Genomic DNA, 57,671 nt, shown 5'->3' with positions numbered 1-57,671 from the left:
GCAGTTAAAAGAGAGCGGCATGCAGATCGAAGAGAATCCTGATCTGGAATCTTTCCGCAAGGCGGTGGAACCGGTTTACGAGGAACTGCAAGAGTCGATCGGCAAAGATTTGATCAAACGAGTGCGCGAAACGAAGTGAGCAAAGACTTAACTTGACGGTTTCCCTGCAAAAAGGCCTCCCGATTGAGAGCGAGGGAGAAAAAGGAGGGGACGGTGTTGGGTAAAATCATAGATTGGCTAAGTGATCTGTTCGACCGGTTTTCCCGCTTTACGATTGTGCTCTTGTTTGCGATCGCTTTCGTCAGCGTCCTATATCAGGTATTTTCTCGTTATGTGCTGCAGGGCACATATGTTTCTGATGCGTTTCCGAGCATCGATTTTTCGGTGTTTACTTTTCCGTGGATGGAGGAGTTCATTCGCTATTTGTTTGTCTGGATCGTGTTTTTGGGGATCGGTGTCGTGTACAAGCGGAAAGGGCATGCTCAAGTGGAACTCTTGACTGCGTTTCTCGCCAAGAGATGGAGGCGGCGCGTCGGGATCATCGTAGAGATGATCAATGCTGGCTTTTTCCTCCTGCTGCTGGTGAAGGGCTACAGTATGCTGAAGCTCACAAACGGCCAGCTTTCACCTTCCCTTCAGATCAATATGGTCTGGATGTACCTCTCTATCCTGGTATGTTCCATTATCTGCTTGGCCCATAGTGTTGCGTCCCTTATGAAAGAAGTTCGCGCACAGTCCAATCCGGATGTGGAGCAGAGTGAACCGCAGTCGACAGAACTTGCGGAGATTGAGGAGCCGATTAAAACAAAGCTCAGTATCTAGAAGAGTGAGTATCTAGAAATGAGAGGGGAAATCAGGTAGGATGGTATTGTCTGTGACATTTCTCCTATTTCTGCTGCTGCTGATAGGCGTGCCGATTGCCATTGCACTGTCGCTCACGGCAGTCGGCGGTTTGCTGACAAGTGCCGATGTCATTCCGCTTACCGTTGTCGCCCAACGTTTTTTTACGTCAGTTGATTCGTTTCCACTGCTGGCCATCTTGTTTTTCATGCTGGCGGGAGAATTGATGATGGTAGGGTCGATGGCGCAACGGATTACTCAGTTTGCTTTTGCCTGTGTCGGCTGGCTGCGGGCCGGTTTGGCGCAAGTCTCGACGCTGGCGTGCATGTTTTTCGCGGGCATCTCCGGTTCCGGGGCAGCCGATACAGCAGCCGTGGGCAAAATGATGATCCCTTTGATGGAAAAGAAGGGGTATGACAAAGGATTTGCCGCTTCTACGGTCGCTACCTCCGGAACGATCGCTGTGGTGATTCCACCTAGCATCCCGCTGATTGTCTACGGCGTAACCGCAGGTGTGTCGATTGGCACGCTGTTTACCTCGGGGATCGTTCCCGGGATCATCATTGGGCTGTCTATCATGGGATTAAACTATTTTCTTGCCCGGAAAAAAGGGTATGATAATGAACAGGGTTCGTTTGAATGGACAACATTTGGCAAAGCGTTTCGACAAGGAATCTGGGCCCTGCTGCTGCCGGTGATTATCATCGTGGGCATCCGCGGTGGCGTGTTCACACCGACGGAGTCGGCAGCCATTGCCGCCGCTTACGCGTTTCTTGTGGGGATGTTTATCTATCGTGATTTGAAATGGCGGGATTTGCCCGATATCTTTATCAGATCGGCAACGATGACCGCGATGGTCGTCTTTATCATCGCGGGGGCCAATCTGTTTGGATGGTTGTTCGCTGCGCAGCAAGTGCCGCAGCAGTTGGCCGCTTTGATCCTGGACATCACCAACAACCCATACCTGGTCCTGTTTTTTGTCAATATCGTGCTGTTGATTGCCGGATGTTTTCTAAACCCGTCCGCAGCGATTACCATCTTGACCCCTTTGTTTCTGCCGCTGGTGATGGGTGTTGGGATTGATCCTGTCTTCTTCGGGCTCATCATGGTGATTAACTTGTCGATCGGGCTGATCACTCCGCCGGTGGGACTGGATTTGTTTATTGTACAGGGAATCGCTAATATCTCCTTCGATCACCTTATTAGGGGCATCTTTCCCTTCATCATCGTACTGATGATTGATTTACTGCTGATTACATATGTTCCTCAGCTATCGATGTGGCTCCCGGCTATACTTGGATCATAGCAATTTCTATCAGAGGAGTGATTGGATGGAGTGGCCGTTTTTTTTGATCGGATTCGCCACAGGAATCATTGGGACAATCGTTGGTGCAGGCGGTGGATTTTTGGTCATGCCCATCCTTTTGTTGCTCTATCAGGTTGAACCGATTTACGCGGCGGGGACATCGCTGTTTATGGTCGTCCTCAACGGGCTGGCCGGTACGGTGTCGTATCTCCGCCGCGGAAAGGTGGATATCAAGAATGGACTGCAGTTCACATCCATAGCGTTTATCGGCGTGCTGCTGGGAATCTATTTCACTCTCTTGATCGACCCGCATACGTTTCGGGTTCTCTTTGGCGTTCTGGTGATCGGACTGGCCTGTTGGATGATCATACGCCAGCCGATGGATGGTTGTGCAGAAGCATCGTTTTCGTTTGGCTGGCAGGAACTGTCCGTCGCAAGAAGAGTAGGGGCATTCGTGCTCTTGATTGCGATCGGCGTGATCTCCTCTTTGACCGGCATTGGCGGGGGACCGTTTCTCGTGCCCTTTCTCGTTTACCTCTTGGGCTATCCTCTCAAACTAGGGGTAGCCACTTCCCAGTTTGTCGTCACCTGCCTGGCGCTCCTCTCATTTGCATTTTACGCCAGTCATGGGTTTGTGGTTTGGCCGGAAGGCATTGGCTTGGGGATTGGCGCGATCGTAGGGGCGCCGCTGGGCGTCTATATGTCCCGGCTGATCTCGTCCCGTCATCTCGTCTACCTGCTTTCTTCGCTGCTTTTTCTGACCGGGTTTCGTTTGTTCTATCAGTAGAGGAGAGAGGCATGGTAATGGGGACGGGCGGAAGAGAAGCCACTTCCCTCACGGCGAATGATTTGTACATATTGGGAAAAATATGGTAAAAATAAGGCAGGGAATGAGATGGAAAGAGGCGCGACAACAGTCTGACACGCTTTTTTTTTGCAAGAGCACGAATAGGGAAGGCGGAATTGGTGATGAGTGAAGATTTTTACTGTGAAGAAGTTTTGAGCGGAAACACCCCTGTTCGCAAGGTTTGGGAGACGGAACGTGTTCTCGCCTATTACCACACCCGCCCTTATTATGAAGTTCATATCGTTGTCATCCCGAAAAGACATATAGCATCCCTCCTAACCGTTGAGGAAGCTGATGCGGATCTGCTGATCGAGATGGTGGATGTTGTCAAAAAGGTGGCATCGCAATTGGTTTCGGAGTACGGGGCATGCAGGGTCATGACCAATCTAGGCGAGTATCAAGATTCGAAACACTTGCATTGGCACGTATTTTTTGGCAAGCAAATAAGAGAATGACCACTTTTTGGAGGACAAAAAGGAGCCTCCCCCTTGTCGCGGTGGAAGGCTCTCGTGAAGCTTGTCAATTGCCCCAAATTGATACCAATGGCAGCAGCATCAATCCTAAGATAGCCAATCCGGCGTACCCCAACAGGCTGACAGCCGCCCCTCTCCCCCCCAGTTGTTTCAGATCAGCAGCCTTGATGCTAAGTCCCAACCCAGCCATGGCCATGGAGAGAAGGAAAACGCTCAAGGTGACAAACCCCTCTGTGACCCCGTCCGGCAGAATGCCCATCGTTTGCACCAGACTCATCGCCAGAAAGCCAAAGATAAACCAAGGGATCGGCAATCGTCGCCTATCGCCATCTTCTGACTGTCCCGCCTCCCGTTTGTGAAACAGATAGCTGAACACCAGCGCAACCGGAATCAACAAGGCAACTCGGCCCAGCTTGACGAGGAGCGCCATCTCTGAGCCGACATCTCCACCGGGCACGGCGGCTGCAATCACATGGGCCAATTCGTGCAGTGTAGCGCCGACAAAGATTCCATAATCATCTGGGGTAAGGCCCAGGAACGGATAGAGTACGGTATACAAGATCGTACCAAGGGTACCGAGGATGGCGATACAGGCAACAGAAACGGCGGTGGTTTCCTGTTTCGCCCTGATCAACGGGGCGATGGCGACGATCGCGGCAGCACCACAGATAGCGGTTCCGACAGCGAGCAGGATCGACTGCTGCTTCTCTACCTTCAGCAGGGAAGCCAGCCACATCATAAAGGATATCGTAAAAACGACCACGGTCACATCAACCAGGACGACGGAGAATCCGGACTCGACGATCTGTGATAGCTGCAAGCGAAGACCCATCAGGATGATTCCCGCCCGCAGCAGCATTTTGCTGCTAAAGGCAATCCCGCTGCCAGCGTCGGCGGGTACGTCGAACAGACTGCGCCACCCGATCCCCAGCAGGATAGAGACGATCATGATGCCCATTATCGAAAGAAACGGTATCTGTACCAGATGATCGGCGAGAATCGCGATCACGAATGTCAACAGAACTCCCTTGACCCATCCTCTGCTCTCGCCGAGTTGACGTGTCATGTGCACAGCTTTTACTGTTTTTGCATCACCCACGGCCGGTTTCGCCTGGGGTTGACTCATTCCCAACATCTCCTTCTCCCTGTTGTCATCCCAACCGTATCACAAGGGAGCACGATGGAGTCATTTCGATTCACAATGCGATTTATTAGGAAATGCAATAGATCGAAGCATGTCCTGGCGCTGTCCTGGCATGACCTACCTTTGGCGCATCCCCATCTGCACATGCCGCCATTTTTCTAATGATTTATAATCGGTGGTGAGATAAAAAGATCCAATCTGTGGAGAGATAAGGAGACCCATTCAAACGAGATGAGAGGGAAACAAATGAAAAAAGGGGCACAGATGAAAAAGAGAATGATCTTGTTATGCGTTGTGCTGCTCTCGTGTTCACTGCTGTTATACGGCGGATATCGATTGATGAATTCAAGAACCTATCAGTTATTTGGAGAATTGACCAGTTATGTGGAAACGGATCAAAAAGTGGTGGCGTTAACATTCGATGACGGCCCGACAGAAAATGTAGCGCAAATCCTGCCTCTTTTGGATCAATACAAGGCGAAGGCCACCTTTTTCGTGATCGGAAGCGAGTTGGAGAAAAACCTTGCACTGGGAGAAAAAATAGCAAAAGCGGAGCACCAACTGGGGAATCATACGTACTCCCATCAACCAATGATTTTTAAAAGTCTCTCCTTCATCGAGAAGGACATCGAAAAGACCAGTCAACTAATCCGGAAAACAGGCTATGAAGGGGAACTCGACTTCCGCCCACCAAATGGCAAAAAACTGGTTGCATTGCCCTACTATTTGAAAACACATCAGATCCAAACGATCATGTGGAATCTGGAACCGGACAGTTATTACTCGACTGCAACAGAGAAGGTGGAATATGTACAAAAAAACGTGAAACCAGGCTCCATTATTTTGTTGCATCCTATGTATGACACGACAGGCAGCGAACTGGAAGCAATCGAAGGGATTCTAGCTGCTTTGTCTAAAGAAGGGTACAGATTTGTTACGGTAAATGAATTGCAGAACTTGCAGAAGGTTCACGAAATGAGTTCTGACGACAGCCCTCAATAGGCGGACACGAGTAGAACTCTGTAAAAAAACCGTAAAATCTTTACAATAAAATCACAAAAAGCCGTTTCAGACCGAGCAATGCGGTGGGAAAACCCGCACCATGCGTGTCTGCATCGGCTTTTTTCATTTTTTAGGAAATGGTGAACATCCACACAGATCCTTCAAAAACTCTTGTTGCCCGTTTCACTGGAGATTAAAACAATCACGCTACCATGTGTGATAAGGGTTGACTGGCAGAACAGAAGAGAGGGGGGTTGGCAACTGATTGATCTGCACATGCATACGACAGCATCGGATGGTCTGATGGAACCACAAGATCTGTTGCAGGAAGCGCAGCGGCGTGAGGTAGGCCTGATCGCGATCACCGACCACGACACGATCGACGGGTATGCAGCCTGTCGGGGAGATGCGGCGCAGGCTGGTGTGCGGCTGCTGCCTGGCATTGAACTGAATACCGATGGTCCGCACGGAGAAGTGCACATCTTGGGGTATGGGTTCGATCCTGACAGCCCGGTGCTGCAGGGCGCCCTGGCCAGAAGAAGACAGGAACGGCTCGATTGGGCACAAGAGATTGTCCATCAGTTGGGGCGGCTTGGCATGGAGGTGCCCTTTGAGGAGTGTTTGCAGCGGGCCAGAGGGGGAGTGGTTGTACGCACCCATATTGCCGAGACGCTGGCGACCCATGGCTACGGAAGCGACCCGGAAGCACTGTTTTCCCGTTATCTTGCCAAAGGTGCCCCTGCTTATGTGCCGCGTCCGACCTTTACGGCAGAGGATGCCATCCGGCTGATCCAACAGGCGGGAGGGATTGCGATCCTCGCCCATCCCGGGATCTATCGGTTTGAGGTAGCATTCAGCCGGTTCGTCGAGAGCGGAATTGACGGTGTGGAGGTTTACTATTCCAAACATACGGAAGCACAGACGGAACACTGGAAACGGATCGCCGACCATCATCACCTCATCGTCTCAGGGGGAAGCGATTTTCACGGACACGGTTCGCGCAATCCGTTTCCGATCGGCAGTGTGATGATTCCCCCTGAGGTGAAGGAGTGGTGGTATTGGTTTACGTCTCGTCCACATTACTGTGGGCTTACCCGTTAGAGGAAGTGCTGGAACGATCCCATAGATTGGGATTTCAGGGTGTGGAGATCTGGGCGGAGCATCTGTGGTACTACGATAGCAAACCAGCAGATATCTGCAAGCTGGCCAGGCAACTGGGGCTGTCGCTTTCCCTGCACGCGGCCAGTTGGGATCTCAATCCCTGTTCGCTGAACAGCGGCATTCGGAGGGCATCGCTATTGGAATTGTCCCGCTCACTTGTCCTGGCCGATCAGTTGGGAGCAAAAAATGTGACCGTCCATCCTGGGCGGCTTACCTTGACTGCCGAATGGCTGGACTGGCACAGGGAAGTTCTGATCGACAGCTTTTCGATCCTGGCAAAGGAAGCGATGGAGAGGGAACTGACGCTGTCGATCGAGCATATTGAACCGATTAAGCGGGAGTTTATCGTCACTCCGGTGGAGGTCAATCGACTGCTGGAGGCCATTCCCTACCCGGTTGCGACGACGTTTGACATCGCTCATGTCCCGCTGGACAGATCAGCACTTCGCTTTTACCAGGAACTTTCTTCCATCAGCAAAATCCACATCAGCGACGCGACGTTACAACGGCTGCATCTGCCGCTTGGCGCAGGGGAGATCGAGCTCACTTCGATCTTGCCCACCCTTTTCGCTGCAGAGCAACCGGTGGTGGTGGAAGGGATCGATTTTTCCAAACAATTGGAAGTCTTGCAGGCAAATATCCGGTATCTACAAACCCATCATCCCAACGTGTTATCCCCGAGATTGGAGTCGAAGCCGATATGACGTTAAAATTTCTCGTTACCAATGATGACGGTATCTTTGCCAACGGCGTCCACAGCCTGGTTGAGGTGCTGCGCTCATTTGGCGAAGTCTATGTTGTCTGTCCCGACCAGGAGCGAAGCGCGATCAGTCATGCGATAACGCTCAAGGCGCCGCTCAAGGCAAACAAGGTCAACTTTTTCAATACAACCTGCCCAGCGTGGGCGGTCAACGGGACGCCAGCGGACTGTGTCAAGATGGCGGTGGAAGTGATCCTCAAAGAAAAGCCGGACTACGTGATCTCCGGCATCAATGCAGGACCCAATCTGGGGCGCGATGTATTCTACTCTGGGACGATTTCGGCAGCGGTGGAAGGGGCGATGTACCAGATTCCGTCAATGGCTGTGTCGCTGGCTACGATGAAGAAAAATGCCGATTACAGCTTGGTTGAACCAGTCGCCTACGATCTGTTTGAGACCTTGCTGCAGCATAAGTACGCCCCCGATACCGTGTTAAACATCAATCTGCCCTACCTGACCAAGGAGATGGTGCGTGGCGTATCCGTTACCTCGCTGGGCATGGACGTCCTACGCTACCAGTATGTCGGACTCAACGATCCACACGGATACCTCTGCTACTGGTTGAAAGACAATCTCGTCGAACTGCCGCCGCATGTAGAGGAGAACGACTTTCACCAATTGCAAAACGGCTCCGTCACGATCACGCCGCTACAGCTCAATATGACCAATGCGGCAATGAAAAGCAAAATGGCCAAGTGGTTTCAAGAAAAAGCGGGAACGGCTCCAGCCACCCGATAGAGGAGGAACAAAAAGATGAAACGTATGTGGGAAAAAGGATGGCAGTTGACACTAAGCCTGATCGCCGCCACCGTGATGCTAGCGGGATGCGGCGCGGGCGGACAGTCTGCGACGGGACAAGCCCCGGCAGCGACGACGAATACGAGTTCGGGTGAACAGGCTGCACAGCAAACAGAAGCGGCCCCGGCAGTGGTGGGAACCCTTTCGTTTTACACGTCACAGCCAGATGCGGATGCCGCCGCTCTGATTGATGCCTTTACCAAAAAATATCCCGATGTAAAGGTAGAGTTGTTCCGTTCCGGTACGGAAGAAGTGATCAGCCGCTTGCTTGCAGAGGCAAAAGCGGGCAGCGTCAAAGCGGATGTGCTGCTGGTAGCAGACGCCCCTACATTTGTCGGCTTGAAACAGCAGGACCTGCTGCTCTCCTACCAGTCTCCGGAAGCAGACCAGATTCCGACAGAACTGCGTGACCCTGACGGCACGTACTATGGCACAAAAGTAATGGCCACAGCGATGATCGTCAACACCACTCAGGTGAAAGAGAGGCCAGATAGTTGGCAGGTGCTGGCTGACCCTGCCAACAGTGGCAAAGTACTGATGCCAAGCCCTCTGTATTCAGGGGCAGCCGCCTACAATCTGGGCGTGCTCACTCGGCAGGAGACGTTCGGCTGGGACTTCTATGAGCAGTTGAAGGCAAATGAGGTGACGGTGACAAAAGGAAACGGTGCCGTACTGAAAAGCGTTGCGGGCGGTGAAAAAGCATATGGGATGATCGTCGACTTCCTGGCTGCTCGGGCGAAACAAGAAGGATCGCCGGTCGATTTGATCTACCCCAAAGAAGGTGTGCCGGTTATCACCGAACCGATCGGTATCCTCAAAGAGACGCAGAACCCCGATGCGGCGAAGGCATTTGTCGATTTCGTACTATCGGAGGAAGGTCAAAAGTTGGCCGCTTCCATCGGATACACACCGATTCGCAAAGGAGTAGAACCGCCCGCAGGACTTGTCCCGATTGATCAAATGAAGATCCTGTCGGCCGATCCGGTTGAACTGGAAAAGACGCGCGAAGCAGATAAAAAGCGTTTTGGAGAGATGATGGGTGGAAACTAAACTGGCATCGATCAAGAGCGATGTACAGAGCCTGGAACGGCGGGGGAGTTGGGGATTTCCCCCGCTTTCCGCTGTCATACTGATCAAGTGGTTGAGTACCCTTGTGATCGGATTTTTTTTCGTCTATCCGATCATCCGGCTGCTGCTTTTAAGCGTGGAGACGAATCAAGGATGGAGCGGTGTCCATTTTGCCGAAGTGCTGCGCGATCAGCGGACCTGGCTGGCGCTGGACAATACCTTATGGGCCGTCGCTGGTTCCACCGTGTTGTCACTTGTGATTGGTGTCGGTCTAGCCTGGATTTGTGCCTATACCGACATTCGCGGGAAGGGCTGGATTCATCTGTTGGCACTGATGCCATTTATTATTCCGTCCTACATCACCACCTTGGCCTGGACACAATTGGCCGGGCCGACCGGTCTGCTCAACAAATGGGCAGCCCAGCTAGCGGGGGAGCATCTAGTGCTCTGGAACGTATACGGTTTGGACGGAATTATCGTACTGATGGGTTTAAGCCACTACCCACTCGTCTATCTGCTCACGCTGGCTGTCCTCTACCGGATTCCGCGTGATCTGGAATGGGCCGCTCGGTCATCTGGCGCCAGACAGTGGCAGGTATTTGCCAAGGTGACTCTGCCGCTGGCCCTGCCGGGGATCGCCGGAGGAGGACTGCTGGCCTTTGTCTCCAGTCTGGACAACTTTGGCATTCCTGCTTTTTTGGGGATTCCGGAGGGGATTTCTGTTATATCTACTCTGATCTACGAACAGGTAGCCGGATTTGGTCCAGACGCCTTTTCACGCGCTGCCGTGTTGTCCACCCTATTGGGAACCGTTGCCCTGGCCGGCAGTGGGCTGCAGTGGCTGATCGTCCGCCGGGCAAAGGCGGATCATACCCAGTCGGACGACAAGTCGGTCCGCTTCTCGCTTGGCAGAAGGCGGATCTGGGTGGAGAGTCTGGTCTGGGGGTTTTTGCTGTTGACCAGCATCGTACCCTTTTTTGCGATGTTCCACACGGCATTGATTCGAGCCTACGGGCTGCCATTTACCCCGGAAAACGTAACACTTGACAACTTCTGGTTTGTCATCGCCGGCAATCAGTCTACCAAGCAGGCGATTCTCAACAGCTTGATGCTGGCCGGATTGACTACCTTGATCTGCGTGGTGGTCGGCACCCTGCTCGCCTATTGGCGGATCAAGAGCCGCGACACGTTGGCAAAAGGCCTGGAAGGTGCTGTTTCCGTCCCTTATGCGCTTCCCGGTATGGTTCTGGGTCTGGCGATGATACTGACCTGGATCGAGCCGCTGCCCGGCTGGAGCCCAGGTGTTTACGGGACGATCTGGCTGATCTTGATCGCCTACGTCACCCGGTTTCTGATCCTGCAGGTGAAAAGCAGCGCCTCCACGATTCTGCAAGTACATCACGAGGTGGAAGAAGCGGCCCGGATCAATGGGGCAGGACGTCTCGCTCGTTGGCGGTCCGTTTTGCTGCCGCTGTATCTGCCAGGTATGCTGACGGGAGCGTTTCTCGTCTTTCTCACCTCGCTGAGTGAACTAACCGTTTCTTCGCTGCTCTGGTCGTCAGGTGCGGAAACGATTGGCGTGATGATCTTCAGTCTGGAGCAGGCAGGCTCCACTGTATACAGTACCGCCTTTTCCACACTGCTGGTGCTGCTGATCGGGATGGCGATCGCAGGCGGATACTGGCTGAGACAACGATGGGAGAGGAGGGGTTCTCATGAGTAACAGCGCAACATTAAATAGTATCAGCAAATCATTTGGTTCTGTGCAGGCGCTGCACAATCTGGATCTGACGGTTGGAGCCGGTCAGTTTGTCGCTCTGCTCGGCCCCAGTGGCTGCGGGAAAACGACGCTTTTGCGCTTGATTGCCGGATTTGAAACGCCCAGTTCGGGGGAGATCTGGATCCGTGACCAGCGGGTAGCTGCTGAAGGGAGAAGTCTGCCTCCCGAGCAACGGCGAATCGGCATGGTGTTCCAATCGTTCGCACTCTGGCCGCACATGACAGTCCTGCAAAATGTTGCCTTTCCACTGCGTCATCAGTCAGATGTGCCTCCTGCCTATCGTGACAATCCGGAGGCGCGGGTGCGGGAAGTGCTGGAGATCGTCGGCTTGGGCGGGTATGAGCATCGCTATCCGGGTCAGCTATCCGGCGGGCAGCGGCAGCGGGTAGCGTTGGCTCGAGCAATCGTCTTTGAGCCGCTGCTGCTGTTGATGGACGAACCGCTGAGCAGTCTCGACGCCGATCTGCGCATGCAGATGCGCAAAGAGATTCAGGAGATTCATCGCGAACTGGGTACCTCGATCGTCTATGTCACCCACGATCAGTCGGAAGCATTGGCGATGGCGGATCGTATCGTCGTGATGAAGGAGGGGCGGATCGAACAGGAAGGCACACCGGAAGCGATCTACTATCAGCCGCAGACATCGTTTGTCGCCAAGTTCGTGGGACGGGCCAACTTTCTTCAGGGTCACTGGAGCGATCCTCAGACGTTCATCTTTCCTGTCGATGACGGACTAGGTGTTTCCCTGCGTCCTCGGATCGATGTTCACTCCTTCCGTGAGCAGGGTGTGCTCCCGGTTCGACCCGAGCAGATTCGCCTATTCAGAGAGGCAGATGACGTTCAGACCGAGAGGCCGCTTGTCGGCACGGTGGAACACGTGCAGTTTCAGGGCAAGGAGCTATTGTATTCCGTACGCGTCGGGCAGACCGTACTGGAAGTGGCGGCAGGTGTTGGGGAACGGTTTTCCCGCGGGCAAACAGTTGCTGTATCCTTTGATCTGTAAAGGTTGTGCACGAATCTTTTCCTCCCGCAAGCGATCGCGTGCTCCTGCAGCCAGTTCGTCTATCATATAATGGTATAAAAGACTGGACTGGGGGTTGGAAAAATGGCGTATCAAACAATAACCGCGGAACAGAGCGAGGGCATCGGCATCCTGACATTGCAGCGGCCCCAACGGCGTAACGCGATCAACATCAAGATGCGCAAAGAGATTGCAGCTTGTTTGGATCAGTGGAGGGACGCCCCTGCTGTGGGCGTGGTGATCATCACCGGTGCGGGAAGCAGCTTTTCTGCGGGTTTTGATCTGACAGAGTTTGAGGATTCAGAGTTGTTTGACGAGCTGCTTGCCTCTTCTTCTCGCTATCATCGCGATGTGTGGTACTATCCAAAACCAATCATCGCAGCGATTAACGGACCAGCCATGGGAGGCGGATTTGATCTGGCTGTCCTGTGTGATGTCCGGCTTGCCTGCCGTTCTGCACGGTTTGGCCATCCGGAGATTGCGTTTGGCGCGCCGCCTCTGCTCACCCCACTGCGCTGGATCGTCGGAGAGGGCAGGGCGCGGGAACTCTGTTTTACAGGTCGCAGCATCGATGCAAAAGAAGCGTACAGGATCGGATTAGTCAATCAGTTGACTACGGACGATGACGTCTTGCAGCAGGCCGTTCAGATGGGCAAGACAATGCTGAAGGCTCCCGCAGATACGTTGATGTATGCCAAGGCCAGCTATACCAATCAGGCAGGACGAGGCTTTGAAGAAGCGTTTTACCAAGAACACGATCAAGCCTTTCAACAGATCTTGCTGCCGAAAGCGAAGAGAGGGTTCAAGTAAGCAACACAGCCGCCCGAGTCAGGACACGGGCGGCTGTCAGTTTGATGTTGGCCGTATTATTTCGCTGCTGCAAGAGCGGCTGCGACACGTGCTACACGGGCGCCCAGACGGGAAGCCATGGTCCGTTCGGCTTCCACTGGTGCACGGGATCCATCGGGACCAGCCACGGTGGAAGCGCCATAAGGCGAACCGCCGATCCCCTCAGCAGTGAGCTGTTCTTTATTCTCTCCGTATGGCAGTCCGACAAAAATCATCCCGAAGTGGAGCAGTGGAACCAGTGTAGTCAGTATGGTTGACTCCTGTCCGCCATGGATGGAGCCCGTGCTGGTAAAGACAGCTGTTGGCTTCCCTTCCAGTGCGCCAGTTGCCCACAGACCGCCAGCTGCGTCCAGCACTTGCTTCATCTGTGCCGGCATCATGCCGTAGCGGGTGGGAACGCCCCAGATGATCGCGTCTGCCCAAGTCAGATCTTCCTGCGTTACGTCCGGAATGTCTGCTTGCTGCTGCTGGGCGTGTACATAAGGCTCTTGACCGGACATCGCCTCTTTCACCACCGGGAACTCTGGCGCTTTGGCGATCTTCACTTCCGTACCGGCAATCTGTTTGGCTCCTTCGGCGACAGCTTTGGCCATGTCAAAGATATGGCCATAAGCACTGTAATAAACGATTAAGACTTTTGCCATTGTGATTCCTCCAATACTCTGAATTCGAATATCTCGAATTCGAGATATTATGACACGGTGAAATTATATGACGATACCGCGAACCTCGTCAAGAGCGGAATGTAGGACGGTTTGACGGAGGTGCCACTTTCCAGTAAGATATCTCAAGCAGACACTATCATGTGTCGAGGAGGATGCACAGTGGCAGGACTAGAGCAGGAAACGGAGCAGGCGCTTCACTTATATCGCGTTTTTTCTCGTGCTTTCCGCAGCGTGACAGAACACTCCCTGCGGGACATCAAGTCGCACGGACTTCATCCAACGGAATTTTCTGTATTGGAACTGCTGTACCACAAAGGACCGCAGCCGCTTCAGCAGATCGGCGCCAGTATTCTGTTGGCGAGCGGCAGTGTAACTTATGTGATAGACAAGTTGGAACAGAACGGCATGATCAACCGACAGCCTTGTCCACACGATCGGCGGGTCACTCATGCCGAATTGACGGAAAAGGGACGGTCCTTGATCGAACAGATTTTTCCTGTTCATGCACAGGCGCTCCGCCTTGCTGTCAGCGGATTGAGTGCCGCCGAAAAGGAGCAGGCGATTATGCTGCTGCGGAAACTGGGAATGGAAGCGGCAAAACTGTTGAAATAATGGCGCATGGGGGAGATAATGAAGACGAATCGAAAGAATGGCACCAGCGCCGGTTTCAACAACACTGGAAAGAAGGTTGAACGGATGAGACGGGTGACCGTGTATTACGATCGTCATTGTCATCTCTGCCAGCGGTTGAGAACGTGGTATCTGCGGTTGGCCCGCAATCCGTCAGCAGTCGTCTGGCGGCATTACACCGACGCACCCGCCTGCGGGCTGGACGGCAAGGGCTGCGGCGAGACGATGGCTGTTGAGACGGGAGACGGACGACATTTCCACGGTTTTTACGCTGTCCGCGTCCTGATCGGCTACACATGGCTAGGCTTCGCCAAACCGCTGTTATATCTGCCGGGCGCGTCCTGGCTCGGTGAGAGAGGATATGCCTGGGTTGCCAGGAATCGTTATCGACTGATGGGAAAAGGTGAGCCAAACTGAACAATCGTTTTCACTGCTGCGCCACTTGCCAACATTTCCGCGTGGTAAAAGAGGCTGGCCAAACCAGCTACCGCTGCGCCCGGCTAACCTACGAGACACGGCCGGAGTATCAGTTCCGCTGCTGGTCACCGACGGAAAAAGTAAAACGTCTGATGCAGAAAAGAAGATCTCAGTCCAATTTGGACTGAGTTTTTTATGTGTAAAGCAAGACCAAAAAGAGCAAAAAGATCAATATGGACAAAAATTGTGAACAAAACGTGAACAGTTTATACTTCTGAATCAGGAAAGGAGCGTTGCGGGATGCAGGTACCCCATGTTTGCAAACGCTTCCGAAGGATAGCTGCCCTGTTCTTCCTCATCCTGGCTGCAGCACTGCTTGTCTCCTGTGGTCGAAAGGCGACCGATTACGAACAGGTGAGTGAAGCAGAGAAGCTGATCATCCGCTTTTCCCATGTGGTGGGCGAGGATACGCCCAAGGGTCAAGCGGCCAGGCGTTTTGCCGCGCTGATGAAGGAGCGGACCAATGGACGCGTCGAAGTGCAGGTGTTTGCAAACGGTTCCTTGTACAGTGACTATGAGGAGTTGAAAGCGCTTCAGGAAGGTTATATCCAGATGATTGCTCCCAGTTTGTCAAAGCTCTCAGAGCTTGCTCCGGAAGTGGAAGCGTTCGATCTTCCTTTTCTCTACCCGTCACTCACTGACTATCATCGGGTACTGGACGGGGAAGCAGGACGTCGCCTGACAGAAATGATCGAGCAGAAAGGACTGGTTCCTCTCGCTTTTTGGGATAACGCCTTTAAGCAGTTTACCAGTTCTCCCCGACCGATCCATGTCCCTTCCGACATGCAGGGAATGAGGGTGCGGATCATGCCGTCCAAAGTGCTGAACAAGCAGTTTGCCATGTTGGGTGCAAAGCCGTTGGAGATGTCCTTTAATGACGTTTATCTGGCATTGGAAAAAGGCCAGTTGGATGGTCAGGAAAACACGATCTCCAATATTTACACCAAGCGCTTTTATCGGGTTCAAGATCATTTAACGATCAGCAATCACGGTTATCTAGGCTACCTGGTGCTGATGAACGGAGAGTTTTGGGAGCGACTGCCGGATGAGATTCGCCAAACTTTCGTGGAGACGATCAGAGAGGTGACACTGTGGGAGCGACAGATGGCAGAGCAGATCAACAGGGAGCAGTTGGACTATATCAAGGCCTGTGACTGCATCTCCATCTACAGACTGACGCCCGACGAGAAGCGCCATTGGAAACAGTTCTTTCAACCGCTATACCAAAGCGAACTGACGAGTTGGGACCCGGTTTTCGTGAAAGCGCTTCATTTGCCGGCGCCTTGACGAAAACCTGCCACCATACAAAAAGGTAAAAATGAAGGGGGAGCAAGTAGATGAAAAAAGGAGCATGGGTAAAGCGCACACTCATTGCCGTTCTGTCCACCGCTTTTGTGCTGACAGCGGCAGGATGCGGGGCGCCTAGCAGTGGTGGAGGAAGCCAATCTGCTGACAGTGGTGAGCCGATCATTTTGAAATTCTCGCATGTTACCACTGCGGAGAGTCCAAAAGGAAAAGCTGCCGAGAAGTTTGCCGAACTGGCGGCGCAAAAGACGAACAATCGCGTCAAGGTAGAGGTATTCCCGTCTTCCCAGTTGTACGGGGACAAAGATGAGATGGATGCGCTGCAGGCCAATAACGTGCAAATGGTCGCTCCATCTGTGACCAAACTGGTTGGGTTTGTGCCTTCCTTCCAGATTGTTGACCTCCCATTCCTGTTCAACGGTCGGGAAGCTGTGCTGCAGTTCTGGGACGGCGATCTGGGCAAAAAGCTGATGAGTTCACTCGAGCCGCAGGGGATTCTTGGCTTGGCGATGTGGGAAAACGGTTTCAAGAACTTCACCAATAACAAACACCCACTGAAAAGGCCAGAAGATTTTAACGGTCTCAAATTCCGAACCCAGGCCGGAAAGGTGCTGGAAGCCCAGTTTACAGCGCTGGGGGCAGGGGCAGCAACAATCCCGTTTGGGGAGACTTACACTGCTCTGCAGCAGGGCACAGTCGATGGGCAGGAAAACACGTTTAACAATATCGATACGCAAAAATACGCCGAAGTACAAAAGTATTTGACCGTAAGCCAACACGGCCGCCTCGACTACGTGGTGCTGGTAAACAAATCGTTCTGGGATGGTTTGCCTGAAGATATCCGCAAAGCATTGGAAGAAGCGATGAAGGAAGCTACCGAATACGAGCGGCAGCTGGCTGCCGAATTGGATCAACAAAGCTTCGAAAACTTAAAAAAGGCCGGAATGGAAGTAACCGAACTGACTCCGGAGGATCGTGCCGCTTTCCAAAAGGCGTTTGAACCGGTGTACACCGAGTTTGCCGAAGTAATCGGCCAAGAGTATATTGACGGAGTGAAAGCTCTGAAGTAACGATGGACTCTGAGAGAACGCGGAACGGGATGTTCCGCGTTCTTTCCTACCTGCCATCTAACGAGTAAAAAGGAGGGAGAACGACACGATGCAGACAATCAAGAAATGGTGGGACAACCTGGAGGAACTTCTCTCTGGTTCACTGCTCGTCATCGGACTGGCGATCTCACTGTACGGCGTCTTTATGCGCTACTTTATGAACGCACCGCAGGCCTGGGTGGATGAAATCTTTAAATACTTCGTCATCTGGGGGATTCTGATCGGCGGCAGCATGGCACTGCGCAACAACCACCATATCTCCGTGGATCTCCTGTACGATAAGTTTCCCAAAGGACTGCAAAAATGTTCCGATCTTTTCGCCAATCTTGTTGGACTCATATTTGGTGTGTTTCTCGCCTACAACGGCTGGGTATTGGTGATGGCGAGAGTGGTCAGTGGTCAAGTATCGACTGATGTTGGAGTACCACTGTGGATCGTCTACCTGATTCTGCCGCTCGCAGGCGTGATGCTTGGGCTTCGGTTCATCGAAAAGATCTATCGTCTCTTAAAAAAAGGCGGTTCACATCCGGAGGAGGGCACACATGACACTGCTTCTGTTTAGTTTATTCGTCATTCTGTTGTTGTTCCGTGTGCCGATTTTCGTCAGTCTGGCCCTGTCCACGATTTTTGTGCTATGGCAGCAGGGGTTCACCATGTATACCATTCCACAGCGTATCTTCGCCTCCCTTGATGCCACCACCCTGATGGCGATTCCGGGGTTTGTCTTCGCCGGCATTATTATGGCGCGCGGCGGCATCTCCAAGTATTTGATCGAATGTCTGCGTTCCTGGGTGGGACACCTACCGGGTGGGCTGTCGGTGGTGACGATTCTGGCCTGCATGCTGTTCGCGGCGATCTCTGGGTCCAGTCCGGCGACTGCGGCAGCGATCGGCTCGATTATGATCCCAGGCATGGTCAATGCTGGCTATGACAAGAAGTATGCGATGGGGCTCGTGGCAGCATCAGGAACACTGGGCATCTTGATTCCCCCCTCGATTCCGCTGATCATCTATGGTACGGTAGCAGAGGAATCGATCGGCAAGCTGTTCATGGCTGGAATTCTGCCAGGTATTTTGCTTGGCTTGGTGCTTGTGGTGTCTGCGATTCTCTTCGCCCGCAGGAAGGGTTACGGAAGACTGGAGAAGGCCAGTTGGGATGAACGCCTAAGCTCGTCGCTGAAAGCAGTTTGGGGCGCGTTGCTGCCGGTGATCATCCTTGGCAGTATCTACACCGGGGTAGCCACTCCGACAGAAGCAGCGGTTGTTTCCTCGCTGTATGCGTTGATCATCTCCATATTTGTTTACCGGGAGATGCGCTGGTCGGACTTCCGCCAGATCGTAAAAGAGACGGTTAATACGAGCGCCATGATCTTTTTCATCATCTCGGCGGCGATGGTCTTTGCCCTCTATCTGACCAATGAGCAGGTGCCGCAGCAAGTGGCAGAGTGGATCTCGCAAAGCATCACAAACAAATGGATTTTCCTGATTGCGGCCAATATATTATTCTTTATCTTGGGTACGTTTTTAGAGTCGGTAGCCATAATCCTGATCACACTGCCTATCTTCCTCCCTATTATCAAACAGATGGGGATCGACGTGATCCACTTCGCCATTATTATGACCGTCAACATGGAATTGGCGATGATCACGCCGCCTGTCGGGCTGAACCTGTTCGTGGTCAGCGGCATTGCCAAGGAAAAACTGGAGACCGTAGTGAGAGGGGTGGCCCCGTTTATTCTGATTATGGTCATGATTCTAGCCGTGATCGTGGTCTGGCCTGACCTGTCCCTCTATCTGACTCAGTATGTCAAATAACCTGCGTATAATCTAGTCTTGCAGAAAGGGGGAGCTGCCTTGCGGTTGTGGCCGATTACCATGCGAACGCGCATCGCTGTCGTGATCTCAGCGATTGTCGTATTAGCCGTCGTGAGTGGAGATTTGCTGGTCGTCGGCAAAGTAACCAGAGCGTACGAACAGGAACTGGGCAACCGGGTGATGGCAATCGGCCAGTCGCTGGCGCAGTCCCCCACGATTCGCGAAGGATTGCAGTCGTCCCTCAGGGGCTGGAGGATCATACAACCCATCGCGGAGCGGGTCAGACTGGTAACCAAAGTGGATTATATCGTCGTCTTTGACATGAACAAAGTCCGCTACTCCCATCCTCTTGAAGCTAGGATCGGAACGGTGTTTCAAGGCGGTGATGAAGGACCGTCGCTGGCCGAGCAGAGTTATGTGTCGAGAGCGGTAGGCGTAGAAGGCCAGTCGATCCGTGCTTTCGTACCGGTGATGGACGATGAGGGGCGAAAACAATTGGGGGTTGTAGTGGTAGGTATTATGGTGCCTACCTTTTTGAAGTTCATGAGCGAATACCGCGGCGATCTGTACCTCTCGCTGTTTATCGGGACAAGCCTTGGGCTGGTCGGTGCCTGGCTGTTGGCCAACAAAATCAAACGGCAGATGCGCAACATGGAGCCCGAGCAGATTGCCCGTCTGCTGGAGGAGCGGGAGGCGTTGATCGAATCGATTGGAGAGGGCATCATTGCCATCGACCAGAAAGGGAGAATCACGGTATTTAACGAACAGGCCAGCCAACTGCTGGGGATTACAGCTGATGCCTTGGGAAGGCCGATTGATGAAGCGATGGCCGGCAGCAACCTCCCTGAAGTGATGCGGGATCGGACAAGTCATCAACGGCAGATCCAGTACGTGAACGACACGATTGTATTGGTCAACCGGGTGCCGATCATCGTGGACAAACAGATTGTCGGTGCCGTCGCCACGATCCAGGATCGCACGGAAATCTACAAGTTAGCAGAAGAGCTGACAGGTGTGAAAAAGCTCATGGATGCGCTGCGCGCGCAAAACCACGAGTACATGAACAAGCTGCACACTATAGCTGGTCTGATTCAACTGCGCCGCTATGACGAGGCCGTCGAGCGGATCATGACCTTTACCGAAGAACAGCAGGAGCAGAGCCGGTTTTTGACGAAGCGGATTGCCGATTACAGCATTTCCGGTCTCATCCTGGGCAAGATGAGCCGAGCTCGTGAACAGGGCGTGCAAGTGACCCTGCATCCTGACTCCCAACTGCTGAAACTGCCGGAGACGATCGCGGTGCACGACTTGCTGGTTATTTTGGGCAACCTGCTGGAAAATGCGATTGATGCTGCTGCTGGCAGCGGTACAGGAGGGGGACAGGTTTCGCTTCGCCTGGAGGGGAATGAAGATGGGATTGAGATCGAGGTGGTCGATAACGGGACCGGTATTTCTCCCGAGATACGCGAGCGAATCTTTGAACATGGTTTCACGACCAAAGGGGAGCGGGGACAGGGAATCGGACTTTCCTTGGTTCGGCAGTATGTCGATTTTCAACATGGAACGATTGAAGTCGATTCTGAGGTAGGGGTAGGGACTAGATTTTTCATTTACCTGCCTGCACCCGCATTTGTTCCGGAACGAGGAGGTGAGGAGATTGATCTCCATCGTCATTATTGAAGACGACCCGATGGTGTTGGAGGTAAACAGACAGTTTGCCCAACGCCTGCCCGGTTTCCAGGTGATCGGCGAAGCGTCCAATGGCCTTGACGGGCTGTCATTAATCCGCTCGCTCCTCCCTCGGCTGGTACTGCTTGATATTTTTCTGCCAGATATGGACGGCATCCAAGTATTAAAACAGATCCGTCAGGAAGAACTGCCGACTGATGTGGTCATGTTGACAGCTGCCCGCGATGCCGAACGCATCCAAGATGGATTTCGCTATGGAGTGATCGACTATCTGATCAAGCCGTTTCGTTTCGAGCGCTTTCAGGAAGCGTTGGAAAAAGTAAAGCTGCAGCAGATGCGGATGGGAGCGGCAGAAGTGTTTAACCAGGATGAGCTCGATCATCTGAGGGGAAGCGGCAGTGTGCTGGCAGAAGCAGGGATGGCTCTGCCCAAGGGATTGAATGAAGTGACTCTGCAACAGATTACGGCCTACCTGAGGGAGCGGGCGCGTGCCGAATCGGCGGAGGAGGTAGCGGAGGGGACCGGTTTGGCCCGTGTCACTGTCCGACGTTACCTGGAGTATCTGGTGCGCAGCGGTGAAGTAGAGCTGCAAGTACAGTACGGGTCGGTGGGACGGCCGATGAATCGCTATCGTTGGCGCTGAGCAGGCGCCATTTTGTTTTGCAACAGAGTGGAGGAATATGGTATAGTAAGTGCCGATATCTACTGCTGTTGGAGAGGTTCCTCATCGTTTGGCCCTTCGCTGGACGGTGCTGAAGCTGCCCGGAGATGGGCGGGAAAAATCGGGGGTGTCTCGTGTTTCTCAGAAAACTGATGCCGAACGAGTTTGTAGAAAGCATTCACGATATAAACATGGAAGATCTGCGCAGTCGGCAGATCCGAGCGATCATTACCGACTTGGACAACACGCTGGTGGAGTGGGATCGCCCGCTGGCGACCCCGGAAGTGGAACGATGGTTCGCCGAGATGCGTCAAGCCGGCATTCAAGTGACCGTCGTATCCAATAATAAGCAAGAACGGGTACTTACGTTCTGCCAGCCGCTCGGTGTCAACTTTATCTGGGCGGCCCGCAAACCGACGAGTCAGGCTTTCATCCGCGCTGTAGAGAAGATGAATGTGCGGATCGAAGAGACCGTTGTAATCGGAGACCAATTGTTTACAGATGTGTTGGGGGGCAACCTGCTCGGTTTCTATACAATCCTGGTCGTACCGGTGACGGACACGGACGGATTTTGGACTCGTTTCAACCGCTGGCTGGAGCGGGTAGCACTGTACTGGATGCGCAGGAAAGGGATGATTTCGTGGAAGAACAAGTCGTAGCCGAGTCGACAGACAGACAGTGTGTCGGCTGCGGAGTACAGATCCAAACGGAAGATAAAGGAAAGCCCGGCTATGTTCCCCGGTCAGCCTTGGAGCGGGATCCGATTATCTGCCAACGATGCTTTCGCATTAAACATTACAACGAAGTGGCCCCGGTCAGCATGGATGACGACGACTTTTTGCGGATTCTCAATGGAATCGGAGCGACAGATAGCCTGGTTGTGATGGTTGTCGACATCTTTGATTTTCAGGGCTCCTGGCTGCGAGGACTGCCTCGTTTCGTCGGTTCCAACCCGATCCTGCTGGTAGGAAACAAGGTGGATCTGCTGCCGCGAAACATCAATCTGAACCGTGTGCGCAACTGGCTTCAGCACGAAGCCAAAGAGCGAGGATTGCGGCCGGCTGACGCTCTGTTGGTCAGTGCGGAAAAAGGGATTGGGATTGACGAGCTGCTGATCCGGATGGGCGAGTTGCGCGGTCTTCGGGACGTCTACATTGTCGGAGTAACCAATGTCGGCAAATCGACGCTGATCAACCGGATTATACACGACTACGGAGCTTCGGAGCTGGATATTACGACATCGCCGTTTCCCGGTACGACGCTGGACAAGATTGAGATCCCCCTAGAGGATGGACGAGTGTTGGTTGATACACCGGGCATCATCAACCGGGATCAGATCGGCCACATGCTCACCCCAGGTGATCTACGACTGATCACGCCCAGTGCCCGGGTAAACCCGAAAGTCTACCAGCTAAACGACGGACAAACATTGTTTCTAGGCGGATTGGCGCGGATTGATTATGTTCGTGGCGACCATCAGCCGTTTATCGTCTACGTGTCCAATCGGCTGAAGATCCATCGAACCAAGTTGGCAAACGCCGATCAACTGATGGCCAAACATCATGGCGAGCTTCTGGCGCCGCCGAGCGGTGATGCCAGAAGCGATCTGCCTCCTTTTTCCCGGCATGCGCTGAAGGTGGAGGCAGGTGAGCCCCGTGACATTGTGATTTCTGGACTGGGTTGGATCTCGTTGACGGGGAAAGAGGCGGCCTATCTGGAAGTGCATGTGCCTAGAGGGGTTCATGTAGGTATCCGCAAAGCGTTGATTTAGCCGCAGCTTCACTGTCCCCTTCGCATCTGTGAAGGGGTTTTCGTGGGTTAGAGGAAGAGAGGAGGAGCCGATGATTACGAGCAAAACGACTCTGGTCGGCCTGTTGGGGCATCCAGTACACCACTCACAATCACCACTGATGCATAATACAGCTTTCACCAGCAAAAATCTTGACTACGCCTATGCGGCTTTTGACGTGTCTCCACACGATTTGCCGAATGCGGTAAAAGCAATCCGCGCTCTTGGCCTGCGAGGGGTAAACGTAACGATTCCGCACAAGGTGGCTATCCTGCCCCAGCTTGATGAGATCGATCCGCTGGCCAAACGGATTGGCGCAGTCAACACGGTAGTCAATGAGAACGGCCGTCTGATCGGTTACAATACGGACGGATTGGGTTATGTTCGCTCCCTGATCGAGGAGACAAATGTGGACTTGGCCAAACAGACGGTTACGTTGATCGGGGCCGGAGGTGCAGCGCGAGCCGTTGCCTGTACATTGGCCGAGAGTGGTGTACAAGAGATCCGCATCATCAACCGATCTCGAGAGAAAGCAGAGCAGCTCGCCGGCCAACTGCGGCTTATGACAGAAGCACGGGTCGTCGAACAGAGAGAGTATCAGCAGGCGGTGGAGGGCGGCAGTTTGTTGATCAACACCACCTCAATCGGGATGTATCCGCATACGGATGAGATGCCGATACCTGCAGAGTGGCTGCACAGCGGCCTGATCGTCAGCGATTTGATCTACAATCCGCTGCAGACCCAACTGCTGGCGGAAGCCGAACGGGCAGGAGCGAAAGCACACTCCGGAGTTGGCATGTTTATCAATCAGGGAGCGCTAGCCTTTGAATTGTGGACAGGAATAGAGGCACCGGTTGATCTCATGCGGCAAACCGTGCTACACCATCTTCAGCAAGGAGGAAACTGATATGTTGACCGGTAAGCAGAAGCGCTATCTCCGTTCCATGGCTCATCATCTCACGCCCATCTTTCAGGTGGGCAAAGGCGGGGTGAACCAAAACATGATCAAGCAGATCGCAGAGGCGCTGGAAGCACGGGAGTTGATCAAAATCTCCATCCTGCAAAACAACCTGGATGACAAACGGGAAGTGGCGGAAGAACTGGCCGCTGGAGCAGGTGCGGAACTGGTTCAGCTGATTGGACACACCGTTGTTTTGTACAAAGAATCAAAAGAGCAGAAGACGATCGTTTTGCCTTGAGGGATGATGATGCGACAGAGACAAATCGGCATCATGGGCGGTACGTTTGATCCGATTCACTGCGGACACCTGCTGGCGGCCGAACAGGCACGCGAGCAGGCCGCTTTGGACGAGATCTGGTTTCTACCTACCCATATCCCGCCGCACAAGCCAGGAGAGGAGATAACGGCAGCCCATCATCGACTCCGCATGGTGGAGCTTGCTACCGCCGACCATCCCGCTTTTCAGGTCAACCGGATCGAGTTGGATCGTTCCGGTCCATCGTATACGGTTGATACGATGCGCCAGCTGACTCGGGAATACCCTGACACACGTTTTTCGTTCATTATCGGTGGAGACATGGTCAGCATCCTGCCGCAATGGCATCGTTTCAGCGAACTGGTGCAGCTTGTTCGCTTCATCGGGCTGCATCGACCAGGCAGCACATACGATAGACAGAGCCTTGCTTCCTATGTTACGTTTGTTGAAATGCCGCTATGGGACGTGTCGTCAACGATGATTCGCAACAAAGTGAAAGCAGGCAGCACGATTCGTTATCTCGTACCTGAAGCGGTGGAACGCTATATAAAGGAGAATCGGTTGTATGGGGCTACGTTATGACCGGGATAAACTGCTTCATCAAGTGCGATTGCAGATGAACGAGAAGCGGTACCGACATTCACTGGGAGTTGCCGAGTCGGCCCGGCAGCTGGCGGAGCGGTACGGTGCAGATCCAGACAAGGCAGAACTGGCCGGTTACGTCCATGACTACTGTAAATGCTGGCCGACCGATCGCTTGCGTGAGCACGTCGTTCGCTACGATCTGCCACAAGAAGTGCTGAATGGAGACAAAAATCTGTGGCATGCCTTTGTCGGGGCCATTGTGATCCAGAGAGAACTGGAGATCACCGACCCGGATGTGCTGCAAGCTGTTCGTTACCACACGACCGGCAGGGTAGGCATGTCGCTGTTGGAAAAAGTGGTTTGTCTGGCCGATTACATCGAGCCGAATCGTTCTTTTCCCGGTGTGGATGAGATCCGACAGCGGGCCCAGGAGGATCTGGACCATGCCTTGGCATTTGCCTTGGGCGGTACGATTCAGGATTTGATTGAACGAAACAAACAGGTGTATCCACTCACCTTGTTGGCCTATAACGATCTAGTCGTGTAACCGAGGAGGGTGTTCATGGCAGTTGAAGAGTTGGCTCGTCTGGTGGTAAAGGCAGCAGAAGAGAAGAAGGCGGAAAACGTCGTCGTGATCGATATCAGTAATCTGTCCGTTATTGCCGAGTATTTTATTGTCTGTCACGGTAACAATGAACGGCAGGTACAGGCGATTGTAAGCGAAATCCGCGACAAGGCGCACGAACAGGGGTATAACGTGCGCGGCATTGAGGGAGCGGACGAAGGCAAATGGGTGCTGATCGACATTGGTGACGTGGTCGTCCATGTTTTTCATCGGGAAGAGCGGGAATTCTACAATATCGAACGGCTGTGGGGCGACGCTCCCCGCGTCACGTTTGAAGAACAGGTATAAGCGAATGGCATACCATCATCTGGCCTCCGTATACGATAAGCTGATGGAGGATGCCCCATACGACGCCTGGGTGCGCTGGCTGGAAGTGGAATTGGCGTCGGACCCATCCTTTCCCTCTTCGCTATCGATCATCGACCTTGGCTGCGGGACAGGAAGCATCGCCATTCCGCTCGCCAAGAGGGGACACCGGGTGATCGGCGTCGACGCATCCTCCGAGATGCTGGCGATCGCCAGTGAAAAGATGAGACAGGCCAGGGTAGAAGTAGCCTGGGTTGAGCAGGACATGCGTCAGCTGTCCCTCTCACCGGTTGATGTGGTCATCTCGTTCTGCGACTCACTCAGCTACCTGCTGGAGGAAGACGACGTGCAGGAGACGTTCCGTCGTGTATACGCCCACCTGCATCCTGGCGGCCAGTTTTTGTTTGACGTGCATAGCCCTTACAAAATCCTGCATGGTTTTGGGGAAAATACGTTCACACTGCTTGATGAGGAAATCAACTACATCTGGCAGTGTGTCAGTGATCCGATCCGCCTCGAGGTGGAGCATCAGTTATGTTTTTTCCTACGCCAACAGGATGGCTTGTATCGCCGGATGGAGGAGGTTCACGCCCAGCGGGCTTACCAGCCGCTCTCGATGTTCAAATGGCTGAGGGAGGCCGGTTTTGAGCAGATTGCGGTAACGGCTGACTTCAGGCAGGAACCGCCTCACGAGCAGAGCGAACGCCTGTTTTATGCTGCGCGCAAACCGCGCGTTGACATCAGTGTCGAAGATTGACTATAATCGTGGTAATCAGACATAGGTTTGGCGATGACGAGGAGTAGTACGAAAGACGGTTAGTGAATAGAGAGTTGACGGTTGGTGCAAGTCAACCCGATCGCTTTCCGAACTGTCCTCCAAGCTCTCCCCCGAAGGCCAAAGCGGTTTTGTCCACAGCACCTGATCAGCGGAGTGGATCTGTCAGGTTAGGGCTTAGACGATGAAGCAAACCGGTACTGGTGCCCGCGATGGCTGTGTAGGACGGAGCGGCTCTTCCACGTTACGGAAGCTTGAGTGGGCAGATCCGGCCCGGTTCGGATCTGTCAAAAAGGGTGGTACCACGGGAAACAGACCTCTCGTCCCTGACAGCTTCTGCTGTTGGCGATGGGAGGTTTTTCTTATATCGTATTAGAGGAGGCAAACAGATGGCTAGACAATACGATCCTGCTCAGATCGAACAAAAGTGGCAGCAGCGGTGGAAAGAAGGGCATCAGCACAGAACCAGCGAGGAAGCTGGAAAACCGAAATTTTACTGCCTGGAGCAGTTTCCTTATCCCTCTGGACGTCTGCATATGGGACATATGCGGGTCTATTCGATCGGCGATATCATCGCCCGGTTCAAACGCATGAGCGGACACCAAGTCCTTCATCCGATGGGCTGGGACGCTTTTGGACTGCCGGCTGAAAATGCGGCGGTCAAGTTTGGCGCAGCACCATCCAAATGGACATACGAGAATATTTCCTATATGAAAGCACAGTTGGAGCGGGTTGGCATCAGCATCGACTGGTCGCGGGAAGTGACTACCTGCTCTCCGGACTACTACAAGTGGACCCAATGGCTGTTTCTCACCTTTTATGAGCGCGGCCTGGCCTACCGCAAAAAAGCCTCCGTCAACTGGTGCCCGGAGTGTTCGACCGTACTTGCCAATGAACAGGTGATTGACGGACTCTGCTGGCGCTGTGATTCAGAAGTGACGAAAAAAGATCTGGAACAGTGGTTTTTCCGCATTACCGATTATGCGGAGCGATTGCTTGCCGATCTGGATGATCTGTCCGGATGGCCGGAAAAAGTGCGGACGATGCAGCGCAACTGGATTGGCAAAAGCGAGGGAGCCAATGTCACGTTTACGCTGCCGCAGTTGACTGACGAATCGATCACCGTCTTTACCACCCGTCCAGACACCTTGTACGGCGTTACGTATATGGTGCTGGCGCCGGAGCATCCGCTGGTGCCCCGTTTGATTGCCGGAAAACCGCAAGAGGCCGAGGTTAGCGGTTTCATCGAACAGATGAAGAAGGAAAGCGATATTGTGCGAACCTCAGCTGACGTGGAGAAGGTAGGATACTTTACCGGTTCTTACGCCAAACACCCGCTGACAGGAGCAGAGATCCCGATCTGGGTGGCCAACTATGTCCTGCTCGATTACGGAACAGGGGCGGTTATGGGTGTACCTGCTCACGACGAGCGCGATTTCAGCTTCGCCAAGAAGTACGGTTTGCCGATCCAGGCGGTGATCAACCCGTACGATGAGTCCATCCTTGTAGAGGAGATCGGTATTGATGCTGCATACACCGGAGAGGGAACGCTGATTCACTCCGGCAGTTTTGACGGCCTGCCAAACCGGGAAGCGATCCAAGCGATTGCCGATCATCTGCAGCAAAACGGGCAAGGCGGTCCAGCCGTCTCTTACCGTTTGCGTGACTGGCTGGTCTCTCGTCAGCGCTACTGGGGGGCTCCGATCCCGATGATCTACTGCGACGACTGTGGAGTCGTGCCTGTCCCCAAAGAAGATCTGCCGGTTCTGCTGCCAGAGGATGTCGTGATCGATGGCAAGCGCAATCCGCTCACCTCGTCCGACTCCTTTGTCAACACGACCTGCCCCAACTGCGGCGGTAAGGCCCGGCGGGAGACGGACACGATGGATACCTTTATCGATTCGTCTTGGTACTATCTGCGTTATACGGACCCGCAGAACGAGCAGCTTCCATTTGCCAAGGAAAAGGTAGACAAATGGCTGCAGGTAGATGAGTACATCGGCGGTGTGGAACACGCGATCCTGCACCTGTTGTATTCCCGCTTTTTCACAAAAGTGCTGCATGACGCAGGGATGCTCTCCTACGAGGAACCGTTCCGCAGTCTGTTGACACAGGGAATGGTACTGAAAGACGGGGCAAAAATGTCCAAGTCAAAAGGCAATGTGGTCAGTCCGGACGAGATGATCGAGAAGTACGGGGCCGACACGGTTCGCCTGTTCATCCTGTTTGCCGCCCCGCCGGAGCGCGATCTGGACTGGACGGATACCGGGGTAGAAGGCAGCTATCGCTTCCTGCACCGCGTCTGGCGTCTGGTGGAAAGCCACGCATCCCTGTTTGCAGGGAATGTTCCGAAACTGCAGCCTGCAGATGGGGCTGCCAAAGAACTTTACCGGATGACGCACTTCGCCATTAAAAAGGTAAGCGAAGATATTGGTGAACGCTATACGTTTAACACCGCAATCAGCACGATCATGGAACTGGTCAACAAGCTGTACGCATACCCGCAAGAGGCTGATCGCGGCACGTTGGCCTTTGCGATCGAGCACCTGCTGGTTCTGTTGGCACCGATTGCACCGCATATCGCCGAGGAAATGTGGCAGTTGATCGGCAAAGCAGACAGTGTGCACGAGCAGCGCTGGCCCGAATACGATCCGGAGGCACTGGTGCTGGATGAAGTGGAGATCGTCATCCAGATCAACGGCAAGGTTCGAGACAAACTAGTCGTACCAAATGGACTGTCCAAGGAAGAGTTGGAAGGACTGGTCGCCAATCATGAGAAGACACAAGCACTCGTTCAAGACAAAACTGTTCGCAAAGTAATTGCCGTGCCAGGCAAGCTGGTTAATCTGGTTGTCAGTTAACTTTGTGGACCGAGCCATCACTACGAGCCACCACTAGTGGTAGAACTGACAAACTAAGAGACTCTCAACACGAGACACGATGCTATTCGTGAAGTGTCTCAGAATGCAGACAAACTCCCTCGCTACCGATTGTGAAGTGCAGAGGGAGTTTGTTATGTCAGTGTGCAGACAACTTCAACAAGGGAGTGTTGGATCATCGTATACATTCTTGGAGCGCTGCTGCTTTTAGCTGTTATGGCGAGTTGTTATCTCGCGCATCGAAAGTGGGTCGTGGTATATGAAGGCCATCTGCAAAGAGCCCACTCACGATTTACCTATTTACAAGCCAAGGGTATCCGCTGCAAAGTGAAGAACTCGACAGATCCATCGTTTTACGCCGAGGGCATGGTCAGCATGGAACAGCAATCAACCGGAAAAGTAAGTGTCCATAAAGGCGATGTGCAGAGGGCGTACGATCTGCTCTCCCAATACAAAAACGATGTGACTGGATCCGCTCCATGAAATTGGCAGAGGTGTGGGACGCTCAGGTTGTCTCGTCAGGTAGGTTGATCAGGGTTCATTCATCAGGTTGTCTCGCTCGATTCCGGGAACAAATGTTTACTCATCAACTCCCGATCCTCTGCGAACTTGGCATGGGTCCGACGGAACACCTGGCCAAATACGCCAGGAATTCCGTCACGGAGGGCGATGAGACCTTCCCCAGTGACACCTCCAGGGACGCAGACTCGCTCTTGCAGGGCAGGCAGGGAAAATACCTCTTGCTGTAGAAGATCAGCGAAGCCAATCACCATCTGTGTGGTCAGGAAGGTGGCCGCATCGCGCGAGATGCCCGTCTCCTCCACAGCTTCCGCGATCATCTGCTGCAGGACGTAGCTGAGAAAAGCTGGGCCGCAGCTGCTGATGTCAGACGAGATGCGCAAAAACTTTTCTTGAATCTCGACTGGATGGCTGATCTGGGAAAACAGTGAATAGGCAGATTGTTTCTGTTCCTCTGAGATACGTGAACCGAACTCGATTAGCGTTAGCCCGCTGCGAGCAGCATTGGTGATGCTGGGAACAGCACGCATTACCGGGCAGGGTACGGTTGCTTCCAACTCGGCGAGCCGGACGGGGCTGGTGATGGTAACCAATACGTGCCGATCACTCAGTTGGTTCTCACACTGGGTGATCGCTTGTTGATATTCCAAAGGTTTGACGCAGAGAAACAACCAATCGCTTTTTCTTGCGACTTCCGCATTGTTCGCTGCTACTGTTACTCCGGGATGTTTTTCAGCGAGGCGGACAGCCTTTGAGGGAGTACGATTATAGATGACAAGCTGATTTGGCCGCAGTACTTTTGCACGGAGAAATGATTCTATCAGGATGCTGCCCATGCTCCCCGTACCAATAAAGCCGACGTGCATACGGATCCCTCCAACTCCTTCTTCTCATACAGAGAATATGAGCGGTTGAAGGCAAAAATGCTCCTTTTCTGTAACCGATCCATTGTCGGCATGGTATTCGTGCGATAAGATGGAGGAACTAGGAAACAGAACAAGGAGGATCGATGCCGTTGCCTAGAGAGAAACTGCAGGATCGCATGGATGGCTTAGCTTTTGGCGAACTCCTGCGAAAGAAAAAACGTTTCATCATTCCGACAACGCTGTTCTTCTTGGTTTTTTACTACATGCTGCCTATCCTGACCGCTTATACCGACTTGCTCGACGGAAAAGCGGTAGGCCCGATCAACTGGGCCTATCTTTACGCCTTTGCCCAATTCGTGATGACCTGGACGATCTGCCTGCTCTATGTGAAAAAAGCACGGACATTTGATCGGTTGACGGAACAGGTAAAGCAAGAGATGATGCGTGCACCGGCAGAGCGGGAGTAGGCGTTGCCCTAGGCCAGATCTAGTCGATTTTTTCTAGTCGAGTCTCATCTAGTCTCGGTTCCTCCGATAGGAGGGCTTTAGGGAGCGGCAATATGGTTCGCCAGTTCGGCGTAGGTTTTCTCACCGATCCCTGTCACATTTTTCAACTCTTCCGGCCGGGAAAAGGCTCCGTTCTGCTCTCGATAGGTGATAATCGCCTTGGCCCGTGTCTCGCCAACTCCGGGAAGGGTCATCAACTGCTGCAGCGTAGCACGATTCAGATTGATTTTGCCGTCTGCGGTCAGACCATTGGCGTCCCCTGAGGCAGATGATGCGCCTGTAGTCGCTGCACCAGCAGTCTGACAGATGCAGTTGGCAGGAGGATAGGGGGGAGGGCTGTCATCTCCCTTTTGTGGAACCCAGATCACCATGCCATCAGCCAACGGCTGAGCGAGGTTGACGCGGCTGATGTCCGCGTCGGGCAAAAAACCGCCTGCTACCGTGATCACGTGCTGTACCCGGTCGTTTTCGAAGAACTGATACAAGCCGGGATGCTGTACACTTCCTTTTATATCGACATACATCTTTAGGGCTGGCTTTTCCGTTGATTTGTCCGCCTCATCCGGTTCAGACGATGGGCTGGTTTTTGCAGCCTGACCCTTCACTTGCTCTTCTTCGGATTCCATAGCATGGACATAATGGTTCAATGGCAAGACTGGGTCCTCCCGTGCATTCCCAGGATAAAACATCCACGCACAAACCACGACTACTGCCATTCCCAGTACAATCACGATCGTCCGATAACGTTCCCACAGATCAAACAGCATAACGAACCTCCTCCGCAACTCGTTGTTTTTAGCGTACAAAAAGACAGAGGGAGGCACAAAAAAACTCTCCAGAGTGTGGAGAGGGTGTAATCGGATGAGACGCTTAAAACGCTTGAAACGATTAAAAGCGAGTCAATCATCTTAACGATTGTTAATCTCGTGTATCCTTCCATGCATCGAACGAATCCCTGCAAGATACGTATCAATTAATAGCCGGAGGCTCACATCCCGATCGAGCCTGAGTTGAAACCCACCTTGCTGCTCAAGAGAAGCAAAACCGTGGAAAATACTGCGCAAGCCGCGTACGACATGTAAGGCGGCCTCGTCTCCCAGGTCGTAGGCGCCCAGCACGCGGAGAAGCAGGTCGACGATTTGATTTCCCGCCCGCTGAACGTCTGGATCGCGCAGATCAGGGCCAACGAGTGCAGCTTCGTACAATCCGGGATGCGTCCGGGCAAATGTCACATATGCTTCTCCAAGTGCCCGCACCGCTTCATCCCCGGAACGTCCCACAGCGACCTGAGTCATGATGCTGTAGAGCTGTTCCAGGCCGTAAATAGAAAGTTTTTTTCGCAAACCGTGCAGCCCGTCGATATGGTTGTACAGCGAAGGAGGGCGCACATCCAGTTTTTTTGCCAAAGAGGCCAGGGTGATGGCATCAACACCGTGTACGTCAGCAATCTCCGCGGCGGCTTGCAGGATGGTAGGTACATCAAGACCGATTCGTGGGCACATGTCCGTCAAACTCCTTTCTGTTGGAGATAGGCAAGATTTCGTTCTGCTTCGGCAATCGCCAGATCGATCAAGGATACCGGATCAATCAGCATCCGGCCGTGACCAACGGCGAGCAGGGACGGTCGCAGCTCACGCAGTTTAAACGCACTATCAAGTGCAAACTGTTTATTCCAGGTGGCGAGGGCAGGGAACGGAAACCACGGCCGCAGCTGTCCCGTGACCGCAAGACCAGCCCTGGTTTGAAACGCGTCACCGGCGATAAGAGCGTTGTTCCGTGTGTCGAGAAAAGCAAACGAGCCAGGTGTATGCCCTGGTGCGGATACCGCAAGCAAGGAACCAATCTGATCTCCGTCCTGGAGCAACACATCTGCCCGTGTTTTCAACCGTTTTGGCACACCGCCACGTATGGGAGTATTCGGTTCATCCGGGTCCAGCGAACGATCACCGCTCATCAATCGGGCATCCCGCTGGGAGATATGTACCGGCACCTCCGGCAATCGCTCTTTTAGCGTATCCAGCGCACCCACATGATCGTCGTGGGCATGGGTTAGCAGGATGCGGGTAATGGGTTTTCCAATCTGGTCGGCTGCTTGCAGAATGCTTGCGGCACTATACGGAAGAGCTGCATCAATCAGCGTCAAACCGTCCGACTCCTCGATCAGATAGCAATTGACGGGAAAAAATCGGGGCAGAAAGGTGATCTGTACGATCGTCGCTTCGCGAATGATGCGCATGTGAATTCTCCTCTCGAAAACTAATCATATTAGTTTTATTATAACTAATCGTATTAGTTTTTCAAGAAAAAATTCCCCGGATGGCCCAATAAAGCCCTTCAAAACAAAAGAGGTTGATAAAAAAACATGTCGTCTTTTCACTTTTTACAGAAGCTGTGGTGCAGTGATGCAGCGATTTCTCCTATGATCCCTTTGGTTTGGTGAACGCCTAAATCAGCATTTGTCATCATCACAGCACCTGTGCCTGCATACGGGTATGCGATCACTATGCTTTGAAATCCGACGCCCCAGCCAAGGGAGGAGATCTCAAGTTCTTGAGCCGAGCTGTCCAGAAAAAGACCAAGTCCCGTCCACGGTGAACAGCCTTGTGGCGTAATCATTTCGTTGATCAGTTTTGGGGAAAGCCCTAGTTTGCCCTTTCCTTTTAGAGAATCCATGATTTCGATGACCAGCATGGCCAGATCGGTAGGCGTGGACCACAGACCAGCAGCAGCTTGATATGGGTATATAGGGTATTTGCCTTCTATGACGCTCCCATTTTGATTGTGCCCGCAGGCAAACCGATCATGTCCCGTGTCCGGTATCGCCCATTCAGATGTGCTGTTGTTCATCTGCAGCGGTTCAAATATAAATTCTTTGATCACTTGTTGAAAAGACTTTCTGGTAACATCCTCCACAAGCTGCTGGATCACGCAAAATCCTGCGTCTGAATATTGAAAGTCACTTCCAGGCTGATACTTCAAGCTGATTGGTTCCGGACAGGATGATGTCCTGCCCTCCAGAAGGGAAAGCATGGTTGGGATGTTCTGCTCCGAATCATGTTCACGAAAACTTCCTTCGGGATCAATGAACCCCGCTTGATGACTCAGCAGTGTTCGCAAGGTAACTTGTTTCTGATTCGTATGATGATTGTCAGGGACTTTCCAAGATATCAACTGTTTATTCACATTCTCATCCAGGTCAAGGATGCCTTGTTCGATGAATCTCAATACGAGCATGGCCGTGGCTAGCTTGCTTATGGAACAGGCATGAAAAACAGAATGGGTGGTAACGGACCGATTGGTTTTTCCCTCCAACACTCCATAGCCTTCTGCCAAATGAAGTTTGCCATCATTGATCAAGGCTAGGCTGACACCAGGTACACGGTAATACTTCATCCGTTCGTTCATGTTTATGTGCTTGAGGTTCATCTCTGTCTCTCCCCTTGCCGCGCGTTATACAGCGATTGCAGATATAAACTGATTCAGAAAGCAAACAAAAAGGCAGCCTTCCATAAACGTCAAGCTGCCTGAATGATAGGTGACCAGTCGGCGGTCTCTCCCGGTGTAATAAGGGGAGCGGTGTTCGCGCTATCTGATTATCCGATCTGCTGCAGTGTTTTGGTATTTTTCCGCCGCAGGGCCACTGCCGGGCTGACATATGGTCCAAAGTCGTACCTCTGCTCAATGAAGATCTGATGCCAGAGCATGAAGACGAGAATCGTCCAGATTTTCCGGCTGTAGTCGGCATGACCCTCACGATGTTCGTCCAGCATGTAGAGGACGTACGCCTTGTTGATCAAATGATCCACCTTGCTCTCGAAGATCAGCTCCTTTGCCCACTGGTAGAACTCCTGTTTCAACCAGTGGCGGGTCGGTACCGGGAAGCCCAGTTTGGGACGGGTCTTGATCTCCGGCGGCAGAAACTCCTTCATCGCTTCGCGCAGGACGTGTTTGGTTGTGCCAGCCGCTATTTTGTACTTGGTGGGGATGGTAGCGGCAAACTCAAAGACTTTTGGATCGATAAACGGTACACGCAGTTCCAGCGAGTTGGCCATCGTCATCTTGTCTGCTTTCATCAGGATATTGCCGCGCAGCCAGGTGTGGATGTCGAGAAACTGCATCTTGGTTACGTCGTCATAGTGGGTGGCTCTTTGGTAAATCCCATCGGTAACCTCCCATGGCGACTGATACTTCGCCGAATGGAAGATATCCTCCGTCACCACCTGCTGTTTCAGTTCTTCACTGAAAATCAGGGCGTTGCCAAAGAAGCGCTCCTCCACTGTTTTAGAGCCGCGGATGAGGAAGTTTTTCCCCTTTACGTTGTCGGGCAGCTTCTCGGCGAGGGAGCGGATCGTTCCTTTCATCCAGCGGGGGAGCGGAGCAAACATACGCAGCGACTGCGGCTCGCGGTAGATGTTGTATCCTCCGAAAAACTCATCGGCGCCTTCACCGGACAGTACTACAGTTACGTGTTCGCTGGCCAGTTCGGCGACGAAATAGAGCAGGATCGCCGAAGGATCGGCCACCGGCTCATCCTGATGCCAGATCAGCCGTGGCAGCTCCTGCATGTACCGTTTGGCAGAGATTGTTACTTCGTGATGCTCGGTGCCCAGGTATTGGGCCGTTCGCCGCGCGTACTCCAGCTCACTGTAACCGGGAATGTCGGAGCCGACAGAAAAGGTTTTGACTGGTTCAAATGTTTTCAGCATCCCGACAATACTGCTGGAGTCGACGCCGCTGGAGAGAAACGCACCACGCGGCACATCGCTCATCCGGTGTTTGTCGACCGATTCCATCAGGATCTCACGGGTGCCTTCCACGTAATAGGAAAACGGCTTGCTCTCGTCCGGAGCAAAGGAGACTTCCCAGTACGGTGTGACTGTGATCGCATCGTCTTTGACCACAAAGCTGTGCGCCGGCGGGATGCGGTAGATTCCTTTGTACATGGTTTGGGGATCAGGTACGTATTGAAACGTCAGATAGTGATAAAACGCCGTCTCGTTCACTTCCCGCTGAAACCCGGGCAGCTCCAGCAAGCTCTTGATCTCGCTGGCGACGGCGATCGAATCTCCGGTCTCTGTGTAGTAGAGCGGTTTGATGCCGAAGTGATCGCGTGCTCCGAACAGCAGTTGTTTCCGGCCATCCCAGATGGTAAAGCCAAACATCCCGCGCAGATGTTTGGGGGCGTCAAAGCCCACTTCTTCGTAGAGGTGCAGGATGGTCTCAATGTCGGAACCGGTCTCAAACACATGTCCCCGCTGTTTCAACCAATCCTGCAGTTCCTTGTAGTTGTAGATTTCCCCGTTGCCGACAATCCAGATCTCTTTTGTTTCGTTGGCCAGCGGCTGGTGGCCGCCTTCCAAGTCGATGATGCTCAGCCGACGAAATCCGAGTGCGATGTGATTGTCTATCAAAAAACCGTCATCGTCCGGACCGCGATGCAGGATGATATTGGTCATCGCTTCGATCACGTCCGGACGAACCGGCGCTTGTTGTTTGTTGTAGAGTGATGCAATTCCACACATATTGTCTGACTCTTCCTCTCGCAGGGAGATTCCCTATAAATACGCTCTAGCTAAATCTATCACGGATTCAGGAAGCATGCAATCTGACGAGGGCCTATGCTTGTGAATACTCCTATTGTTGACACGACAGTGGGTGTTTTAGACGGGGTAATGCAGGTGGTGCACAAGGGGAGGACAGTGTCTTTTTGGCTCTGTTCTGGTAGTAGGCATATTATCCCATTGCTGGAGGATTGATTTTTACTGTAAAATAAAAAATGTAAACTAAGGAAATTGTTGGGTTCGGCTTAGAGAGGTTTTCCAAAAGATTTTATTTTCAAGAAACGCAAAGGATTGTAACGTTCTCAAATTATCTTGATGTAAGTAATTGCCAAGACATAAAACCAGAAGATGAGGTGATAAAGTGACGTTTTTTTTCCTTGTGATATACATAGTCTTCCTAATGATTGGCATCTTTAAAAATAAGCAAGGTCATTACCTCAAGCTAGGATCTCTTTCGGTAATGGTTTTGTCTATCTTAAATGCGTGTCTTTTGGGCTACAAGGGGGCTTATATGCCAGGCGGAAGGGGAATTCTTGGGTACCTGGATTTTTTTGCTCTCCCTGCGTCTCAAATATCCAGTGTTATTAATGGTTCGTTAGTATTAGCTTTATTTGCCCTAATGGTATATGTTTACGCAAGTATAAATGAGTAAAGCGGCAGTTGGTAGAAAAGCCTACTTTTAAACATGAACAATACAATTATGGTTCGCGACTGTCTAATTGTTGGTTAAATAAATGACAGATTCAGAATCTTTGCCCCCCAAAAGTCCAGGCAGTTTGGGGGGCATTACATTCTGAATTAGACTTTAGTTGCCGGAATCATAATCAAGCGAAAGGCGCTCTGATTTTTCATCAGTCCATGTGTAATCCAAGTCATTCGAGATTGTATAGTCCCATTTTACCCTAAAGTTTTTATTGCCACTTTGATTGTAATATCCTACTGAAAATATTACATCGAAACTATCATCTTCGTCTATTAACTGTTGCTCTTTCTCATCAAAGTCAACTGCAGCCTGCCGTACCTTTTTCTCGCCGGAATTATCAAATACCTTCATGGTATTAGACTCGTGCCTCTCTGCGAATTCCCAGGTACCAGTAAAACCAAGCGTCGTATAAGGAAATGCGACATCCCAACGTGCAACGATGTTTAAATCATCTTCCTCATAGTAAGTGCCATCCCATTGGATGTAACGCAATACGTCACCTGGCTCGGTATAGGCTTGAATAATTGTTGGATCATAATATCCAATGTGCATACCTGTTTCATCACTATTCATGGAGTCGCAATCTAAAGACCAGGTCTCTTCATGTGTCACGTACATTTTTGATGTAAACTCATCAGAAGTAGTGATCTCTTTAGGACCTTCCAAATAATGTTTCACATAAAAATCTTCATAGATACTACAACCAGAAATATTGTACGAATATTGGTAATATCTTGTTTCGGAATCATTTTGTAAGGAGGCTATAACTACATCATCTTCTTCAGATACAAGTCTAGCTTCATTTGCTCCAAGCTCTTTTGCCTCAGTAGGCTTAAAAATTTTATGGTACCAAAACTGATCGCTGTACTCTGCCTGTTTAAAACTTTTAACGTTGTCGAATAGTTCTTTGTATTTAATTGACTTAGGTACATCAACCTCCAGTACCGTTAAGTCTCTTGTACCCTGTTTCAGTAGGTATAATTTTAGTATAGGCTTATTACCCCGTTTCTTTTGGTCAATGACAATACTTTTGTCTGGGGAGCGGTCCAAGCCAAAGTGAATCACTTCAAAGTTTCCAGAGTTATCTACTAAATCACCTATGATTAGGTCATCTGTTTTTTCAGCCTTGCCCAATGTTCCTGATAACGAGAAGGGGACTCTCTCATCGTTAGAGTATGCTATTTCACCAGTAAGCTGTACGTCCGATTTTGATACTGACATCTCACTGAAGGAGATTTTAGACTCTTGGTGGTTGCCTGCTGAAAGATCTTGACCTTTATCGTCCAAATTATAATAGGTTCTTGCAGCCAAAACTTCTTCTGCTGCTGAAAAGGTGTCAGTCTCTGCTTTAGCAAGCGGTGTAGTCGCAAGAGAGGAGACAAGGGCGATTGTCGTAAACAGTAACGCTATGCTTTTTTTCAAGATTGAGACCTCCTTAAAAACGAATTTATGGGTATTATATCCATAAAATGATATTATTTCAAATATTTCTTTTTGTTTTTATGCGTGCTAGGATTAATTATTTTGAATAAATGTTTGTTTTTACATACTTTGGCTGGTCAGAAGAACATCGTATGTTCAGTAACAGAATCAGGTGCCTGTGAACCTAATATTTTTACTTTTAGGATGTTGTCACAACATGCCATCTGTGGATCGCAAAGTTTTTATTGTCCTACCTCTATCTGATACAATTCCCCCGTCGATTCCTAAGGGAAGCGGGGGGAGCACGATGGGAAAAGAGCGCCATTCGTATTTCTTATACAGCATTTGTGCCGTGACCGGCATCGTTGCCGCGGCCTATTCTCCTGTTTATCTCTTTTTTTCGACTGCAGGAGTGGTGCTAGGCCTTCTGCTGCTGGCCCGACAGCGCATGGCGGTGCTGTGCCTCTCCGTAGTTCTCTGTGCGGGAGGGTACTTCTATCTCTATGACAGTTGGCACGCTTCCTCCCTTACTCGTTATGCAGATGGCGCGACTTCCCTGGAGGTGACCGGGCGGATCGCTTCGCCACCCGAGCGCGACGGCGACACGGTCCGCCTGTTTCTCGATGTGGGCGCTTACCAGGTTGCCGGGCGACACAGAGCGTTGTTTCCGGCAGAACGGGTAGCTTGCCGCATCAAGTTGGACGCAGAGGAACAGATATCCGTCGTCGAGCGCTGGCGTACGGGCCATCAACTGACTGCTTCTGTCCAGCTGCAGCTTCCCGACGGTGCCCGCAACCCTAACGCTTTTGACTACGCCCGTTACCTGCGCTGGCAGGGGGTCTATGTAACGGCAAAAGGCAGTTTTGCCCAGACACAAGTGGAGGTAGACAACAGCAACCTCTTTGGCTGGTTTGAGACATGGCAGCAGCATCTCGCCAAACGATTGGACTTGCTGTTTGCCGACTCGTCTGTCTCTGGATTTATGAAATCGCTGCTGCTGGGACTACGGGATGAGGTAGAGCCGCGGCTTGCTGACACGTATGCCGATCTGGGCTTGATCCACGTATTGGCGATCTCCGGACTGCACGTAACGTTGGTCAGCGCCGGTTTTTTGTGGTTGATGGAGCGATTGGGTTTGACACGTGAGTGGTCCTTGGTGGCAGCGATTCTCTTTATCGCCGGCTACGTGTTGTTGGTAGGAGCAAGTCCATCAGCCGTCCGTGCCGGACTGATGGGGGGACTCGGGTTGTGGGCCGTGCGAGCGCGAAAACAGATCGAGATACGTCAGCTGTGGGGGATAGCTCTGCTGCTGATGCTGCTGTGTAACCCGTATCAGCTATGGCAAGTGGGGTTTCAGCTATCCTTCTGTGTCACTCTTGGTCTGATCCTGTATGTGCCGATTCTGATGGAATCGCCGTTGCCACGCAGTAGCTGGCTTCGTTCCTCGATGGCTGTCGCCACCTCGGCGGCGCTTGTTTCGTTTCCGTTTCTCATCTACTGGTTTCACCAGTTCTCACCGCTCTCTTGGCTGCTCAACCTGCTCGTCGTGCCTCTTCTCTCGCTCATCGTACTTCCGGCCGGCTATGCGGCTCTGGTTGTCTCCTTTCTCTTTCCGCCACTTGGTTCTTTGATCGGGCAGTTGGTGAACGGGCTGCTGCCTCATCTGCATCATGGACTCAGCTGGCTGCATGATCGATCGCTGCCCTTTTCCCATTGGCCCCATCCTCACTGGTGGTGGTTGGCCGGGTACGCGATATGGCTCATTTCCATTCCGATAGGGTGGCACCTCGGCTATCAGCGTCGGCGTGATTTTCTGGTGTATGGGACTGTTTTCTGTTTGCTGCTGGTTGCCGCCCGGCAGCCGTTGGACGGAACAGACGAGGTGCGGATCACCTTTCTTGACGTGGGGCAGGGTGATTCTATCGTTGTCGAAGTCACCAATGAAACAGTATACTTAATAGATGGCGGCGGTATTGTCCGAATCGGGCAAACGGAACGATGGAGAGAGAAAAAAGATCCGTTTGATCCCGGGAAGGATATCGTCGTGCCATATTTGCGCTCGCGTGGGATTGAGCAAATCGATCGGCTGGTCGCCACCCACGGCGATCAGGATCACATCGGCGGACTGCCTGCTGTAGCAGCTCGCATGCCCATTGCAGCAGCGCTGCTGAATGGAACACCTCCCTCCAGAGGGGACAGGGAGCTGCTGGCGTCGTTAGCCAGGCGGGGCGTACCGCTGGTAACCGGACAGCCAGGAGTGAGCTGGGAGGACGTTCCTGGAGTGGTTTGGACGTGGCTTTCACCTGATGGAAGCAACATGTCTGGAAAAGGTGAAAAAAACGATGCCTCGGTTGTTCTGCTGCTCACGGCATACGGGACCCGAGTACTGTTCACAGGCGACATTGAGCAAGCCGCAGAAGAACGGCTGTTACATAGCTATTCACCATTGCTGTCAACTGTCGATGTATTAAAAGTAGCCCATCATGGCAGCAAGACTTCGACAACGGCGGCATTCCTGGAGCGCATGCAGCCACAAGCTGCCGTCATCTCGGTTGGCCGCAACAACCGCTACGGTCATCCTTCATCCGATGTGCTCGCACGTCTTGAAGAGGCGGGGACGACTGTTTTTCGGACGGATCGACACGGAGCGATTACACTGATACTACGACCTGATGGAATGGAATGGCAGATTCAAAATAAAGTGTACGGTTTGCAACCTTTCCGAGCAGCGTCACGTCAGTAAGGGAGGAGAGAATGGAGCATGGGTGAAGCAGAGCTGGTCAGAAGAGCTCAGACCGGTGACCACGATGCATTGGTCGAGCTGCTTCGTTCGATTGAGAACTCTGTTTACCGGAGCGCTTTCTATATCCTTGGCAATGAACAAGATGCGCTAGATGCCTCTCAAGAAGCGCTGATTCGGATTTATCAAAAAATCCACTTGTTTCAGGAAAAAGCGAAGTTTTCCACCTGGGTGCAGCGGATCGTCAGCAACATCTGCATGGATCGGTTTCGCTCCAAAAAAGATGCGATCTCCCTTGACGAGCATGAACTGGTATTGCCGGACAAAAACAATGTGGAAGAAGCAATTCTTCTGACCAGTTTGTCAAGCGACGTGCAGAGCGCAATCAACAAGCTGCCGAAACAGTACCGCTTGGTGATTGTGCTGCGCTATCTGCAGGATTTTTCATACCAGGAGATTGCTGATACGCTGGAGCTTCCGCTGAACACCGTGAAGTCCTATCTCTTTCGGGCCAGGCAGCAGTTGCAGGAGTTGTTACACGATTACGAGAAAGGGGGAGTTGGGTGATGAACGAAGCGGTTATGGAGCTGATGCAGCGGGATTTGGACAACGACTTGAGCGACGAAGAAAAAGAACAGCTTCATCACCTGTTGAGCAAAGATCCGGAACTGCAGCTTGCCTATGATCGCTTAAAGCGTGTTTCGGCCGAGCTGGCAGATCTTCCACCTGTCTCCCCGCCTTTCAGTCTGGTTGACGCGATTTTAGCGCAGGCTGAGCCGCCAGGCCGCCTGTTTCCGGATACAGGCGAATCGGCAGGGCAGCCGACGCTTCCCCGTCTGCGCTCAAAAGAGACAGCAGTTTCCATCCCGCCGAGGCGATCCTTCCCGGCATGGGTCGCCAAAGCGGGAACAGGTGTTATCGCTGCTTCCCTGCTGTTTGGTCTGTTTTTGCTGGCCAATGGTGGTGGCGATGCGGACCGTCATCATGCCGCGCCACCCGAACAGCCATCTACACTCTCGCCGAAAACGGTGAAAGTAAGCGAAGATGAGGGCGAAGAACGGACAAATGTAGACCAAGACCCCACCAATGAGGTCCAAGAATCGACCAATACAGTCCAATCTGAACCAAATCAGGCAGACCAACAGCAGCAGCCCCCCGCTTCGGAGTCCGATGAACCTGACAAAGATCAGCCTGTTGATCGGAGTGAAGAGAAACAGCCTGTACAAAATCCTCCTCAACAGGATCAGTCCAACAAGCTGCAACCCAGCCAGTCTGAGAAGCCGAGCAAGGAACAGGACGATAGCGGACAGCCGCTTCTGCCAAAAGGCAACTGGGGAAAAGCAGCAGTAACGTCTCTAGATGACGAGGAGGAAGATCGGGCGGACGGAGCAAGTGACAGACCGGACGAAGAACCAGAGAGAGGTAAAGGACCGCCTGCATGGGTAGATCCACCTGGCCAGAGCAAGGAGAAACAAAAGCAGAAGAAAAACGAGTCAGAGAAGGGCAACCAGAAAAAACAGGCGGAGAAGAAAGAGGAGAAAGAACAAGAAAAAGAAAAAAAGGATAAAAAGGTACGCCCGGGACAAGATGACGATGATGAGGATGCACCAGCCGCAGGTGATGATCAGCGTGAGGATGACAAGGAAAAAGAAGATCGGACCAGCGGAGAGGAGCGATCCGAAATCCATCTCCAGATTGAGGTAGACGTCGATAAGCTGATTCAATCTGTACTGGAACGTTGAGGGCTTGGGAATGGGGTCTCTGTTTCGCCTTTCCTCCTCAAAAGAATTGTTGATGAGGACACGCACTACTTTTTGCTATTACACATATGTTAACAGTACCAAGCACCCCCTGCTTTCCGTTTAGGGAGAAAACATCCCGGGGTTTTTTCCACTAGACGTTCATCATTGATTCAGGAAGGACGCCGTTCGTACCAGCAATGGGATGAACGGCGTCCTTCCGCTGTGTTCGCACTATTTGCGCGAGTGGTTCATGTGTGCAATCAGGGGCTGACCGCAAGCCATACTTCAAGACGGTTTTATGCTATACTTAAAGGCAGAGAATCGGTGCGATGGGGAGGAAGAACCAGATGCCGCTGCACACGGCCGTGCAAGCGATAAAAGAGAAGCAGTACGCCTCGGTGTACGTACTGTACGGAACAGAGACGTATTTGATGGACGAGTTTGTCTCGTTTGCCAGTCGTGAAATTGTCCCGCCAGATAGTGCCGACTTGAACCTCAGTCGGTATGACTGTGCGGAAGTACCGCTGCAGTCGATCCTAGAGGATGCGGAGACCCTGCCGTTTTTGGCAGAGCACAGAGTGGTGATTGCTGCTAACGCCTATTTTTTGACGGGAGCAAAACCTCCGAGCAAACTGGAGCATAATCTTGCTGCGTTGGAACAGTATCTCGAACAGCCGCCAGCGTACGCGTCGATCCTGTTTCTGGTCTATGCCGACAAGCTGGATGAACGGAAGAAACTGGTCAAGAGCTTGAAAAAACAGGCGACCGTGCTCTCGTTCGCTCCGTTGCGGGATGGCGACCTGCTCGCTTGGGTACAACGGCGGGCGGAGCGTCATGGGGTACGGATGGAACGGGTACGGGTACAGCAGTTGGTCGACAGGGTCGGATCCGACCTGCGTCTGTTAAACAACGAGTTGGAGAAACTGGCCCTTTACCTGGGTACGCCGGGTGCGGTCATCACCGATGATGTGATTGAGCAGTTGACACCCCGTACGTTGGAGCAGGATGTGTTCAGGCTGGTCGACGCGGTTGTTGCGGGTAGGCTGCCGGAAGCATTTCGCACACTGTACGACTGTCTGTTGACAGGAGAAGAACCGCTCAAGCTGCTCGCGCTGCTGGCCCGACAGTTCCGGCTGCTGCTGCATGTCAAGCTGTGGGCTCCACGCGGATACAGCCAACAGCAGTTGGCCGGCATGCTAAAGGTGCACCCGTTTGCCGTGAAGAAAGCGATGGAACAGACGCGATACTTTGATGAAGCATCTCTGCGCCGCTTGCTGGGGCTGTTCGCGGAGGAAGACTTCCGCATCAAATCAGGTCAAGTGGACAAGCGGTTGGCGTTGGAACTGTTGATGACCCGTGTAGCCGCTGAATTGAAGCCAGCGCGGTAGCGTTTGGCTGCCACTGGAACAAAGAACGAAAGGATATGAAAAACTTCGGCTCTCCCCATGGGTTTGGGGCACAGCCGAAGTTTTTGTTTTGGCATCCACTTTGCAAAATGGAGACTGACTATTTAGGTGCAATAGATCTAGTCAGATGTATCCTGCTCAAACATCCAGGCGGCCATCTGCAAGGAAACAGCATCTTGAAACAGTTGCGGATCGCAGCCGGTCTCTTCTTTGATCTTCTTTAAGCGGTAAATCAGTGTATTACGATGAACATACAAGGATTTAGCTGTTTCGGTAATGTTGCAGTTGCACGCAAAAAAGACCTGCAGGGTTTTGATCAGTTTCGGCGAGGTCCTGGCGAAGATGCGTGTGATGTATCGTTGTTTCACCTCGTCATTCATCTCATAGATCAGCGCTTTTGTTTGAACGTCGGAATAAAGGATGATTCTCTCTCCTTCTCCTCCGACTGTTAGGGCAAGCGCTGCTTCCTGGTAGGCGGTAGAGATCTTCTCTCGTTCGTGTACCTCTGTTCCGCAGCCGACTCGAAATGTAAGCCCTGCATGGTCGAGTGCATTTGCGATGGACAGCAGCTTGTCCTTGCAGCGTTCCTCTGTCAACCCCGATAGTAAGATGAACAGCCGATGGACGTTGACAAAACCGATCAGATGCCGCTCTGGACCGACGATCTGCTCGATTTGCCTCATTAGCACGTGATTTTGAATGGTTCTCTCCTTTAGCTCGATGAGAAATAGCTGATAAGGAGGGGATAGCTTTAGGGCAAGCATATGAAGCAGTTGGTCGATGCGTTCATGGTCGATCTGGGATTTGATCAGCTCTTCGATCACCATTTCCTTTGTATGCTGCAGCCACTCCAATTGGGAGGCTAGGTAGGATTGCTTGATCATCAACTCGGTCGTCATCTTTACAATACCGCCGAATTCCTCCACCTCCTCTGGACGACCGGTGATGCCGATCACACCAACGATTTTGTCTTGAAACTGGATCGGCAGGTTGATCCCGGAGCGACTGCCCGGCCACCGATTGGCCTCTGCCTGTTTGATGATGAGTGCTCTGCCAGTTCTCACCACTTGCAGAGCTCCTTCATGTCGCTCCCCAACACGCGTCGGATCACCAGAGGCAATAATCACACCTGATTCATCCATGATATTTATATTCCGATGCAACCGATTCATCGTTTCTTTGACAATCGCCTCGGCTATCTCACGGGTTAACAATGTCATGTCATCTCACACCTCTTATCGGCAGGGTAAACTCCACCCTTTATATTTATGCAATATAACCAAAATAGCAAGGAAAGTATCCGCTTTTTTTGTATAATGTAGCCGAAGATTTAGGGATGGCAAGATGTATATAATAAAACCAGGTCAAACAGCAAACACTTGGAACCATCTCGTTTTGAAAGCGGTTTCCACATGTGAGAAAAAAGAAGGTGGTGATTACAATTAAGATCGTGATTGCCCCTGATTCATTTAAAGGGAGTGTAACGGCGATGGAGGCCGCCGTTGCCATTGAGCAGGGGATCAAAAACGTTCTCCCAGACGCAGAAACGGTACTGGTACCGGTAGCAGATGGCGGAGAAGGCACGATGGACAGTCTCATAGCTGCCACTGCGGGAAAAAAGGTAGAGGTACTGGTTACCGGTCCTTTGCACAAACCAGTCAAAGCAGCGTATGGAGTGCTGGGAGACGGGAGCACCTGCGTCATTGAAATGGCAAGCGCCTCCGGATTAGGTCTGGTACCTCCTGATCAACGGAATCCTCTGATTACTACCACGTATGGTACGGGAGAATTGATCAAGAAAGCCCTCGATGACGGCTGCCGCCATTTTATTTTGGCGGTTGGTGGAAGCGCTACCAATGACGGCGGAAGCGGTATGCTGCAGGCATTAGGAATGAAATTGCTTGATTCTTCTGGTAAATCCGTCGCTTTTGGCGGAGGCCAATTGCAGCAAATCGTCACGATCGATGACAGTGAGTGGGATGCGAGAATAGCAGATGCTGCCTTTTTGATCGCAACAGATGTACAAAACCCGCTGATCGGTCCAGATGGAGCCTCTCATGTTTTTGGCCCGCAAAAAGGAGCGACTCCCGAGATCGTGGAACAGTTGGAGAGCAATCTGCATCACTGGGCCAATCTGGTACAAGCGAAGACAAGGATTCGGCTGCATGAGATGCCGGGTGCAGGTGCCGCAGGTGGGATTGGTGGCGCGTTTCAGGCGTTTTTTCCGGCCGAGATGAAGCGCGGAATCGACATCGTCATCGAATATACCAGGCTGGCAGATGCTATGGAGGGAGCTGACCTGGTCATTACGGGGGAAGGACAGATTGATTTCCAGACTGCCTCCGGCAAAACGCCGATGGGGGTTGCGGAAGCAGCGAAGAAGCAGGGGATTCCGACATTTGTCCTCGCTGGATCGATCGGAAGGGGAGTAGATGTTCTCTATCAACATGGGATCGAATGCGTGCACAGTATCATCAATGCGCCGATGACACTAGAAGAAGCGATCCGGAGGGCTCCGGAGTTGCTGGCCGAAAAGTCGGAGCAAGTATTGCGTACGTATCTGGCTAAAAAAGTGTACACAAACGGGGTTGATAAGAAATGAAAATCAAACAAACGATTGAAAAAGTACCAGGCGGATTGATGGTTGTTCCGTTGCTCTTGGGTGCATTACTAAACACAATCGACCAGATGCACATACCTTTTATCATGAACATTTTGAAGGGGTTAGGGGTGGCTCCGACCGAGCAGGGATACTATGAGTTTTTACGAATTGGCGGGTTTTCAGAGGCGCTGTTTAAGACCGGTGCATTAACGTTGATCGCCCTGTTCGTCTTTTGTGCAGGGAGCCAGATGAACCTGCGTGTAGGGGGAAAAGCCTTAAAGAAGGGGATCCTCTTGACGACGTCGAAATATGTAACCGGTTTGGCCGTCGGGTATTTGTTCGGGTTGTTTTTTGATCCGTTCAACGGATTCCTCGGGTTGTCTTCGATGGCGATTATCGCCGCGATGACGAATGGTAACGGCGGGATGTACGCTGCCCTGACCGGGCAGTACGGCAACCGCTCCGATGTAGGGGCAGTCTCGGTTCTCTCGTTGAACGACGGACCATTCTTTACCTTGATGGCTCTGGGACTGATGGGCTCAAGTTTCCCAGTGATTGCCTTTATCGCCGTATTGCTGCCGATTGCGTTGGGGATGCTGCTCGGCAATCTGGATGAGGACATCCGTGAATTCCTGAAGCCGGGAGAGACGATTCCCGTACCGTTTTTTGCCTTTGCTTTGGGCGCAGGAATGAACCTGGCCAACTTCTTTAATCCGGAAGTAGTGGGAGCGGGGCTGCTGCTCGGGATCATGACCACCGTGCTGACGGGAGGAGTAGGGGTTTTGGTCTTTCGATTGTTCCGTGAAAAGAGCCAGATCGCGCCTGTGGCTGAAGCTTCCACTGCAGGGAACGCAGCTGGTACGCCGGTAGCGATTGCAGCAGCAGCTTCAGTGGCAGCCGGCTCCGGGATGATGACGGCCGCTGAGGCGCAGGCCTACCAGGATCTAGTCAATATCGCAACTGCTCAAATCTCGATTTCCACCCTTACGACGGCCATCCTTTGTCCCGTAGCTGTCATCCTGATGGATAAGTATCAGCAAAAGAGAGGAATCGATGCCAAACTGGAGCAGTAAACTGGCAGAAAACCGGTCTCGTCATCCCATCTACAAGTGAGGTAATCAGTGTGAAAACAACTCTTTTGTACGGAAAAACAGGATTAACGATAGAAGTCCCTGATGATTCTGTGATCGTGGAACCAAAACATCTCCCTGGTCTGGCAGATGAGGAGAAAGCGGTACGGGAGGCACTGCAACATCCGATCGGCACTCCTCCACTGCGAGAGATGGTGAAGGAAACCGATAAAGTGGCCATCGTGATCAGCGACATTACCCGACCTACACCCAATCACAAGTTGGTGCCGTGGCTGATCAAGGAATTGCCTCATGTGCCGTTGGAGAACTTTGTCATCATCAACGGCACGGGAACGCATCGTGATCAGACGCGTGAAGAGTTCGTGCAGATGCTGGGGGAGTGGGTGGTTGATCATATTCGCATCATCAACAACCACTGCCATGAGAAAGAAACGTTGGCCAAGGTTGGCCGCAGCCGTTTCGGTTGTGATGTCTATCTGAACAAGGAGTATGTAGAAGCCGATTTTCGGATTGTGACCGGTTTTATAGAACCCCATTTCTTTGCCGGTTTCTCTGGCGGGCCAAAGGGAATCATGCCTGGTATTGCCGGCATTGAAACGATCATGACGTTCCACAACGCGAGGATGATTGGGGACCCCCAAGCAACATGGGGCAACATGGTGAACAACCCGGTGCAGGACATGACCAGGGAAGTAAACCAGATGTGCAAGCCGCATTTTATGCTGAACGTGACATTGAATCGGGAAAAAGAGATTACGCAGGCATTCGCCGGCGAGCTGTTTGCGGCACATGACGCCGGCTGCGCCTTTGCCAAAGAGCACGCGATGATTCGATGTGATCACCGGTTTGATGTGGTGATTACGTCCAACTCCGGCTACCCGCTGGACCAAAACTTGTACCAAGCGGTGAAAGGGATGAGTGCTGCTCATAAGATCGTCAAACAAGGTGGTACGATTATCTGTGCCGCTGAATGCTCCGATGGTCTGCCGAATCACGGGAATTACGCAAAGATCCTGCAGATGAGACGGACCCCTCACGAAATCCTGGAAATGATTAACGATCATACGTTCCAGATGTTCGATCAATGGCAGGTTCAAAAACAAGCCGTCATTCAAGTCTGGGCTGACGTATATGTCTATTCCTCTTTATCTGAGGAAGAGGTAACGAAAGCGATGTTTAAGCCGACCAACAACATTGAGCATACACTGGAACAATTGAGGGAACAGTACGGCGAGGGGATGACGGTCGCCGTTCTGCCGTTAGGTCCGCTCACAATTCCCTACGTGGAAGAGTGAGAACAGCGGTTCAAATCTATCCCCTTTTCCGGTCATAAAAAAACACCCCTAGCAGGATGTATGGGGCAACACCGCAAGGTGCTGTCCCATGTTTTCCAGGTGGGGTGTCTTTCATTTAGATTGGCCTGTTCTTTACGCGACTGGTGAAGTCAACCCGTTGAGCTTTTTCATCAAGCGGGATTTTTGGCGATTCGCCGCGTTTTTATGGATAAGTCCCTTGGTAGCAGCCTTGTCCAGCTTTTTCACAGCGACCACAAGGGAGTTTTTAGCCAGTTCCACGTCGTTTGCGGCAATCGCTTTCTCGACGGTTTTCACAGCCGTACGCAGGTCGGACTTTTGCGAGGCACGGTGCAAACGGCGTTTTTCAATCTGCTTGGTACGCTTGATAGCGGATTTGATATTTGGCATGTCTGTCACCTCCTTACAGCAATCGAACAAAACGGATAGACCGATAAATGGTCTACAGTAGTACAACAAAACATATTCTAGCACGCTCGGTAATCGATTGCAAGAAAGGATTCGGAATAAGTAATACACTTTTATGCAACCTAAGACAAGAAGCAGAAAGGAGGAATCACCGTGACAGAAGCACACAATGTGGATCTGGCGGGATATGGGGTTCGAACCGATCTAGCCTTGGAAGCTCACGAACTGGCTACGAAGGCGCAGGGAAAAGGTGAACTATCCGGGGTTGTCGTAGATACGGACGACACAGATCCGGGCATACGGGTAACCCGGGTCGAGGTGGAGAATGAGGAGGCTGGCCGCCAGATCGGTATGATGCCCGGCCGGTACATAACCATTGAAGCGCCCAAACTGCGGGAGAATGATACAGAGTTTGAGAACGCAGTGATGAGACGGTTCGCCAGAGAGATTGACCGTTATCTCCAGCAACTTGGCCTCGCAGAAGATAAAAAAGCATTGGTCGTGGGTCTTGGCAACTGGAATGTGACACCGGATGCGCTTGGGCCGATGGTTGTCGAGAATCTGCTGGTCACCCGTCATCTGTTCAAGCTGGCGCCGGAAACGGTAGAAGAGGGATACCGTGAAGTGAGTGCGCTCTCTCCCGGCGTGCTGGGGATCACCGGGATCGAGACGAGTGAGATCGTCTTTGGCGTGGTGGAGAAGAGCAAACCCGATTTCGTCATTGCGATCGATTCGCTGGCGTCCCGCGCTCTGCATCGGGTCAATACCACGATCCAGATTGCCGATACGGGCATCCATCCCGGTTCTGGCGTGGGCAACAAACGAAAGGCGATCGATCGAGAGACTCTAGGCATTCCAGTTGTTTCGATCGGTGTTCCAACCGTTGTGTTTGCCTCTACCATCGCGAACGATGCGATCACTTATCTGCTCGGTCACTTTGGTCAGAGCATGAAAGAACAGGATCGCCCCTTTAACCGTTTGGCCGTCTCCGAGCTGCCGGAACGGAGAGAGCCTTATACGGAAGACGATTTGCCGGAGATGGAAGTACGCAAAACGTATCTCGGTTTGATCGGGCAGTTGGCGGAGAACGAGAAGCGGCAGTTGATCCGCGAAGTGCTGCAGCCGCTGGGACAAAACCTGGTGGTGACGCCAAAAGAGGTAGATGAGTTCATGGCCGGAATCGCCAACATCATCTCCAGCGGGCTAAACAAAGCACTCCATCGTCAGGTCGATCAGGAAAGCGTCGGTGCTTATACCCACTAGTGCCGTGAACCTATGATTCTAGCAAGTGTCTAAAATAATGGGTTGTCCGTTCTAGTTTCTCTACCATTGGCATAGTCATAGACTAAGCACACTGGATCCAGCAATGGAGGGGAAAAGATGGCAACCCTTATTCAACGTCAGTTCGTTCTGCTTGCACTCGCAACCGCTCTGCTGTTTGTATTCACCACCTTTTTCGCCTTAAACGGCAGCAGGCCAATGGTTCACTCCGCATCGCTGCAGGTGGCCACATCCAAGCTCTCAAGCCTAGCCCTGCTCCGGATCATGAGCATGGAGATCCCACTCTTGGGTAAAACCGTACAAGCTTCCCTGCAGCCAGAGGACGTCTCGTTGACCGGCATGCTATTCGAGCTGTCGACCGGCATCGCTCCAGGGGATCTGCGTATGCTGCTGGGGAGAGAGCTGCCTGGGTTTCTGGCAGTGACCAATGCCGCCCATGTCATGGCGAAGCAGGATCAATCGCCCGCCCTCTACGTCGAGTCGCCGCCTCCTCCTACGGTAGTCGCCGGAGAAAAGCAGGCTGATCCAGCGGTTCCGCCGAAGGAATCAGGTGATGGATCGGGTGAGCAGACTGCGGACCCAGCGCAATCACCCCCCACGCGGCAAGAAAAAGATGTGGTCTTTATCTACCATACACACAACCGAGAATCGTGGCTCAATGTGGCAAAACGAGTAGGCAACTCCGTCGATCATCCCACAAAGAACATTACGCTCGTCGGCAAGCGATTGGCTCAAGAGCTGCGCGATCTGGGGATCGGAGCAATCGTCAATACCGACGACATCCAACAGCGACTGCTTGATCAGGGGCGAAGCTATGCTCTGGCTTACGCTGAATCACTTAAAGTAGTGGCTGCGGCCAAGCAGAATCATCGGGAACTGCAGTACTTTTTCGATATTCACCGCGACGATATCTCCCGCGAAAAATCAACGGTGACGATAAACGGCAAAACCTACGCCCGGGTCTCGTTCGTGATTGGTACAGCCAACAAGGATTACGAGAAAAATCTGCAGTTTGCCAAGGAACTGCACAAGTTGATTGAGCAAAAATACCCCGGTCTCTCACGTGGTGTCAACGATAAAAACATCAAAGAAGGACACGGGGAGTATAACCAATCGATTTCACCGGGCAGTCTGTTAATAGAAGTCGGCGCAACCAGAAATACGCTGGAAGAGAGCTACAACACCGCTGAAGCATTGGCCGAGGTGTTTGCCGAGTACTACTGGCAGGCGGAAAAGGTTTTTTCACCTGCCGATGACCAGCCTGACAAGAGGTGAATCGGTGTGAACGTGACATTCAAGTTTATCGGCATGCTGGTGATTTTGCTCACAGGCGTCGTGATCGGTCTGCAGACGGCGGAAAAGGGGCTTCAGCGGGTTCACGGCCAGCCCGATGCAAAGCCGCAAACCTTTTACATCACCAAGGTTGATCAGGGGGAAGTGGAAATGGCCGTGATGGGTACGCCGATCAAAACATCTCCGGGCAAGATGGTCAACTATATCAGCGAAGTGGGTAGTGCGCTCGGCCAAATCGTAAAAGACGGGGCAAAGTCAACCTTTCGTTGGCTTGCCTCGTTGTTTGAGCCTTGAATGAGACATCCTGTTCGATTAGACTAAATTTTAAGTCTCCAAGTAGGGAGCAGGGTGCTGGATGAGAAGAATGAGTGATTTGTGGATGGTATGGCTGGGAATCGGATTGATCATCATCGGGATTACCGTACCAGATTGGTTCGGGCCTAACCAGATCGGGCTGACCGAAACACTTCAGGCTATGGAGCGTGAGGAGTCCGGCAGCCTGCTGATGATCGCGGCGTTTATGCTGGTAGCGCTCAATACGATTATTTCCTTCCCGTATTACCTGGGTGCGTTCTTGCTGGGAGAGAAAATCGGCGAAATCTGGGATCGTCCGTGGCTGAAAACTGCTACCCCCCTGGTTGTTGTGCCGTTGGTGCATATCATCATTAACTCAACGATGGAGTTAAGCTACCATTTCGGCGGTACAGCCATTTTTTTGCTGCTGACGATTTACGTGCTGCAGAAGCTAGGCAAGGGCAGACTTGGATTTACGATGAAATCTCTCGTTTTGACGCAGTTGTTGTTTGGTGTCAAATGGTTAAATCTGGTCCCATTCCTATCAGCATATGGCTTCGGCCACGGTTCCGTTTCCATTCAAGTGAAAGAGATGGCCGTGCAGCTGGGTTTTGATCAGGTGCTGACGTTGTATTCTGTGGTCTTATGTTTGATTTTTATGATTAATGCGATTGTTCTTGGGGTGTACCTCGGTGTCTATGCGGAGAAGTGGACCATCAGCCAGGAGCTGCACCGGGCCCAGTTGGAGGCGATGGAGTCCCGCTCTGGCAGGGAAGTGCTGCACCTGGTTCACGATTTGAAAACCCCGCTCACTACGATCGAAGGGCTGATTTCCCTGATCGAGATGCGCTCTGTCGACCACAAAATGAAGGAATACTGCCGGACGATCTCTCTTTCGATCCGCTCGATGAGCGACATGATATCGGAGATTCTGTACGAAAACCGCAAACACTGGTGTTATGTAAAAGATCTGATTGATTATGTGCGAGCTAGCCGCTTGAGCGGGACGAAAGCTTCGCTTGAGATCGAACTGCCAGAAGACCAAAACGTTCGCATCTGGATCAACAAAATTCGCATTACGAGGGCCATTGTCAACTTGATTGACAACGCATTTGACGCTATCCAGGGACGAACTGATGGCAAGGTGACGCTGCGTGCGCAGATCCATGAGAGCGAGATCTGGATCGGTGTGAGCGACAATGGTTTCGGCCTATCCTCTGAAGAGCGAAAAAAGGTCTGGCAGGCAGGGTACAGCACCAAACAGCATCCGGGCGTCGGGCTCTCTTTTGTCCGCCAGGTTGCCGAGGGGCACGGGGGAGCGGTCAGCATCGACAGTGAGATGGGAAGAGGGACAACAGTATGGATTCAACTGCCGAAGGAGGACGCTGCTGATGAAGATTTTGATCATTGACGATGATGCTGCGATTCGCTACATGTTGAGCGAGATTTGTTCATACGCTGGTTGGAAAGCGTTTACATGCGCAAATGGGAAAGAGGGAGTGGGGAGGTTTGTGCAGGATAGCGCCGATGTGGTCCTGGTTGATTATCACATGCCGGAGATGGACGGGTTGCAGACGGTTCGGGAAATCCGCAAACTAGATCGACAAGTCCCGATTCTCGTTCTGACAGTAGATGAACGGCAGGAGATCGCAGATCGGTTCCTGGATGAAGGAGCCACCGACTTCGCCCTCAAGCCGGTGAAAGCTCCTGATCTCATCTCGCGAATTCAACTGCACAAACGGTTGATCGAGCTGACCTCAAACCAACGCGCAGCGAAAAAGCCGGAAGAGGAAGTGTTTGTTACCAAGGGGATCAGCAAAATCACCCTGTCCCATATTGTCAAATACTTGTCTTCACAACGGCAGCCCTGTTTGATCGACGAGATCTCAAAAGAAGTAAATCTGGCCTATCCTACTGTGTATCGCTACCTCGTCTATCTGATGAAGATGGGCAAGGTGCGCGCCATCGTCAGTTATCAAAAAGTAGGACGGCCCAAAAACCGATATCAGTGGATACAAGAATGAACCGCACGAAACAGGATCGTGCGGTACTTTTTTGATTTTTTTCTTTTTTTTCTATTTTGATAATATAGCAAAATTATTATAATCAATATAAAGTCTTTTATAACGAATCATTGCTATTATTGGACAAAGTTGTGAAGTGAGCGGCTATATGTCTTTTCTGCTCTGATTTTACAGCTCGTCCCGGTCTTGATGGACGGATGGAGGACGATCTGATTGATTACGTTGGTTTGAGGGAGTGCTGCTAGTGACGGATGCGATGCTTGAAATCAAAGGACTGCAAACTCATTTCTTCACCGATCACGGCGAGATTCCCGCTGTGGACGGGGTGGACCTCTACATAAAAAAGGGAGAAGTGCTTGGAGTCGTTGGCGAATCAGGTTGTGGCAAGAGTGTTACTTCCCTGTCTGTCATGCGGCTCGTGCCTCATCCCCCCGGAAAGATTGTAGGCGGCTCCATTACTTTTAAGGGGGAAGATCTGGTCGCTGCTTCCGAGAGACGGATGAGGCAGCTTCGCGGCAATCAGATCGCGATGATCTTTCAGGAACCGATGACATCGCTCAACCCTGTATACACCATTGGTGACCAAATCAGTGAAACGGTGCGCCTGCACCGCAAGATGGGCAAAAAGGAAGCGCGTCAGCACGCGGTTGAGATGCTGCAGAAGGTAGGGATTCCCCGAGCGGAGTCGATTGTGGACGAGTATCCGCATCAGCTCTCCGGAGGGATGCGCCAGCGTGTCATGATCGCGATGGCCATGTCCTGTGATCCGGAATTGCTGATCGCCGACGAACCTACAACAGCGCTGGACGTAACGATCCAAGCGCAGATTCTCGACCTGATGCGCAAGTTAAACAAGGAATCGGGGACAGCGATCATGATGATTACCCACGATCTCGGTGTCGTCGCGGAGATGTGCGATCGGGTGGTCGTCATGTACGCGGGGAAAGTGGTAGAAGAGGGAGATGTTCGCTCCATCTTCAAGAATCCGCAGCATCCCTATACAAGAGGATTGATTCAATCCGTTCCGCGGATGGATGAAAAGCGGGAGCGTCTCTACTCCATCGCCGGCAATGTTCCTACCCCCGGCTCGATGCCAAAAGGATGCCGTTTTGCTCCGCGCTGTGAGTCCGTCGTGGATCAGTGCCACGAAGCGATGCCGGAACTGGTCAGTGTGGAAAAGGGACATAAAAGCCGTTGCTGGCTGCAGGGGGGTCTTTCGTGAAACAAGACTTGCTTGAGGTACGCAATCTAAAAAAATATTTTCCCATTAGCGGTGGTCTGCTCAGTCGCACAGTAGGGCAGGTAAAAGCAGTCGACGACGTGTCTTTTGTTGTCAAACGAGGAGAAACGTTGGGATTGGTCGGAGAGAGCGGTTGCGGCAAATCGACGACCGGACGCTCGATCCTCAGATTAATTGAACCCACCGAGGGGCAGGTCCTGTTTGATGGCAAAGATGTCACCAAGATGAACAGCGATCAGCTGCGCACGATCCGCAGAGACATGCAGATTGTCTTTCAGGACCCGTTTGCTTCTCTCAATCCCAGACATACGGTAGAGCGTATCTTGGAGGAACCGTTGATTGTTCACGGCATAGGAGATGCCAAGGAACGCAAGGAGCGGGTGATGCACCTGCTGGAAGTGGTCGGACTGCATGCCTATCACGCAAAACGCTATCCGCACCAGTTCTCCGGCGGGCAACGTCAACGGATCGGCATTGCCAGGGCGTTGGCCGTTCACCCCAAGCTGATTGTAGCGGATGAACCGGTCTCCGCGCTGGACGTATCGATTCAGTCCCAAGTGTTGAACTTGATGCAGGATCTGCAAAAGGAATTCTCTTTAACCTACGTCTTTATCGCCCACGATTTAAGTGTGGTCAAACATATCAGCGACAGGGTGGGTGTGATGTACCTCGGCCGGCTCGTGGAGCTTGCCGGCAAGGATCGTCTCTATGACTATCCCAAACATCCGTATACGCAGGCGCTGCTGTCCGCCGTGCCGATCGCCGATCCAGACGTCGAGCGAGAGCGGATCATCTTGCAGGGCGATGTACCCAATCCGGCCAATGCGCCTGCTGGCTGCGCGTTCCACACCCGCTGCTCGGCGGCGATGGAGATTTGCAAATCTGTCCGTCCGCAGTTTGAAGATCTGGGGGATGGTCATTTTGTAGCCTGTCATCTTTATAACTAGTTTCCGCAACCAGGAAGCAGTTATGGAGATATATCATTTTTCATCATCAAAAGGGGGCAAAATGAATGAGAAAGTGGAAATCGGTGGCCATGTCCATGATCATGGCCATCTCGCTCAGCCTGGTCGGCTGCAGCGGGG

Annotated in this window: 59 protein-coding genes (2 of these 59 running past the window's edge); 48 read left to right on the top strand and 11 right to left on the bottom strand. The window is 52.2% G+C overall.

Annotated elements, in window-relative coordinates; translation table 11 throughout:
• The 5 genes from LOK74_RS12590 to LOK74_RS12570 form a co-directional block, all read left to right on the top strand.
• A protein-coding gene (locus LOK74_RS12590; protein ID WP_230042392.1) for a TRAP transporter substrate-binding protein crosses the window boundary here: on the top strand, positions 1–139 show its final stretch. The gene continues 914 nt to the left of window position 1, outside the view; the window shows 139 of its 1,053 coding nt (coding positions 915–1,053); its start codon lies beyond the left edge, outside the window; it ends in the stop codon at positions 137–139.
• 77 nt (positions 140–216) lie between these two features.
• On the top strand, positions 217–822 hold the full coding sequence (locus LOK74_RS12585; protein WP_230042391.1) for a TRAP transporter small permease: 606 nt from the start codon (positions 217–219) through the stop codon (positions 820–822).
• A gap of 52 nt (positions 823–874) precedes the next feature.
• Positions 875–2,146 carry a TRAP transporter large permease gene (locus LOK74_RS12580; protein ID WP_230042390.1) on the top strand — a complete coding sequence of 424 codons (1,272 nt, stop codon included), beginning with the start codon at positions 875–877 and terminating at the stop codon, positions 2,144–2,146.
• A 25-nt stretch (positions 2,147–2,171) separates the two neighbouring features.
• Positions 2,172–2,933, top strand: a complete 762-nt coding sequence (locus LOK74_RS12575; protein WP_230042389.1) for a sulfite exporter TauE/SafE family protein — start codon at positions 2,172–2,174, stop codon at positions 2,931–2,933.
• 182 nt (positions 2,934–3,115) lie between these two features.
• Entirely contained in the window at positions 3,116–3,448 is a 333-nt protein-coding gene (locus tag LOK74_RS12570) for an HIT family protein (protein ID WP_230042388.1), read from the top strand.
• A 64-nt stretch (positions 3,449–3,512) separates the two neighbouring features.
• Here the strand turns inward: LOK74_RS12570 and LOK74_RS12565 are convergent, their stop codons facing one another.
• The gene (locus LOK74_RS12565) at positions 3,513–4,592 is read right to left on the bottom strand and encodes a YeiH family protein (protein ID WP_230042387.1); all 1,080 of its coding nucleotides are present in this window, start codon (positions 4,590–4,592) and stop codon (positions 3,513–3,515) included.
• A gap of 282 nt (positions 4,593–4,874) precedes the next feature.
• On the opposite strand from LOK74_RS12565, the gene LOK74_RS12560 reads away from it, so the two are divergent.
• The 8 genes from LOK74_RS12560 (at position 4,875) to LOK74_RS12525 (ending at position 13,010) form a co-directional block, all read left to right on the top strand.
• Complete coding sequence (locus tag LOK74_RS12560; protein ID WP_230042386.1) at positions 4,875–5,612, top strand: polysaccharide deacetylase family protein; 738 nt, start codon at positions 4,875–4,877, stop codon at positions 5,610–5,612.
• Between the two features lie 303 nt (positions 5,613–5,915).
• The gene (locus LOK74_RS12555) at positions 5,916–6,713 is read left to right on the top strand and encodes a PHP domain-containing protein (protein WP_230042385.1); all 798 of its coding nucleotides are present in this window, start codon (positions 5,916–5,918) and stop codon (positions 6,711–6,713) included.
• The gene (locus tag LOK74_RS12550) at positions 6,665–7,477 is read left to right on the top strand and encodes a sugar phosphate isomerase/epimerase family protein (protein WP_230042384.1); all 813 of its coding nucleotides are present in this window, start codon (positions 6,665–6,667) and stop codon (positions 7,475–7,477) included. Before LOK74_RS12555 ends, LOK74_RS12550 begins: the two co-directional genes overlap by 49 nt.
• Positions 7,474–8,271: a 5'/3'-nucleotidase SurE gene (surE, locus tag LOK74_RS12545; protein WP_230042383.1), complete on the top strand. Its 798-nt coding sequence runs from the start codon at positions 7,474–7,476 to the stop codon at positions 8,269–8,271. The genes LOK74_RS12550 and surE overlap by 4 nt, the downstream gene beginning before the upstream one ends.
• 15 nt (positions 8,272–8,286) lie before the next feature.
• A complete protein-coding gene (locus LOK74_RS12540) occupies positions 8,287–9,381 on the top strand; it encodes an ABC transporter substrate-binding protein (RefSeq protein WP_230042382.1) in 1,095 nt (364 codons plus the stop codon).
• Positions 9,371–11,122, top strand: coding sequence for an ABC transporter permease (locus LOK74_RS12535; RefSeq protein ID WP_230042381.1), 1,752 nt, complete (start codon positions 9,371–9,373; stop codon positions 11,120–11,122). The genes LOK74_RS12540 and LOK74_RS12535 overlap by 11 nt, the downstream gene beginning before the upstream one ends.
• A complete protein-coding gene (locus tag LOK74_RS12530) occupies positions 11,115–12,182 on the top strand; it encodes an ABC transporter ATP-binding protein (RefSeq protein ID WP_230042380.1) in 1,068 nt (355 codons plus the stop codon). The genes LOK74_RS12535 and LOK74_RS12530 overlap by 8 nt, the downstream gene beginning before the upstream one ends.
• A gap of 102 nt (positions 12,183–12,284) precedes the next feature.
• The gene (locus LOK74_RS12525) at positions 12,285–13,010 is read left to right on the top strand and encodes an enoyl-CoA hydratase/isomerase family protein (RefSeq protein ID WP_230042379.1); all 726 of its coding nucleotides are present in this window, start codon (positions 12,285–12,287) and stop codon (positions 13,008–13,010) included.
• Positions 13,011–13,066: 56 nt separating this feature from the next.
• On the opposite strand, the gene wrbA is transcribed toward LOK74_RS12525, so the two are convergent.
• Positions 13,067–13,693, bottom strand: a complete 627-nt coding sequence (gene wrbA / locus LOK74_RS12520) for an NAD(P)H:quinone oxidoreductase (RefSeq protein ID WP_230042378.1) — start codon at positions 13,691–13,693, stop codon at positions 13,067–13,069.
• Positions 13,694–13,852: 159 nt separating this feature from the next.
• On the opposite strand from wrbA, the gene LOK74_RS12515 reads away from it, so the two are divergent.
• From LOK74_RS12515 to LOK74_RS12425, 19 genes are all read left to right on the top strand, one after another.
• Positions 13,853–14,326, top strand: a complete 474-nt coding sequence (locus tag LOK74_RS12515; RefSeq protein WP_420908664.1) for a MarR family winged helix-turn-helix transcriptional regulator — start codon at positions 13,853–13,855, stop codon at positions 14,324–14,326.
• An 18-nt stretch (positions 14,327–14,344) separates the two neighbouring features.
• Positions 14,345–14,761: a thiol-disulfide oxidoreductase DCC family protein gene (locus tag LOK74_RS12510; protein ID WP_230042376.1), complete on the top strand. Its 417-nt coding sequence runs from the start codon at positions 14,345–14,347 to the stop codon at positions 14,759–14,761.
• A complete protein-coding gene (locus tag LOK74_RS12505; RefSeq protein WP_230046994.1) occupies positions 14,758–14,949 on the top strand; it encodes a hypothetical protein in 192 nt (63 codons plus the stop codon). The genes LOK74_RS12510 and LOK74_RS12505 overlap by 4 nt, the downstream gene beginning before the upstream one ends.
• Positions 14,950–15,061: 112 nt before the next feature.
• On the top strand, positions 15,062–16,108 hold the full coding sequence (locus LOK74_RS12500) for a DctP family TRAP transporter solute-binding subunit (RefSeq protein WP_230042375.1): 1,047 nt from the start codon (positions 15,062–15,064) through the stop codon (positions 16,106–16,108).
• Between the two features lie 50 nt (positions 16,109–16,158).
• Positions 16,159–17,196 (top strand): TRAP transporter substrate-binding protein, encoded by a 1,038-nt coding sequence (locus LOK74_RS12495; RefSeq protein ID WP_230042374.1) that lies wholly within the window; start codon positions 16,159–16,161, stop codon positions 17,194–17,196.
• Between the two features lie 88 nt (positions 17,197–17,284).
• Entirely contained in the window at positions 17,285–17,797 is a 513-nt protein-coding gene (locus LOK74_RS12490; RefSeq protein WP_230042373.1) for a TRAP transporter small permease, read from the top strand.
• Positions 17,778–19,049 (top strand): TRAP transporter large permease, encoded by a 1,272-nt coding sequence (locus LOK74_RS12485; protein WP_230042372.1) that lies wholly within the window; start codon positions 17,778–17,780, stop codon positions 19,047–19,049. Before LOK74_RS12490 ends, LOK74_RS12485 begins: the two co-directional genes overlap by 20 nt.
• A 39-nt stretch (positions 19,050–19,088) precedes the next feature.
• A complete protein-coding gene (locus LOK74_RS12480) occupies positions 19,089–20,729 on the top strand; it encodes an ATP-binding protein (RefSeq protein WP_230042371.1) in 1,641 nt (546 codons plus the stop codon).
• The gene (locus tag LOK74_RS12475) at positions 20,707–21,381 is read left to right on the top strand and encodes a response regulator (protein WP_420908663.1); all 675 of its coding nucleotides are present in this window, start codon (positions 20,707–20,709) and stop codon (positions 21,379–21,381) included. The genes LOK74_RS12480 and LOK74_RS12475 overlap by 23 nt, the downstream gene beginning before the upstream one ends.
• A 152-nt stretch (positions 21,382–21,533) precedes the next feature.
• On the top strand, positions 21,534–22,058 hold the full coding sequence (locus LOK74_RS12470; protein ID WP_230042369.1) for a YqeG family HAD IIIA-type phosphatase: 525 nt from the start codon (positions 21,534–21,536) through the stop codon (positions 22,056–22,058).
• On the top strand, positions 22,040–23,170 hold the full coding sequence (gene yqeH, locus LOK74_RS12465) for a ribosome biogenesis GTPase YqeH (protein WP_230042368.1): 1,131 nt from the start codon (positions 22,040–22,042) through the stop codon (positions 23,168–23,170). Before LOK74_RS12470 ends, yqeH begins: the two co-directional genes overlap by 19 nt.
• 70 nt (positions 23,171–23,240) lie before the next feature.
• Positions 23,241–24,095: a shikimate dehydrogenase gene (locus LOK74_RS12460; RefSeq protein ID WP_230042367.1), complete on the top strand. Its 855-nt coding sequence runs from the start codon at positions 23,241–23,243 to the stop codon at positions 24,093–24,095.
• A gap of 1 nt (position 24,096) precedes the next feature.
• Positions 24,097–24,387: a ribosome assembly RNA-binding protein YhbY gene (yhbY, locus tag LOK74_RS12455; protein ID WP_230042366.1), complete on the top strand. Its 291-nt coding sequence runs from the start codon at positions 24,097–24,099 to the stop codon at positions 24,385–24,387.
• A gap of 9 nt (positions 24,388–24,396) precedes the next feature.
• Positions 24,397–24,987 (top strand): nicotinate-nucleotide adenylyltransferase, encoded by a 591-nt coding sequence (locus tag LOK74_RS12450; RefSeq protein WP_230042365.1) that lies wholly within the window; start codon positions 24,397–24,399, stop codon positions 24,985–24,987.
• The gene (gene yqeK / locus LOK74_RS12445; RefSeq protein WP_230042364.1) at positions 24,971–25,537 is read left to right on the top strand and encodes a bis(5'-nucleosyl)-tetraphosphatase (symmetrical) YqeK; all 567 of its coding nucleotides are present in this window, start codon (positions 24,971–24,973) and stop codon (positions 25,535–25,537) included. The genes LOK74_RS12450 and yqeK overlap by 17 nt, the downstream gene beginning before the upstream one ends.
• A 15-nt stretch (positions 25,538–25,552) precedes the next feature.
• Complete coding sequence (gene rsfS, locus LOK74_RS12440; RefSeq protein WP_420908662.1) at positions 25,553–25,903, top strand: ribosome silencing factor; 351 nt, start codon at positions 25,553–25,555, stop codon at positions 25,901–25,903.
• A gap of 4 nt (positions 25,904–25,907) precedes the next feature.
• Positions 25,908–26,678 (top strand): class I SAM-dependent DNA methyltransferase, encoded by a 771-nt coding sequence (locus LOK74_RS12435; RefSeq protein ID WP_230042362.1) that lies wholly within the window; start codon positions 25,908–25,910, stop codon positions 26,676–26,678.
• A gap of 407 nt (positions 26,679–27,085) precedes the next feature.
• Positions 27,086–29,557 carry a leucine--tRNA ligase gene (gene leuS / locus LOK74_RS12430; RefSeq protein ID WP_230042361.1) on the top strand — a complete coding sequence of 824 codons (2,472 nt, stop codon included), beginning with the start codon at positions 27,086–27,088 and terminating at the stop codon, positions 29,555–29,557.
• A gap of 162 nt (positions 29,558–29,719) precedes the next feature.
• Entirely contained in the window at positions 29,720–30,058 is a 339-nt protein-coding gene (locus LOK74_RS12425; protein WP_230042360.1) for a hypothetical protein, read from the top strand.
• A 62-nt stretch (positions 30,059–30,120) separates the two neighbouring features.
• On the opposite strand, the gene comER is transcribed toward LOK74_RS12425, so the two are convergent.
• Positions 30,121–30,960: a late competence protein ComER gene (gene comER / locus LOK74_RS12420; protein WP_230042359.1), complete on the bottom strand. Its 840-nt coding sequence runs from the start codon at positions 30,958–30,960 to the stop codon at positions 30,121–30,123.
• A gap of 143 nt (positions 30,961–31,103) precedes the next feature.
• On the opposite strand from comER, the gene LOK74_RS12415 reads away from it, so the two are divergent.
• The gene (locus LOK74_RS12415) at positions 31,104–31,427 is read left to right on the top strand and encodes a DUF485 domain-containing protein (RefSeq protein WP_230042358.1); all 324 of its coding nucleotides are present in this window, start codon (positions 31,104–31,106) and stop codon (positions 31,425–31,427) included.
• Between the two features lie 77 nt (positions 31,428–31,504).
• Here LOK74_RS12415 and LOK74_RS12410 read toward each other — a convergent pair whose 3' ends face one another.
• From LOK74_RS12410 to LOK74_RS12385, 6 genes are all read right to left on the bottom strand, one after another.
• Positions 31,505–32,233: a helix-hairpin-helix domain-containing protein gene (locus LOK74_RS12410; protein WP_230042357.1), complete on the bottom strand. Its 729-nt coding sequence runs from the start codon at positions 32,231–32,233 to the stop codon at positions 31,505–31,507.
• Between the two features lie 141 nt (positions 32,234–32,374).
• Positions 32,375–32,968: a TetR-like C-terminal domain-containing protein gene (locus LOK74_RS12405; RefSeq protein WP_230042356.1), complete on the bottom strand. Its 594-nt coding sequence runs from the start codon at positions 32,966–32,968 to the stop codon at positions 32,375–32,377.
• Between the two features lie 5 nt (positions 32,969–32,973).
• Positions 32,974–33,702, bottom strand: a complete 729-nt coding sequence (locus LOK74_RS12400) for an MBL fold metallo-hydrolase (RefSeq protein WP_230042355.1) — start codon at positions 33,700–33,702, stop codon at positions 32,974–32,976.
• Between the two features lie 137 nt (positions 33,703–33,839).
• Positions 33,840–34,892: a serine hydrolase domain-containing protein gene (locus tag LOK74_RS12395; RefSeq protein WP_230042354.1), complete on the bottom strand. Its 1,053-nt coding sequence runs from the start codon at positions 34,890–34,892 to the stop codon at positions 33,840–33,842.
• Positions 34,893–35,059: 167 nt separating this feature from the next.
• Entirely contained in the window at positions 35,060–36,988 is a 1,929-nt protein-coding gene (gene asnB / locus LOK74_RS12390; RefSeq protein ID WP_230042353.1) for an asparagine synthase (glutamine-hydrolyzing), read from the bottom strand.
• Between the two features lie 844 nt (positions 36,989–37,832).
• Positions 37,833–39,152, bottom strand: coding sequence for a hypothetical protein (locus tag LOK74_RS12385; protein ID WP_230042352.1), 1,320 nt, complete (start codon positions 39,150–39,152; stop codon positions 37,833–37,835).
• A 307-nt stretch (positions 39,153–39,459) separates the two neighbouring features.
• On the opposite strand from LOK74_RS12385, the gene LOK74_RS12380 reads away from it, so the two are divergent.
• The 4 genes from LOK74_RS12380 (at position 39,460) to holA (ending at position 45,022) form a co-directional block, all read left to right on the top strand.
• Complete coding sequence (locus LOK74_RS12380) at positions 39,460–41,895, top strand: DNA internalization-related competence protein ComEC/Rec2 (RefSeq protein ID WP_230042351.1); 2,436 nt, start codon at positions 39,460–39,462, stop codon at positions 41,893–41,895.
• 18 nt (positions 41,896–41,913) lie between these two features.
• Positions 41,914–42,459 carry an RNA polymerase sigma factor gene (locus LOK74_RS12375; RefSeq protein WP_230042350.1) on the top strand — a complete coding sequence of 182 codons (546 nt, stop codon included), beginning with the start codon at positions 41,914–41,916 and terminating at the stop codon, positions 42,457–42,459.
• Positions 42,459–43,634, top strand: a complete 1,176-nt coding sequence (locus tag LOK74_RS12370) for a hypothetical protein (protein ID WP_230042349.1) — start codon at positions 42,459–42,461, stop codon at positions 43,632–43,634. Before LOK74_RS12375 ends, LOK74_RS12370 begins: the two co-directional genes overlap by 1 nt.
• A 347-nt stretch (positions 43,635–43,981) precedes the next feature.
• Positions 43,982–45,022: a DNA polymerase III subunit delta gene (gene holA / locus LOK74_RS12365; RefSeq protein ID WP_230042348.1), complete on the top strand. Its 1,041-nt coding sequence runs from the start codon at positions 43,982–43,984 to the stop codon at positions 45,020–45,022.
• A gap of 137 nt (positions 45,023–45,159) precedes the next feature.
• Here the strand turns inward: holA and LOK74_RS12355 are convergent, their stop codons facing one another.
• Positions 45,160–46,260 (bottom strand): CdaR family transcriptional regulator, encoded by a 1,101-nt coding sequence (locus LOK74_RS12355; RefSeq protein ID WP_277613384.1) that lies wholly within the window; start codon positions 46,258–46,260, stop codon positions 45,160–45,162.
• Positions 46,261–46,481: 221 nt separating this feature from the next.
• On the opposite strand from LOK74_RS12355, the gene LOK74_RS12350 reads away from it, so the two are divergent.
• Genes LOK74_RS12350 through larA form a run of 3 tightly spaced genes read left to right on the top strand, consistent with a single transcriptional unit; the run spans position 46,482 to position 50,028 of the window.
• Positions 46,482–47,642 (top strand): glycerate kinase, encoded by a 1,161-nt coding sequence (locus LOK74_RS12350; RefSeq protein ID WP_230046993.1) that lies wholly within the window; start codon positions 46,482–46,484, stop codon positions 47,640–47,642.
• Positions 47,639–48,715, top strand: a complete 1,077-nt coding sequence (locus tag LOK74_RS12345; RefSeq protein ID WP_230042347.1) for a 2-keto-3-deoxygluconate permease — start codon at positions 47,639–47,641, stop codon at positions 48,713–48,715. The genes LOK74_RS12350 and LOK74_RS12345 overlap by 4 nt, the downstream gene beginning before the upstream one ends.
• Before the next feature lie 50 nt (positions 48,716–48,765).
• The gene (gene larA, locus LOK74_RS12340) at positions 48,766–50,028 is read left to right on the top strand and encodes a nickel-dependent lactate racemase (protein ID WP_230042346.1); all 1,263 of its coding nucleotides are present in this window, start codon (positions 48,766–48,768) and stop codon (positions 50,026–50,028) included.
• A gap of 132 nt (positions 50,029–50,160) precedes the next feature.
• Here the strand turns inward: larA and rpsT are convergent, their stop codons facing one another.
• Entirely contained in the window at positions 50,161–50,436 is a 276-nt protein-coding gene (rpsT, locus tag LOK74_RS12335) for a 30S ribosomal protein S20 (RefSeq protein WP_230042345.1), read from the bottom strand.
• Positions 50,437–50,607: 171 nt separating this feature from the next.
• Here rpsT and gpr point away from each other — a divergent pair, with 171 nt between their 5' ends.
• From gpr to LOK74_RS12295, 8 genes are all read left to right on the top strand, one after another.
• A complete protein-coding gene (gene gpr / locus LOK74_RS12330) occupies positions 50,608–51,717 on the top strand; it encodes a GPR endopeptidase (RefSeq protein ID WP_230042344.1) in 1,110 nt (369 codons plus the stop codon).
• Positions 51,718–51,834: 117 nt separating this feature from the next.
• On the top strand, positions 51,835–53,010 hold the full coding sequence (gene spoIIP, locus LOK74_RS12325; RefSeq protein ID WP_230042343.1) for a stage II sporulation protein P: 1,176 nt from the start codon (positions 51,835–51,837) through the stop codon (positions 53,008–53,010).
• Between the two features lie 6 nt (positions 53,011–53,016).
• Positions 53,017–53,322: a DUF3679 domain-containing protein gene (locus LOK74_RS12320; RefSeq protein WP_230042342.1), complete on the top strand. Its 306-nt coding sequence runs from the start codon at positions 53,017–53,019 to the stop codon at positions 53,320–53,322.
• Between the two features lie 61 nt (positions 53,323–53,383).
• On the top strand, positions 53,384–54,733 hold the full coding sequence (locus LOK74_RS12315) for a sensor histidine kinase (RefSeq protein WP_230042341.1): 1,350 nt from the start codon (positions 53,384–53,386) through the stop codon (positions 54,731–54,733).
• Positions 54,714–55,346, top strand: coding sequence for a response regulator (locus tag LOK74_RS12310; protein ID WP_230042340.1), 633 nt, complete (start codon positions 54,714–54,716; stop codon positions 55,344–55,346). The genes LOK74_RS12315 and LOK74_RS12310 overlap by 20 nt, the downstream gene beginning before the upstream one ends.
• Before the next feature lie 244 nt (positions 55,347–55,590).
• Positions 55,591–56,568, top strand: a complete 978-nt coding sequence (locus tag LOK74_RS12305) for an ABC transporter ATP-binding protein (protein ID WP_277613383.1) — start codon at positions 55,591–55,593, stop codon at positions 56,566–56,568.
• On the top strand, positions 56,565–57,533 hold the full coding sequence (locus LOK74_RS12300) for an ABC transporter ATP-binding protein (protein WP_230042339.1): 969 nt from the start codon (positions 56,565–56,567) through the stop codon (positions 57,531–57,533). Before LOK74_RS12305 ends, LOK74_RS12300 begins: the two co-directional genes overlap by 4 nt.
• A gap of 65 nt (positions 57,534–57,598) precedes the next feature.
• Positions 57,599–57,671 carry the beginning of an ABC transporter substrate-binding protein gene (locus LOK74_RS12295; protein ID WP_230042338.1) on the top strand. 1,592 nt of this gene lie beyond the right edge of the window, so the window shows 73 of its 1,665 coding nt (coding positions 1–73); the start codon lies at positions 57,599–57,601; its stop codon lies beyond the right edge, outside the window.

Source organism: Brevibacillus humidisoli (genome assembly GCF_020923435.1).
GTDB classification, from domain to species: domain Bacteria; phylum Bacillota; class Bacilli; order Brevibacillales; family Brevibacillaceae; genus Brevibacillus_E; species Brevibacillus_E humidisoli.
Note: the sequence above shows the minus strand (reverse complement) of the source record. Positions and strands in the feature narration are given on the sequence as shown.

Coding starts and splice junctions, on each gene's coding strand:
- LOK74_RS12575 (WP_230042389.1), top strand. CDS start 2,172: ATGGAGTGGCCGTTTTTTTTGATCGGATTCGCCACAGGAATCATTGGG.
- LOK74_RS12570 (WP_230042388.1), top strand. CDS start 3,116: ATGAGTGAAGATTTTTACTGTGAAGAAGTTTTGAGCGGAAACACCCCT.
- LOK74_RS12565 (WP_230042387.1), bottom strand. CDS start 4,592: ATGAGTCAACCCCAGGCGAAACCGGCCGTGGGTGATGCAAAAACAGTA.
- LOK74_RS12560 (WP_230042386.1), top strand. CDS start 4,875: ATGAAAAAGAGAATGATCTTGTTATGCGTTGTGCTGCTCTCGTGTTCA.
- LOK74_RS12555 (WP_230042385.1), top strand. CDS start 5,916: ATGGAACCACAAGATCTGTTGCAGGAAGCGCAGCGGCGTGAGGTAGGC.
- surE (WP_230042383.1), top strand. CDS start 7,474: ATGACGTTAAAATTTCTCGTTACCAATGATGACGGTATCTTTGCCAAC.
- LOK74_RS12540 (WP_230042382.1), top strand. CDS start 8,287: ATGAAACGTATGTGGGAAAAAGGATGGCAGTTGACACTAAGCCTGATC.
- LOK74_RS12530 (WP_230042380.1), top strand. CDS start 11,115: ATGAGTAACAGCGCAACATTAAATAGTATCAGCAAATCATTTGGTTCT.
- LOK74_RS12525 (WP_230042379.1), top strand. CDS start 12,285: ATGGCGTATCAAACAATAACCGCGGAACAGAGCGAGGGCATCGGCATC.
- wrbA (WP_230042378.1), bottom strand. CDS start 13,693: ATGGCAAAAGTCTTAATCGTTTATTACAGTGCTTATGGCCATATCTTT.
- LOK74_RS12515 (WP_420908664.1), top strand. CDS start 13,853: ATGTGTCGAGGAGGATGCACAGTGGCAGGACTAGAGCAGGAAACGGAG.
- LOK74_RS12510 (WP_230042376.1), top strand. CDS start 14,345: ATGAAGACGAATCGAAAGAATGGCACCAGCGCCGGTTTCAACAACACT.
- LOK74_RS12500 (WP_230042375.1), top strand. CDS start 15,062: ATGCAGGTACCCCATGTTTGCAAACGCTTCCGAAGGATAGCTGCCCTG.
- LOK74_RS12495 (WP_230042374.1), top strand. CDS start 16,159: ATGAAAAAAGGAGCATGGGTAAAGCGCACACTCATTGCCGTTCTGTCC.
- LOK74_RS12490 (WP_230042373.1), top strand. CDS start 17,285: ATGCAGACAATCAAGAAATGGTGGGACAACCTGGAGGAACTTCTCTCT.
- LOK74_RS12485 (WP_230042372.1), top strand. CDS start 17,778: ATGACACTGCTTCTGTTTAGTTTATTCGTCATTCTGTTGTTGTTCCGT.
- LOK74_RS12460 (WP_230042367.1), top strand. CDS start 23,241: ATGATTACGAGCAAAACGACTCTGGTCGGCCTGTTGGGGCATCCAGTA.
- yhbY (WP_230042366.1), top strand. CDS start 24,097: ATGTTGACCGGTAAGCAGAAGCGCTATCTCCGTTCCATGGCTCATCAT.
- LOK74_RS12450 (WP_230042365.1), top strand. CDS start 24,397: ATGCGACAGAGACAAATCGGCATCATGGGCGGTACGTTTGATCCGATT.
- yqeK (WP_230042364.1), top strand. CDS start 24,971: ATGGGGCTACGTTATGACCGGGATAAACTGCTTCATCAAGTGCGATTG.
- rsfS (WP_420908662.1), top strand. CDS start 25,553: ATGGCAGTTGAAGAGTTGGCTCGTCTGGTGGTAAAGGCAGCAGAAGAG.
- LOK74_RS12435 (WP_230042362.1), top strand. CDS start 25,908: ATGGCATACCATCATCTGGCCTCCGTATACGATAAGCTGATGGAGGAT.
- leuS (WP_230042361.1), top strand. CDS start 27,086: ATGGCTAGACAATACGATCCTGCTCAGATCGAACAAAAGTGGCAGCAG.
- comER (WP_230042359.1), bottom strand. CDS start 30,960: ATGCACGTCGGCTTTATTGGTACGGGGAGCATGGGCAGCATCCTGATA.
- LOK74_RS12415 (WP_230042358.1), top strand. CDS start 31,104: ATGCCGTTGCCTAGAGAGAAACTGCAGGATCGCATGGATGGCTTAGCT.
- LOK74_RS12410 (WP_230042357.1), bottom strand. CDS start 32,233: ATGCTGTTTGATCTGTGGGAACGTTATCGGACGATCGTGATTGTACTG.
- LOK74_RS12405 (WP_230042356.1), bottom strand. CDS start 32,968: ATGTGCCCACGAATCGGTCTTGATGTACCTACCATCCTGCAAGCCGCC.
- LOK74_RS12400 (WP_230042355.1), bottom strand. CDS start 33,702: ATGCGCATCATTCGCGAAGCGACGATCGTACAGATCACCTTTCTGCCC.
- LOK74_RS12395 (WP_230042354.1), bottom strand. CDS start 34,892: ATGAACCTCAAGCACATAAACATGAACGAACGGATGAAGTATTACCGT.
- asnB (WP_230042353.1), bottom strand. CDS start 36,988: ATGTGTGGAATTGCATCACTCTACAACAAACAACAAGCGCCGGTTCGT.
- LOK74_RS12380 (WP_230042351.1), top strand. CDS start 39,460: ATGGGAAAAGAGCGCCATTCGTATTTCTTATACAGCATTTGTGCCGTG.
- LOK74_RS12375 (WP_230042350.1), top strand. CDS start 41,914: ATGGGTGAAGCAGAGCTGGTCAGAAGAGCTCAGACCGGTGACCACGAT.
- LOK74_RS12370 (WP_230042349.1), top strand. CDS start 42,459: ATGAACGAAGCGGTTATGGAGCTGATGCAGCGGGATTTGGACAACGAC.
- holA (WP_230042348.1), top strand. CDS start 43,982: ATGCCGCTGCACACGGCCGTGCAAGCGATAAAAGAGAAGCAGTACGCC.
- LOK74_RS12355 (WP_277613384.1), bottom strand. CDS start 46,260: ATGACATTGTTAACCCGTGAGATAGCCGAGGCGATTGTCAAAGAAACG.
- LOK74_RS12345 (WP_230042347.1), top strand. CDS start 47,639: ATGAAAATCAAACAAACGATTGAAAAAGTACCAGGCGGATTGATGGTT.
- rpsT (WP_230042345.1), bottom strand. CDS start 50,436: ATGCCAAATATCAAATCCGCTATCAAGCGTACCAAGCAGATTGAAAAA.
- spoIIP (WP_230042343.1), top strand. CDS start 51,835: ATGGCAACCCTTATTCAACGTCAGTTCGTTCTGCTTGCACTCGCAACC.
- LOK74_RS12315 (WP_230042341.1), top strand. CDS start 53,384: ATGAGAAGAATGAGTGATTTGTGGATGGTATGGCTGGGAATCGGATTG.
- LOK74_RS12310 (WP_230042340.1), top strand. CDS start 54,714: ATGAAGATTTTGATCATTGACGATGATGCTGCGATTCGCTACATGTTG.